This window comes from Burkholderia sp. MSMB1072, from assembly GCF_001524725.1.
Lineage (GTDB): Bacteria > Pseudomonadota > Gammaproteobacteria > Burkholderiales > Burkholderiaceae > Burkholderia.
In genome coordinates this window covers 166,531-223,862 of record NZ_LOYC01000056.1, presented here as the reverse complement: position 1 = coordinate 223,862, position 57,332 = coordinate 166,531, and the positions used below count along the sequence as shown (strand labels likewise).

The 57,332-nt window shown below is 67.4% G+C and carries 51 protein-coding genes (1 of these 51 running past the window's edge); 23 read left to right on the top strand and 28 right to left on the bottom strand.

Annotated features, from left to right (window positions below; all coding sequences use genetic code 11):
- From WS89_RS25895 to WS89_RS25885, 3 genes are all read right to left on the bottom strand, one after another.
- Window positions 1-501 carry the start of a fumarylacetoacetate hydrolase family protein gene (locus tag WS89_RS25895; RefSeq protein ID WP_059794422.1) on the bottom strand. It extends 681 nt beyond the left edge of the window, so 501 of the gene's 1,182 nt are visible here — the first part of the coding sequence; its start codon is at window positions 499-501; the stop codon falls past the left edge of the window.
- Between the two features lie 32 nt (window positions 502-533).
- On the bottom strand, window positions 534-2,315 hold the full coding sequence (locus WS89_RS25890; protein ID WP_059794419.1) for an IlvD/Edd family dehydratase: 1,782 nt from the start codon (window positions 2,313-2,315) through the stop codon (window positions 534-536).
- 189 nt (window positions 2,316-2,504) lie between these two features.
- Window positions 2,505-3,542 (bottom strand): LacI family DNA-binding transcriptional regulator, encoded by a 1,038-nt coding sequence (locus WS89_RS25885; protein ID WP_082741971.1) that lies wholly within the window; start codon window positions 3,540-3,542, stop codon window positions 2,505-2,507.
- Between the two features lie 297 nt (window positions 3,543-3,839).
- On the opposite strand from WS89_RS25885, the gene WS89_RS25880 reads away from it, so the two are divergent.
- Window positions 3,840-5,186 carry an MFS transporter gene (locus tag WS89_RS25880; RefSeq protein WP_059794416.1) on the top strand — a complete coding sequence of 449 codons (1,347 nt, stop codon included), beginning with the start codon at window positions 3,840-3,842 and terminating at the stop codon, window positions 5,184-5,186.
- 177 nt (window positions 5,187-5,363) lie between these two features.
- Here the strand turns inward: WS89_RS25880 and WS89_RS25875 are convergent, their stop codons facing one another.
- Window positions 5,364-6,527, bottom strand: coding sequence for a pyridoxal phosphate-dependent aminotransferase (locus tag WS89_RS25875; RefSeq protein WP_059794413.1), 1,164 nt, complete (start codon window positions 6,525-6,527; stop codon window positions 5,364-5,366).
- Between the two features lie 53 nt (window positions 6,528-6,580).
- Between WS89_RS25875 and WS89_RS25870 the strand changes: the two genes are divergently transcribed.
- Entirely contained in the window at window positions 6,581-7,231 is a 651-nt protein-coding gene (locus WS89_RS25870; RefSeq protein WP_257128226.1) for a GntR family transcriptional regulator, read from the top strand.
- Window positions 7,232-7,700: 469 nt separating this feature from the next.
- On the top strand, window positions 7,701-7,895 hold the full coding sequence (locus WS89_RS34000; protein ID WP_257128225.1) for a hypothetical protein: 195 nt from the start codon (window positions 7,701-7,703) through the stop codon (window positions 7,893-7,895).
- Here WS89_RS34000 and WS89_RS25860 read toward each other — a convergent pair.
- Window positions 7,890-8,912, bottom strand: coding sequence for an AraC family transcriptional regulator (locus WS89_RS25860; RefSeq protein ID WP_059794404.1), 1,023 nt, complete (start codon window positions 8,910-8,912; stop codon window positions 7,890-7,892). The two genes, WS89_RS34000 and WS89_RS25860, sit on opposite strands and share 6 nt — an antisense overlap.
- Window positions 8,913-9,010: 98 nt before the next feature.
- On the opposite strand from WS89_RS25860, the gene WS89_RS25855 reads away from it, so the two are divergent.
- Genes WS89_RS25855 through WS89_RS25845 form a run of 3 tightly spaced genes read left to right on the top strand, consistent with a single transcriptional unit; the run spans window position 9,011 to window position 12,613 of the window.
- Window positions 9,011-10,522 (top strand): flavin-containing monooxygenase, encoded by a 1,512-nt coding sequence (locus WS89_RS25855; RefSeq protein ID WP_059794401.1) that lies wholly within the window; start codon window positions 9,011-9,013, stop codon window positions 10,520-10,522.
- 12 nt (window positions 10,523-10,534) lie between these two features.
- On the top strand, window positions 10,535-11,479 hold the full coding sequence (locus tag WS89_RS25850; protein WP_059794398.1) for an alpha/beta hydrolase: 945 nt from the start codon (window positions 10,535-10,537) through the stop codon (window positions 11,477-11,479).
- Window positions 11,480-11,536: 57 nt separating this feature from the next.
- Window positions 11,537-12,613: a saccharopine dehydrogenase family protein gene (locus WS89_RS25845; RefSeq protein WP_059794395.1), complete on the top strand. Its 1,077-nt coding sequence runs from the start codon at window positions 11,537-11,539 to the stop codon at window positions 12,611-12,613.
- Window positions 12,614-12,998: 385 nt separating this feature from the next.
- On the opposite strand, the gene WS89_RS25840 is transcribed toward WS89_RS25845, so the two are convergent.
- Window positions 12,999-13,574, bottom strand: coding sequence for a DUF308 domain-containing protein (locus tag WS89_RS25840; RefSeq protein ID WP_059794394.1), 576 nt, complete (start codon window positions 13,572-13,574; stop codon window positions 12,999-13,001).
- A 284-nt stretch (window positions 13,575-13,858) separates the two neighbouring features.
- On the opposite strand from WS89_RS25840, the gene WS89_RS25835 reads away from it, so the two are divergent.
- Complete coding sequence (locus WS89_RS25835; protein ID WP_059794391.1) at window positions 13,859-15,334, top strand: HD domain-containing phosphohydrolase; 1,476 nt, start codon at window positions 13,859-13,861, stop codon at window positions 15,332-15,334.
- A 207-nt stretch (window positions 15,335-15,541) separates the two neighbouring features.
- Here WS89_RS25835 and WS89_RS25830 read toward each other — a convergent pair whose 3' ends face one another.
- The 5 genes from WS89_RS25830 to WS89_RS25810 form a co-directional block, all read right to left on the bottom strand.
- Window positions 15,542-17,014 (bottom strand): NAD-dependent succinate-semialdehyde dehydrogenase, encoded by a 1,473-nt coding sequence (locus WS89_RS25830; protein ID WP_059794389.1) that lies wholly within the window; start codon window positions 17,012-17,014, stop codon window positions 15,542-15,544.
- Window positions 17,015-17,123: 109 nt separating this feature from the next.
- A complete protein-coding gene (locus tag WS89_RS25825) occupies window positions 17,124-17,615 on the bottom strand; it encodes an Lrp/AsnC family transcriptional regulator (RefSeq protein ID WP_006749694.1) in 492 nt (163 codons plus the stop codon).
- A gap of 85 nt (window positions 17,616-17,700) precedes the next feature.
- A complete protein-coding gene (locus tag WS89_RS25820; RefSeq protein WP_059794386.1) occupies window positions 17,701-19,101 on the bottom strand; it encodes an aspartate aminotransferase family protein in 1,401 nt (466 codons plus the stop codon).
- 161 nt (window positions 19,102-19,262) lie between these two features.
- Window positions 19,263-20,189 carry a 2-hydroxyacid dehydrogenase gene (locus tag WS89_RS25815; RefSeq protein ID WP_059794383.1) on the bottom strand — a complete coding sequence of 309 codons (927 nt, stop codon included), beginning with the start codon at window positions 20,187-20,189 and terminating at the stop codon, window positions 19,263-19,265.
- Between the two features lie 12 nt (window positions 20,190-20,201).
- Window positions 20,202-21,062: a GNAT family N-acetyltransferase gene (locus WS89_RS25810; protein WP_059794380.1), complete on the bottom strand. Its 861-nt coding sequence runs from the start codon at window positions 21,060-21,062 to the stop codon at window positions 20,202-20,204.
- Window positions 21,063-21,527: 465 nt separating this feature from the next.
- Here WS89_RS25810 and WS89_RS25805 point away from each other — a divergent pair, with 465 nt between their 5' ends.
- The 13 genes from WS89_RS25805 to WS89_RS25745 all read left to right on the top strand — a co-directional run bounded on the left by WS89_RS25805 (window position 21,528) and on the right by WS89_RS25745 (window position 37,425).
- Window positions 21,528-22,196 (top strand): haloacid dehalogenase type II, encoded by a 669-nt coding sequence (locus WS89_RS25805; protein ID WP_059794377.1) that lies wholly within the window; start codon window positions 21,528-21,530, stop codon window positions 22,194-22,196.
- A 429-nt stretch (window positions 22,197-22,625) separates the two neighbouring features.
- Window positions 22,626-24,209, top strand: a complete 1,584-nt coding sequence (locus WS89_RS25800; RefSeq protein ID WP_059794374.1) for an ABC transporter substrate-binding protein — start codon at window positions 22,626-22,628, stop codon at window positions 24,207-24,209.
- A 79-nt stretch (window positions 24,210-24,288) separates the two neighbouring features.
- Complete coding sequence (locus WS89_RS25795; RefSeq protein WP_059506180.1) at window positions 24,289-25,242, top strand: ABC transporter permease; 954 nt, start codon at window positions 24,289-24,291, stop codon at window positions 25,240-25,242.
- A gap of 31 nt (window positions 25,243-25,273) precedes the next feature.
- Complete coding sequence (locus WS89_RS25790; RefSeq protein ID WP_059506177.1) at window positions 25,274-26,233, top strand: ABC transporter permease; 960 nt, start codon at window positions 25,274-25,276, stop codon at window positions 26,231-26,233.
- Entirely contained in the window at window positions 26,233-28,107 is a 1,875-nt protein-coding gene (locus WS89_RS25785) for an ABC transporter ATP-binding protein (RefSeq protein WP_059506175.1), read from the top strand. The genes WS89_RS25790 and WS89_RS25785 overlap by 1 nt, the downstream gene beginning before the upstream one ends.
- Window positions 28,108-28,301: 194 nt before the next feature.
- Entirely contained in the window at window positions 28,302-29,579 is a 1,278-nt protein-coding gene (locus WS89_RS25780) for an NAD(P)/FAD-dependent oxidoreductase (RefSeq protein ID WP_059794371.1), read from the top strand.
- Window positions 29,580-29,602: 23 nt separating this feature from the next.
- On the top strand, window positions 29,603-30,034 hold the full coding sequence (locus WS89_RS25775; RefSeq protein ID WP_059794367.1) for a helix-turn-helix domain-containing protein: 432 nt from the start codon (window positions 29,603-29,605) through the stop codon (window positions 30,032-30,034).
- A gap of 120 nt (window positions 30,035-30,154) precedes the next feature.
- Complete coding sequence (locus tag WS89_RS25770) at window positions 30,155-30,889, top strand: cupin domain-containing protein (RefSeq protein ID WP_059794364.1); 735 nt, start codon at window positions 30,155-30,157, stop codon at window positions 30,887-30,889.
- A 2-nt stretch (window positions 30,890-30,891) separates the two neighbouring features.
- Window positions 30,892-32,217 (top strand): NAD(P)/FAD-dependent oxidoreductase, encoded by a 1,326-nt coding sequence (locus WS89_RS25765; protein WP_059794361.1) that lies wholly within the window; start codon window positions 30,892-30,894, stop codon window positions 32,215-32,217.
- 123 nt (window positions 32,218-32,340) lie between these two features.
- Window positions 32,341-33,618, top strand: coding sequence for an NAD(P)/FAD-dependent oxidoreductase (locus tag WS89_RS25760; RefSeq protein ID WP_059506309.1), 1,278 nt, complete (start codon window positions 32,341-32,343; stop codon window positions 33,616-33,618).
- Window positions 33,615-35,072, top strand: a complete 1,458-nt coding sequence (locus WS89_RS25755; RefSeq protein ID WP_059794358.1) for an aldehyde dehydrogenase family protein — start codon at window positions 33,615-33,617, stop codon at window positions 35,070-35,072. The genes WS89_RS25760 and WS89_RS25755 overlap by 4 nt, the downstream gene beginning before the upstream one ends.
- A 65-nt stretch (window positions 35,073-35,137) precedes the next feature.
- A complete protein-coding gene (locus WS89_RS25750; RefSeq protein ID WP_082741970.1) occupies window positions 35,138-36,325 on the top strand; it encodes a M20 aminoacylase family protein in 1,188 nt (395 codons plus the stop codon).
- A gap of 197 nt (window positions 36,326-36,522) precedes the next feature.
- Window positions 36,523-37,425 carry a GNAT family N-acetyltransferase gene (locus WS89_RS25745; RefSeq protein ID WP_059794612.1) on the top strand — a complete coding sequence of 301 codons (903 nt, stop codon included), beginning with the start codon at window positions 36,523-36,525 and terminating at the stop codon, window positions 37,423-37,425.
- A gap of 80 nt (window positions 37,426-37,505) precedes the next feature.
- On the opposite strand, the gene WS89_RS25740 is transcribed toward WS89_RS25745, so the two are convergent.
- A complete protein-coding gene (locus WS89_RS25740) occupies window positions 37,506-38,369 on the bottom strand; it encodes an SDR family oxidoreductase (RefSeq protein WP_059794609.1) in 864 nt (287 codons plus the stop codon).
- A gap of 110 nt (window positions 38,370-38,479) precedes the next feature.
- Between WS89_RS25740 and WS89_RS25735 the strand changes: the two genes are divergently transcribed.
- Entirely contained in the window at window positions 38,480-39,379 is a 900-nt protein-coding gene (locus WS89_RS25735; protein ID WP_059794355.1) for a LysR family transcriptional regulator, read from the top strand.
- Between the two features lie 94 nt (window positions 39,380-39,473).
- On the opposite strand, the gene WS89_RS25730 is transcribed toward WS89_RS25735, so the two are convergent.
- Window positions 39,474-40,994 carry a GGDEF domain-containing protein gene (locus WS89_RS25730; protein ID WP_059794606.1) on the bottom strand — a complete coding sequence of 507 codons (1,521 nt, stop codon included), beginning with the start codon at window positions 40,992-40,994 and terminating at the stop codon, window positions 39,474-39,476.
- A gap of 324 nt (window positions 40,995-41,318) precedes the next feature.
- Between WS89_RS25730 and WS89_RS25725 the strand changes: the two genes are divergently transcribed.
- On the top strand, window positions 41,319-42,614 hold the full coding sequence (locus WS89_RS25725; RefSeq protein WP_059794353.1) for an MFS transporter: 1,296 nt from the start codon (window positions 41,319-41,321) through the stop codon (window positions 42,612-42,614).
- A gap of 54 nt (window positions 42,615-42,668) precedes the next feature.
- Window positions 42,669-43,451, top strand: coding sequence for a substrate-binding domain-containing protein (locus WS89_RS25720; RefSeq protein ID WP_034209133.1), 783 nt, complete (start codon window positions 42,669-42,671; stop codon window positions 43,449-43,451).
- A 24-nt stretch (window positions 43,452-43,475) separates the two neighbouring features.
- Here WS89_RS25720 and dctA read toward each other — a convergent pair whose 3' ends face one another.
- From dctA to WS89_RS25645, 15 genes are all read right to left on the bottom strand, one after another.
- Window positions 43,476-44,807 carry a C4-dicarboxylate transporter DctA gene (gene dctA, locus WS89_RS25715; RefSeq protein ID WP_059794350.1) on the bottom strand — a complete coding sequence of 444 codons (1,332 nt, stop codon included), beginning with the start codon at window positions 44,805-44,807 and terminating at the stop codon, window positions 43,476-43,478.
- Between the two features lie 34 nt (window positions 44,808-44,841).
- The gene (locus WS89_RS25710) at window positions 44,842-45,765 is read right to left on the bottom strand and encodes a LysR family transcriptional regulator (protein ID WP_059506156.1); all 924 of its coding nucleotides are present in this window, start codon (window positions 45,763-45,765) and stop codon (window positions 44,842-44,844) included.
- A 311-nt stretch (window positions 45,766-46,076) separates the two neighbouring features.
- On the bottom strand, window positions 46,077-46,373 hold the full coding sequence (locus tag WS89_RS25705; RefSeq protein WP_059794348.1) for a hypothetical protein: 297 nt from the start codon (window positions 46,371-46,373) through the stop codon (window positions 46,077-46,079).
- A gap of 172 nt (window positions 46,374-46,545) precedes the next feature.
- Entirely contained in the window at window positions 46,546-46,971 is a 426-nt protein-coding gene (locus tag WS89_RS25700; protein WP_059506302.1) for an Hsp20/alpha crystallin family protein, read from the bottom strand.
- Between the two features lie 36 nt (window positions 46,972-47,007).
- Window positions 47,008-47,451 (bottom strand): Hsp20/alpha crystallin family protein, encoded by a 444-nt coding sequence (locus tag WS89_RS25695; RefSeq protein ID WP_059794345.1) that lies wholly within the window; start codon window positions 47,449-47,451, stop codon window positions 47,008-47,010.
- A gap of 369 nt (window positions 47,452-47,820) precedes the next feature.
- The gene (gene rfbB / locus WS89_RS25690; protein ID WP_059794342.1) at window positions 47,821-48,837 is read right to left on the bottom strand and encodes a dTDP-glucose 4,6-dehydratase; all 1,017 of its coding nucleotides are present in this window, start codon (window positions 48,835-48,837) and stop codon (window positions 47,821-47,823) included.
- Window positions 48,834-49,718 (bottom strand): dTDP-4-dehydrorhamnose reductase, encoded by an 885-nt coding sequence (gene rfbD / locus WS89_RS25685; RefSeq protein WP_059794341.1) that lies wholly within the window; start codon window positions 49,716-49,718, stop codon window positions 48,834-48,836. Before rfbD ends, rfbB begins: the two co-directional genes overlap by 4 nt.
- Window positions 49,715-50,296 carry a dTDP-4-dehydrorhamnose 3,5-epimerase gene (gene rfbC / locus WS89_RS25680; protein WP_059794338.1) on the bottom strand — a complete coding sequence of 194 codons (582 nt, stop codon included), beginning with the start codon at window positions 50,294-50,296 and terminating at the stop codon, window positions 49,715-49,717. Before rfbC ends, rfbD begins: the two co-directional genes overlap by 4 nt.
- A complete protein-coding gene (gene rfbA / locus WS89_RS25675; protein ID WP_059506144.1) occupies window positions 50,293-51,189 on the bottom strand; it encodes a glucose-1-phosphate thymidylyltransferase RfbA in 897 nt (298 codons plus the stop codon). Before rfbA ends, rfbC begins: the two co-directional genes overlap by 4 nt.
- Before the next feature lie 108 nt (window positions 51,190-51,297).
- A complete protein-coding gene (locus WS89_RS25670; RefSeq protein WP_059794335.1) occupies window positions 51,298-52,695 on the bottom strand; it encodes an MFS transporter in 1,398 nt (465 codons plus the stop codon).
- Window positions 52,692-53,411 carry an ABC transporter ATP-binding protein gene (locus WS89_RS25665; RefSeq protein WP_059794332.1) on the bottom strand — a complete coding sequence of 240 codons (720 nt, stop codon included), beginning with the start codon at window positions 53,409-53,411 and terminating at the stop codon, window positions 52,692-52,694. The genes WS89_RS25670 and WS89_RS25665 overlap by 4 nt, the downstream gene beginning before the upstream one ends.
- Complete coding sequence (locus tag WS89_RS25660) at window positions 53,408-54,193, bottom strand: ABC transporter ATP-binding protein (RefSeq protein ID WP_059794329.1); 786 nt, start codon at window positions 54,191-54,193, stop codon at window positions 53,408-53,410. The genes WS89_RS25665 and WS89_RS25660 overlap by 4 nt, the downstream gene beginning before the upstream one ends.
- Window positions 54,190-55,077, bottom strand: a complete 888-nt coding sequence (locus WS89_RS25655) for a branched-chain amino acid ABC transporter permease (protein ID WP_082741969.1) — start codon at window positions 55,075-55,077, stop codon at window positions 54,190-54,192. Before WS89_RS25655 ends, WS89_RS25660 begins: the two co-directional genes overlap by 4 nt.
- Window positions 55,070-55,963, bottom strand: a complete 894-nt coding sequence (locus tag WS89_RS25650; RefSeq protein WP_059506137.1) for a branched-chain amino acid ABC transporter permease — start codon at window positions 55,961-55,963, stop codon at window positions 55,070-55,072. Before WS89_RS25650 ends, WS89_RS25655 begins: the two co-directional genes overlap by 8 nt.
- A 37-nt stretch (window positions 55,964-56,000) precedes the next feature.
- Window positions 56,001-57,101, bottom strand: coding sequence for an ABC transporter substrate-binding protein (locus tag WS89_RS25645; RefSeq protein WP_059794324.1), 1,101 nt, complete (start codon window positions 57,099-57,101; stop codon window positions 56,001-56,003).
- Window positions 57,102-57,332: the final 231 nt, after the last annotated feature.

The window sequence follows — 57,332 nt, the reverse complement described above, 5'->3', positions numbered from 1 at the left end:
CGCGCCGCGGCGCTCGAGTTCCGCCTTCAGGCGCAGCGCGGCTTCCGAGCCCGGCACGATCTTCGACAGATCGGTGCCGATGGTCGAGGCGATGGTGTCGCGTACCTCGGCCGCTTTGGCAGGATCGCCGCCGGCCTGTTCCTCGATCACGCGCTCGATCAGGCTGACCGCAAAGGTGACGCCGCACGCCTTGATGGCCTGCACGTCGCACGGCGCGAGCAGGTGCGTGGCGCCGGGTGTGCCGTCCAGCGCCGCCTGCAACAGCGGCTCGACGCGGCCGAGCGATTCGCCGGACGCGGTGCGTGCGATGGCGAGCGCATCGCGGCGGTCGAACAGGTCCGCGGTGGTCGGCACGGTGCGCGTGATGTCGAACACTTCGCCGCCGCGCACGGCGACGACGCTCGGGCCCGCGTGGGCGCCGTCGTGCCGCCAGACGCGGCCGATCAGCAGCGCGTGGGCGAGGTCGTGCGGCAGGCAGTCGGAAACGGAAGGAGTACGCATGGTCAGCTCGGCAAGAGTCGGGGGCGGTGGAGTCAGTGCGAATGGCGCGGGTTGCCGCGCTGCTCGATGACCTTCAGGTACAGCGTGGCCGGTTCGAGGCAGCCGCCGGTGGACAACTGGCCGACGAACCGGCGATAGAGTTCCTGCCACGGCGTTTGCGCCTGCGGCACGGTGAAGCTTGCGGTCTCGCGACGGCGCGCGAGTTCGTCCTCGTCGACGAGCACGTCGACGCTGCGGCGATTCAGGTCCACGCGCACGCGGTCGTTCGTGCGCAGCAGCGCGAGGCCGCCGCCCACCGCGGCTTCCGGCGACATGTTCAGGATCGACGGGCTGGCCGACGTGCCGCTCTGGCGTCCGTCGCCCATGCACGGCAACGACGTGACGCCGCGTTTCACCAGCTCGGCGGGCGGCGCCATGTTCACGACTTCCGAACTGCCCGGGTAGCCGACCGTGCCGCAGCCGCGGATCACGAGGATGCAGCGCTCGTCGATGTTCAGCGCGGGATCGTCGATGCGCGCGTGGTAGTCCTCGGGGCCGTCGAACACGATCGCGCGCGCCTCGAACGTATTCTCCGCGCCCGGTTCGGCAAGGTAGGTCCGGCGGAACGCGTCGCCCACCACCGACATCTTCATGATCGCGCTGTCGAAGAAATTGCCCGACAGCACCATGAAGCCGGCGCCATGCTTGAGCGGTGCGTCGGGCGTACGGATCACGTCGCGGTCGGCGTCCTGCGCGGTGTCGGCGATCTCGCCGATCGCGCGGCCCGATACGGTCAGGCAGTCGCGCCGCAGCAGCCCCGCCGCATCGAGTTGGCGCAGCACGGCCGGCACCCCGCCGGCGCGGTGGAAGCTCTCCCCGAGGTATTCGCCGGCCGGCATGCAGTTCACGAGCAGCGGCACGGCTTCACCGAAGCGCTGCCAGTCGTCCAGGCTCAGCTCGACGCCCATGTGGCGTGCGATGGCGATCAGATGCGGCGGGCAGTTGGTCGACGCGCCGAGCGCCGACGCGACGACAATCGCATTCTCGAACGCCGCGCGCGTCATGATCTTCGACGGGCGCAGGTCTTCGCGAACGAGTTCGACCGCGCGCTTGCCGGTGGCGTAAGCCATCTGGCCGCGCTCGCGATAGGCGGCGGGAATGCTCGCGCAACCGGGCAGCGACATGCCCAGCGCCTCGGCCAGACTGTTCATCGACAGCGCGGTGCCCATGGTATTGCAGTGGCCGATCGACGGCGACGAAGCCGTGGTCAGCTGCATGAAGCCTTCGTAGTCGATCTCGCCCGCGGCGAGCAGGTTGCGCGCATGCCAGATCACCGTGCCGGAGCCGACCCGCTTGCCCTCGTGCCAGCCGTCGAGCATCGGGCCGCCCGACAGCACGATCGCGGGCATGTCGACGGTCGCGGCCGCCATCAGGCAGGCCGGCGTGGTCTTGTCGCAGCCGGTCGTCAGCACCACGCCGTCCAGCGGAAAACCGTGCAGCACTTCCACCAGCCCGAGGTAGGCGAGATTGCGATCGAGCGCGGCCGTGGGCCGGCGGCTCTGCTCGGCCAGCGGGTGCACGGGGAACTCCATCGGAATGCCGCCCGCGTCGCGAATGCCGGCCTTGGTGCGTTCGGCCAGCTCGATGTGATGGCGGTTGCACGGCGCGAGATCGCTGCCCGTCTGCGCGATGCCGATGACAGGGCGGCCCGACTGCAGTTCCTCGCGCGTCAACCCGTAGTTCATGAAGCGCTCGACATAGAGCGCGGTCATGTCGGCGTGCGCGGGATCGTCGAACCATTCCTGGCTGCGCAAGCGGCGAGGGATTTGTGACATGGCAGGCTGTCTCCTAAGGGGCCTTTCTCATTTTGCGTGCCGGATGGTACCGGTAACATCGCCTGGATGTTAGCACGGCTTTTTTGCATAGCGGAAGGGATTTCGTGCGCGCGTGGCGAAGGAGTGGGGCAGGGGGCCGGTACGAAGCCGCGCGCGTCGCGCGTTGGGATGCGCGCGGCCGTCGGCTCGTCAGGCGCTTTCCCGCGGGATGATCGTGTAGTCGATACGGATGCTTTTCGCGTCGGTCCGCTCGCCGCCGTCGCGCGCCTGGAGCGCCGCCAGCAATGCTTCGCCGGTGCGCAGCCCGATGCCGTACGCGTCGACCGACACGGTGGTGATGGTCGGGTGGCAGCATGTCGCCACTTCGAAGTTCCCGAAGCCGGCCACGGCGATGTCGGCGGGCACGGCGAGCCCGCGCCGGTGGCACTCCATGATCGCGCCGAATGCCGACATGTCGCTCACGCACATCACCGCGTCGGTATCCGGCCATTGCTCCAGCAGCGCTGCCATTGCGGGGCCGCCGTGGCTCATCGTGATCGGCGATTCGCCGAGCCGCACGACGCGCGGTTCGCCCAGACCCAGCGCCTTGATCTCCGCCTGGTAGCCCTTGAGTCGGTCCAGGCCGCGGCGATCCAGTTCGCTCGCGCCGACCAGAAAGCCGATGCGCCGATAGCCACGCTCGGCCAGGTGGCGCACCATCGCACGGGCGGCGCGCACGTTCGAGAAGCCGACGGCGGTGTCGATGGGGCGCGTGGGCAGGTCCCACATCTCGACCACCGGGATTGCCGAGCGCTCCAATACCTTGCGTGTCGCCTCGGTGTGCTGCGACCCCGTCAGCGCAATGCAGCGCGGCTGGTGTCGCAGCATCGACCGGACGAGCCGTTCTTCGCGTTCCAGGTCGTAGTCGGTGTCGCCGAGCAGCAACTGGAGGCCATGCGGCTCGAGCGCATCGGTCAGGCCGCGCACGGTGTCCGAGAAGTTGGAACTCGACAGCGACGGCACCAGCACCGCGACGAATTCCGATCGCCCCGACGACAGCGCACCGGCGGCAGCATCCGCCACGTAGCCGAGCTGCTCGATGGCCTCGCAAACCCGTGCGCGCGTCTCGGCGGCCACGCTGTGGCCAGCGAGCACGCGCGACACCGTCATCTTCGATACGCCGGCGAGGCGCGCTACGTCGGACATGCGGGGCGGCCCGGCGGGCCGGACGGCGGTGGGACTGGGCATCGGAATCGCGATCGGGAGAAAGCCGGAAAGGCTACATCATACCGGGGCGGCGTACCGTGCAGGCTGGCCGCGGCGTGCTCGTCGCGGTGAGGTCCGTACTAGGGAAACCACGCGTTCGGCGGCACTTGTACGCGCGTATCGCAGCGTGCTACCTTCAGTTTTGTTACCGGTATCAACTTGCCGATCGCTCCCGTCGCCTCGTCGGCTTTTTTTTGCCACCGGATGTTATCGGTAACATCGATGCGCAAGGCGCACGCGACGGTACGAAGAAGACCTACACAATCAGGAGACAGACCGATGCCATCCATTACGCAGGCCGCTGCCGCACCGGCCGCGGCCGACTCGTCCGAAGACGCCCTTTACCGCAAGGTCATGCGGCGCATCCTGCCGTTGCTGCTGCTCTGCTACGTCGTGGCTTACCTGGACCGCGTCAACGTGGGCTTCGCGAAGCTGCAGATGCTGGACGACCTGAACCTGAGCGACGGCGTCTATGCGCTCGGCGCCAGCATCTTCTTCTGGGGCTATTTCCTGTTCGAGATGCCCAGCAACCTGCTGCTGCACCGCTACGGCGCGCGCTTCTGGATCGCGCGGATCATGATCACGTGGGGCATCGTGTCGTCTTCGATGGCCTTCATCGTGCCGCTCGCGCAGTTCTTCCACGTGCAGACGACCACGATGTTCTACACGCTGCGCTTCCTGCTGGGGCTGTGCGAAGCGGGTTTTTTCCCGGGCGTCATCCTTTATATGAACTACTGGTTCCCGGCGCGCCGCCAGAGCGTGGCGATGTCGGGCTTCCTGGTCGCGATCCCGCTGAGCCTGACGCTCGGCAGCGTGGTGTCCGGCTGGCTGATGGAGCAGACGCACGGCCTGTCGGGCATGAGCGGCTGGCAATGGATGCTGCTGCTCGAAGGGCTGCCGTCGATCGTGGTGGCGTTCGTCGTGCTGGCCTGCCTCGGCGACGGCCCGCAGTCGGCGAAGTGGCTGTCCGCCGACGAAAAGGCGGTGCTGTCGCGCAACCTCGAATCCGAGGCCGCGCACAAGTCGCACAGCATCGGCGCCGCGCTGCGCAGCCCGCGCGTGTGGCTGCTCACCTTCATCCTGCTCACGTTCAATACCGGCTTCTACGGGCTGGCTTTCTGGCTGCCGTCGATCATCCGCGCGTCGGGCGTGCACAGCCCGCTGCACATCGGCGTGCTGACGGCCATTCCGTACCTGACGGCGATCTTCGCGATGGTGTGGAATGCGTCGCACTCGCGCAAGACCGGCGAACGCCGCCTGCATGCGGCCATTCCCGCGCTGATCGGCGGCGTCTTCCTGATCCTGAGCGCGGCGTTTGCGCAGAACGTGGCGCTGTCGATCGTATTCCTGACCATTGCCACGTGCGGCATTCTCGCGTTGATGCCGATCTACTGGACCTTCCCGGGGCAGATCCTGTCCGGCACGGCCGCGGCCGCCGGCATTGCGTTGATCAATTCGGTGGGCAACCTGTCCGGCTTCACGGGCTCGATGATCACCGGCGTCGCCAAGCAGATGACCGGCGACATCAACAACGGGACCTATGCGCTGGGCGCTTGTCTGCTGATCAGCTGCGTACTGATCGCGTCGATTCCGCGCGATATTCTGCGGCCGCCGGCGGGGCGGTAGGGCGTTCGCGCGACGTTACGTCCGGCCGGGGCTGCGATATCGTGCCGCCCCGGCGCCGGATGCGTCACGCGACGTGGATTGATCTCGTTTGAGTTCGTTCGACCATCACGGACGGAATGCCGGATGCCTCCAACCGGCGAGGCCTTGCACGCGACTCGGCTTTCTCGTGGGCGGCCGTCAACCTTCCAGTGCGAAGCGCACCTTGTCCCCGAGCGTGCGTAACCGCTCGACCGGTTCGTTCGAGAACACGAATCGGACGTACTGCTCGCCGTGTGCAACGCCCCATCCGGTCATGGCCGTCGCACACACGCCGTGGTTCAGCAACCGCTCCGACATCTGCGATCCGGTCAGGCCGAAATCGGACACGCGCAGCAGCATCGACCAGCCCCCCGCCGGCATGCCGAACGGGAGTCCCGACAGTTCGGCGGCGACGGTATCCCGCCGCCTCTCGAGTTCGCTCACGTAGCCAGGCAGATCGGATGTGGAATGCTCGAGCGCAACCGCCGCGGCCTCCTGAGCTATGCCGACCGGCACCACGACATTGGCGAGCGACACAGCCACAAGATCCGGAATCAGCCATTCCGGCGCGACGATCCAGCCGACTCGCCAGCCAATCATGCGCAGCTCCTTCGACGCGGCGCCCACCGTGACCGTACGCTCGGCCATGCCGGGCAGGCCGGCGGGATGGATGACCGTGCGTCCATCGAAGAGCAGCCGTTCCATCGCGCTGTCGAGGATCAGCAGCAGATCGTTCTGCACACACAAGCTCGCGATCAGTTGCCAGTCGGACGCATCGAAGAAGCCGCCCGACGGCATCGACGGAGACATCAGCAGCATGGCCCGCGTTTTCGGACCGATCGCTGCCCGTAGCGCGGCCCGGTCCAGCTTCCATTCGCCGCCCGGCGTGAAGGCGAACGGGACTTGCCGGGGCACACCGCCCGCAAGGCGGACGCGGTTCAGCAGACCCGCGTACGTCGGATCGGTGACGATGACTTCGTCGCCGGTCTCGACGGTGGCGAGCAGCGTATTCAGAATGCCGGAGAGTCCGCCGGCCGATACCACCACCTGGTCGGCCGTGAAGCGCTGCCCCGAAAGCGCCGATACGTGGGCGGCTGCGCTCGCGCGTAGCCGATCCTGGCCGACGAAGGGCAAATATGAATTGGCCGAGTCTCGCTGGATTGCGTCCCGGGTGAAGGCGAGCGCTTCCGAAGTGGGTGGGATGTCGGTATCGAGATTTTCGAGTCGCAAGAGGTCGACGTCGGCACGATCGGCGATCGAACCCATGCGATCGACGCCGATGCCGGCAATGTGCTGCAGACGCACAGGACGGTGGTGGCGCATCGAGCCTCCGATCTTGTTACAATTTAATAGATAATATATGCATGGTGGTCGGCATGAAGGTTGAAGTCAAGGACGATCGCTCGCTGGCCGATCGGATCGCTGCCGCATTGGCGGACCGCATCATCTCGGGCGTCATCGCGCCGGGGGAGTGGCTGCGTCAGGACCACATCGCGGCAGAGTTCGGCGCGAGCCATGTGCCGGTGCGCGAGGCGTTCAGACGGCTGGAAGCGCAGGGGTTGGCGGTGGTGGAACCGCGACGAGGCGTGCGGGCGGCGCCGCTCGAGCCGGCGGACGTGCTTGAGATGGCAAAGATGCGTGCCGCTTTCGAGGCGCTGGCGCTGCGCGAGGCGATGCCCGCTCTCGACGCACGTGCGCTGGAGGAACTCGATGCGATCCTCGATCAGGAGGCGACGGCGCGTGGCATAGCCGTGCTGGGTACGCTGAATCTGAGGTTTCATCGCGCATTGACCGCGCGGTGCGGGATGCCGCGGCTCGTCGCTGCGATTGGCGACATGCATCGGGCCAGCGCACGGCATTTGTATGCGACGTGGCAGCAACTGGACTGGCAGGATCGCTCGAACGACGAGCATCGGAACATCGTTCGGGCAATATGTGATGGGGATGTGGACGCAGCGTGTGCGGCTTTGTCCGCGCATATTCTGGCCGCGGGGGATGCGCTGGCTCGGGCGTTGTGTAGGCGGTAGGGAGGAAGGCGGAGCCGGGGGCGTCAAGCGGTCACAAAGCCGGTTTCGGGAATGGCTCGCGTCTTCTGCGGGACGGTTATAGCTAAACGCGTCGGGCGGCATGCGGCCAGTTTCGGCCTTTCACCACCTCCCGAGACCCCCGGCTCAAACGGCAGCTTTCCGGCCCATCAATTAGCTGCTATCCCTGCTCGTCCCACGACCCGAGATACGCTGTCACTGCGCGCACCGCCTCGCGACAAATCTCCGCTGACACGCGATTTTATTTTGCATAGCTATGCTTCATGCAGGCGAACGCGATTTCCAGGCTGATCGTTGCCACATCGGGTATGGAAGGCAGCGCCGGCGGTGCGCCCAGGCTCGCGGCCTTGGCACGAAATAGCGTTCCGAGCATCGATACCGGCTCTTGCCGAAGTAACCGGCGTGCCGAGGGCGGCGATCTACCCATTCTTCCCAGAGAAATATGCGCTGTTTGACGCAGCCCGCGCAGGATCGCTGGACGCCTTTGCATCTGAGCCAGTTATTCCTGCACCGAATCCGGCAAGTGCCGGTGAAGGTGACGATGCTGGAGAATGCCGGGCACTATCCGCTGGAACAACCTCGGTTGCAGCAGATGGTCACTGCCGTCCATGATTTCTGTGTCGAGCAGGCGCGCGAGCGCTTATGATCGAACTCCCCCCTTGCCACCGCGCATATCCGACGGCGTGAGCTCGAACCACTGGCGGCAAGCGCGCGATAACGCGGATTGCGCAGGAAACCCGAGCATCAACGAAATCTGACCGATTGTCAGCCGGGTATTTCGAAGGTAATGCACGGCAAGCTCCTTGCGGACGGCGTCCTTGAGGCTCTCGAAACTCGTGCCCTCTTCGGAAAGGCGGCGCTGCAGCGTTCTCGGATGCAGCGCAAGCAGTGTAGCGACACTGGACTTGTTTGAGCTCGACGTGCCAAGCGTCTGCCGTAGCACCTGGCGAACGCGATCCGACGTGCTTCCCCGGGCCGCACCAAAGTTGCGGAAAATGTAGTCTTCCGCGATCTGATGAAACGAGGCGTTCGCCCCCTGAACGTTGGCGGCAAACGTGTCGCGCGCAATATGCAACGTTGCGCCAGCCGGCTCTTCCAGGAGTCTCGCTCCGAAGAATCGCTCATACGTCGCGCGGTTGACAACGGGTTCGTGCGGTATCGATACGGCGAGCAGCGCGTATTTGTCTCCCGCAAAGAGCCGCAGGAAATTGTGCGCGTCCGCGAGGCAAAGGTCGCTGTTTTGCCGCGTGACGACGGAACCTGAGAGTCGAACCTCGACGGATACCGCAACCGTGTTCTTGACGATCGGGCTACGTTCGTCGACCGACACGACGATTCCTGGACTGTGCACGAACAGGTATCGAATCACGTCGCTCAGGGCATCCCTGATCGTGGGTGCGTTCCGCAGCACGATGCTCAACGGACCCAGCACGTCGATGCTCTGATGCGAAGACAAGCGCAGACCAAAATCGCCGCATCCCGTCACGTCGGCGCTGGCTTCCAGTAGATGCGTGGCAGAACGAAGCGATATCAACGTATCGTCCCGGTCCAGCGACGCCTCCGTCATGTGGTATCGGCGCAGCAGCGGCACGGGGTCGTGGCCCATGTCGCGCATGAGCGCCGGATAGCCGCGAAGGCCGCTTGCTCTAACTAACGGGTCCATGTCTCAAAATGTAAAGCAATAGTCTCGTGACGTCAAATAATCGCGGCGCGTAATGGCTAGAGTAAGGGTGTCGATCATAATCAAGAAGGAGACATCCGATGAAAACCGACTACGACGTCCTGATCATTGGAGCCGGCCTTTCCGGTATCGGGATGGCATGCCATCTCGCCAGGGAATGTCCGGGCAAGCGCGTTGGAATTCTCGAGCGACGCAGCGCAATCGGGGGTACGTGGGACCTGTTCCGCTACCCGGGTATTCGGTCCGACTCGGACATGTTCAGCTTCGGCTATCAATTCCGGCCGTGGCATGAATACAAGGTTCTCGCCGATGGGCCGTCGATCCGGCAATATGTTGCCGACACCGCGCGGGAGCATGGTGTCGATCGGCTCATCCGGTTCGGCGTCAGGATCGACGGTGCATCGTGGTCAACCGAGCAAAGCCGCTGGACGGTCAGCGCCCAGCAAGAAGGCACGGGCGAGACGTTGACCTTCACCTGCACGTACCTCATTCCCTGTACCGGCTATTACAACCACGACCAGGGTTATCTGCCCGATTTCCCCGGACAAGAGCGATTCAAGGGGCTGCGCATTCACCCGCAGCACTGGCCCGAGGATCTCGACTATCGCGGCAAGCGCGTCGTCGTGATCGGCAGCGGGGCAACTGCCGTTACGCTCGTGCCTGCGATGGCCGGCCGCGCCGCACACGTCACGATGCTGCAACGCTCGCCGAGCTACATCTTCTCGGTTCCGGCCTACGACAAGATATCCGCGGTTCTGGATCGTGTGTTGCCGACCCGGTGGGTGTACGGGCTGGCCCGCTGGCGCAATATCCGGCTGCAGCGTTTGATCTACAAGGCGGCCAAACGATGGCCGCGCCCGATCCGCTCCTGGCTGCTGTCCCACGTCGAGAAGCAGGTCGGCAGCGGCGTCGACATGAGTCACTTCACGCCGAAGTACAACCCGTGGGACGAACGGTTGTGCGCTGTTCCGGACGGCGACCTGTTCAAGGTCCTGCGCGACGGCAAAGCGGCTATCGTGACCGATCATATCGAGACGTTCACCGAAAGCGGGATCTTTCTGAAATCGGGCAAGACGCTCGAAGCGGACATCATCGTCACCGCGACGGGGCTGCAACTCCAGTCGCTTGGCGGCATGAATCTGCATGTCGACGGGCGAAAGGTCGAGGTCAGCAAGACGATGACGTACAAGGGTGTGCTGATGCAGGACGTTCCGAATTTCGCCTACCTTTTCGGCTATACCAATGCGCCATGGACACTCAAGATCGACATGGCGGCGAACTATGTCTGCCGTCTGTTGAAGCACATGGATACGGAGGGTTTCCAAATAGTGACCGCACATGCGCCGGACGGCGAGATGCTCGACGAATCGATCCTCGATTCGCTGCACTCCGGCTACGTCCAGCGCGGTCAAAACGTGCTGCCGCGCCAGGGGCGAACGTTGCCGTGGCGCGTCCTGCACAGCCTGGAGGCTGATCGTGAGATGCTGTTGAAGGATGGCATCGCCGACTCCACACTGGTATTCCGGCGCGCCTCGTCCGACGCGGACACGGCTGTCGCTGGTTTGGCCGATAAGCGGGCTGCGGCTGCGTGACCGGAGACGACCATGCTGAGTGTCGATTCCAGATTTTCGAGCCAGGGCGAGTTTTGCGCTGGAACACTCATGTTGCCGGACAGGAGCGAGAGACCGCCGGTCATCGTCATGGCGCATGGCTTCGGCGCGATTCGAGCGGCGGGGTTGCACGCGTTTGCGCGGCGCTTCGTCGGGCACGGGTACGCGGTATACCTGTTCGACTATCGCAATTTCGGCGACAGCGAAGGAATGCCCCGGCACTGGATCAGCCCGCGTCGGCACCTTGCCGACTGGGCCGCAGCCGTCGCGCATGTCCGGACGCTCTCCGGCATCGACCAGGAGCGCGTAGTACTGTGGGGCACGTCGTTTTCCGGCGGTCATGTGATCCGGACGGCCGCGAACGACCATCGGATTCATGCCGTGATCGCCCAGGTGCCGCATGTGAGTGGCATTGCAAGCATCCGGACTGTGCCAGTGCACGTCCTGATGCGATTGACCATGGCGGCGCTGCTCGACCACGGCGGCAGACTATTGGGGCGCCCGTATTACCGGCCGATCGTCGGGCGGCCGGGCGACGTCGCGGCCCTGACGAGCGCCGAATGCCAGGAAGGCTATGCCCGGCTGCTTCCCGCAGGAGCCAACTGGGAAAACAAGACGCTTTCACGGGTTTTCCTGGAAGTGCCGTTCTATAGCCCCATACGCTCAGCCCATCGAGTCATGGCGCCGACGCTGATCGTCACCGGTCGGCGCGATACGGTCACGCCGGCTTCGGCGGCGTGGCACGCGGCGATGCGCATCCCGCGATGCGAATTTCATCTACTGGATGGAAACCATTTCGAGCTTCACCTGGAAGACGAGGCCGTCTGTGTCCAGAGTATTGCGCTGCAACTTGGCTTTCTGGATAGGTACGTCGGCCTCGGGCCGTCAGTCCGGACCGCAGCCGGCCGGCAGTATCCGGAAGCGCAACGGGTAGCATGAAAATGCGCGGGGAGCGAATGATGATGACGATCGAAGCCGGCGCAAGGAGACTGAACGATGAGTAAAACGTTGATGATTTACGGCGCATACGGCTATACGGGGGAACTGGTCGTCCGTGAAGCAGTGCGCCAAGGCATGCGGCCAATCATTGCCGGTCGGGACGCGAAAAAACTCGAGCCGCTTGCGGATGCGTTCGGTCTGGAGACGAGGGCATTCGAGGTCGCGAAAGCGAAAGCGAACCTCGAAAACGTTGCCGTCGTACTGAATTGCGCCGGGCCGTTCTCGACGACGGCCGTGGCGTTCGTTGAAGCCTGTATCGCTTCGCATGTTCATTACGTGGACATCACGGGTGAAATTCCGGTTTTCCAGTTCTGCCATGCGCAGGATGCGCGCGCCGCCGATGCCGGCATCGTGCTCTGCCCTGGCGCGGGGTTCGACATCGTTCCCACCGATAGCCTTGCTGCGGCGCTGAAGGCACGGATGCCTGATGCGGCTCGGATCGACCTTGCCTTTTCGTTCGGGACGAAGCCGAGCATCGGAACGGCGAAAACCATTCTCGAGTCCGCCGCAAGCGGGGGGCTGATCCGACGAAATCACCGCCTCGTTTCCGTGCCCAATGCCTGGCGCATCAAACGTATTCCGTTTCCCGGCGGCACGCGTTGGGGGGTGTCGATTCCTTGGGGTGACGTGTTCACCGCCGGCGTATCGACAGGCGTACCGGACGGGCTCGTTTACTGCGCATTGCCACTCACGCTCGGGCTGACGATGCGACTCACCAACTTCACGCGTAGGCTTTTCGCTGTTCGCGCCGTTTCGCAGGCGCTGGACCGGCTCGCACGGCGGGTCTTTGCAGGTGGTCCGGACGCGGGCGCACGCGACGTCCAGCGAACGGAGTTCTGGGCGCAGGCGACCAACGTCCAGGGTAGGACCGCCACGATGACGATGTCGGCGCCCAACGTTTACGCGATGACGGCGGACACGGCGCTGGCGATTGCCAATCGTTGCCTGACCGCCTCGGGGCCAGGAGGTTATCGGACGCCGTCGATGCTGATGGGGAGCGCGTTCTTTCTCGAGCGACCAGGTTTCGACGTATCGTATCCAGACCAGTCGAACGCACGCCGGCAAGCATCCTGACGCCGAAGCTGCCGCCCACTATTCGCCGAATAGACCATGTCGGGTCGTAGTTCACGGAAGCGTACACGCGTGAATCCATGTGACACGCAACGGTTCGTAATCGCGGCAGGATCCCTCGTCTGCCTGGAACCGGTCGTTGGACGCGGAAAAACCGAGCGGCGGCTCCGGGTCGGCTACAGCCGAACACGTCCGACTGCAGCCGGCCAAGAGACGACACCCGGCCAAGTGAATCGGCCGCCCTAACGACGGAAAGCGTCCCCCTGGGAACGGAACGTGCCTTGCTGGCTGTTCGGCATTTGATTCGCCAGCAGGAATATCGATGATTTACGGAACCTTTCCACCTTGGCTGAATACGCTATCGGTCACATCCATTTCGATCGACGGCTCACGACACGCTGCGCCGCATCCCCCGCACCTGCAGCCAAATGGCGGATATCAGGAAATAAAGCGCACCCACTCCCGCGTAGCCCGCGATCTTCACGATCGCGGGCGGCATCGGCGCGTGGCTTTGGACAATGAAGAACAACCCGGCCAGCGCCGATTGCGCACCGCTCAGGATCATCACCCACTGTGCGCCGGCATGCTTCCAGCGCCGCACGGCGGTGCCGAGCTGCAGCGCGCCGGACAGAATCGCCCAGACGCCGAACACCGCAAGTACCGCAGGCAGGCCCGCATTCAACGCCGGAAATACCGCCACTGCCGTGACGGCACTGATCGCGACGTTGATCGCCTGCGTACGGTTTGCCGCCATCCCGCCGCTGCGGGACAGGTCGACGAAATTGGCGAGCGCATCCCAGGCCGGATAAACGACCAGCAGGACCGCCGCGCCGGCCGCGCTCTGCCGGCCGACGGAAAACGCCAGCGCGACCCAGATCAGCGAGAATATCGCCCTGGAAAAGTAGTACCGTTTCAGCCATCGTTCGTCGGCAGGGGCGTGGAATTCGGGGTAGCGATAAACCATTTGCACTCCTTTTTAAATCGAATCGTCGTTCCGGCCGGTGCGCAGGGTGTCCGTCATGCGGATGCGGCGCCGACCGAATCTCCAGTGCGCCGAGTATCGCAATCGTCCGGGCCTCCGGCTATCGGTCGGATGTCCGATGGCGAATTCCGTCGGCTGTCTGCACCGATGCGGGCGAACCTCGCGCCGGCGTGGCCGCGGTGAGCCGCCACGCGCATGCTCATGCACGACGCGACGCCGTCGCGTATGATCGTTTTCCCGTCCTCGCGAATGTCTGCGCCCACCCGATGTCCGACGCCGAAGCCCGTCACGCCCCGCTGCGCATATTCGACGCCGTACGCGCGCTGGCCTTCATCGGCGATCTCAGCATGGGGCAACCGACCGACCATTCGCCGCGCACCGGCTGGCTGGCGTCACGGCTCGCGCATGCGGCACGATTCGATGCAGCGGTGTGCGACACGGCGCGCGAGGTGGCGCTGTTGCGCTGGTCGGGCTGCACGGCGAACGCGGCGGGTTTCGCGCAGGTATTCGGCGACGACGTCGCGATCCGCGCCGCGATGCTCGAGAGCCGGGCCGGCATGGCCGAAGCGATCGGCGGCGCGGGCGTTGCGATGATCCCGCTCGCGCAGATTCATTGCGAAGTCTCGGGCGAGGTTGCACGAATACTCGGTCTGTCCAACGCGACGGAAACCGCGCTGCGGCATATTTTCGAAAGCTGGGACGGCAACGGGCTGCCCGCTCGGCGCGCGCGGGAACAGGTGCCGGCCGCCGTGTCGATCGTCGCGCTTGCGGGCGATCTCGACGTGTTCAGCCGCACGTACGGCATCGAGCGGGCCCTCGAATTGATCGGGCAACGCGCGGGGGCACGCTATCCGGCCGTGCTCGTCGAGACGGCTGCGCGCGACGCAACGTGCTGGCTGGCGGCGCTCGAGAACATGACGTCCGCCGAACTGGACGCCGCATTGGCCACGCCGGACATGCAGGGCGCGACGTCCGCCGAATTGATCGCCGACGTCATCGATCTGAAACTGCCGTGGATGACGGGTTTTTCGCGTTCGGTCGCCGCGACGGCGGCCGCCTGTTACGGCCGTCTCTCGTCGGACGAGGCAGCGCGCGAACGCGTGTACCGCGCCGGACTGATTCACGGCATCGGCAGGGCGGCGGTGCCGAACGACGTGTGGAATCTGCCGACGCGGCTGCCTGCGAGCGCATGGGAGAAGGTTCGGCTCGTGCCGTACTGGACCGAACGCGCCGGCAGGCAGACCGGCGCGCTGGGCGAAGCCGCGGTGCTTGCGTCGTATGCCTACGAACGGCAGGACGGCTCGGGCTATTTTCGCGGCGTGCGCGACGCGGCATTGACGCTGGAAGCGCGCGTGCTCGCGGCGTCGCTGGCGTGGGTCGCGTTGCGCTCGGCGCGTCCGTGGCGCGCGGCGCTGAGCGATGCGGCAGCCGCCGGCCAGTTGCAGGAAGAAGCGGCGCGCGGCCGGCTATGCGGCGAAGTGGTAGCCACGCTCGTGACGAATGGCGCGCCCGCGCTCCGGCGCACCGTCACGCGCTCGTCGCTCGCTGGCCCGCGCCTGTCCGCGCGGGAAATCGACGTCCTGCGGGCGATTTCCCGAGGCGCGAGCAACAAGCAGGTCGCGCAGGCGCTCGCGATGAGTCCGAGCACGGTGCGAACCCATGTCGAAAAGGCGTTTCGCAAGCTCGAGTGTTCGACACGCGCTGCGGCGACCCTCAAGGCGTCGACGTTGGGGCTGCTCTGATGCGATCCGCGTTCGTGTATGCACTGCGGACGACCCGGTCTGCACAGCCTTTGAAGCGTTGCCGGCCCGGTGGTCCGCGCTGTCCTTGCAGCGGCACATCGCCACGACGATCGGTTCGCTATATGGACCGACCGGTTCCGCTGTCAAGGCGCGCAGTCGGGTGGGTACGGTAATCGCCGTCCTCGCAGACGGCCCGGATTCATCCGATCACTCGAGCCCGCCCTGACACAGATACTTGATCGACAGATAATCGTCGAGCCCATAACGCGATCCTTCGCGACCATAGCCCGATTCCTTCACGCCGCCGAACGGCGCCGCCTCGCTCGCGAGCGCGCCTTCGTTGATCCCGACGATGCCAGTCTCCAGCCGCGCCGACACGCGCGCGATGCGCCGCACGTCCTGCGTGTAGAAATACGCGGCGAGCCCGAACGGCGTGTCGTTCGCGGCGTCGACGGCTTCTTCCTCGGAGTCGAAGCGAAACAGCGCGGCGACCGGGCCGAAGGTTTCCTCGCAGGTCAGCTGCATGTCGCGAGTGGCGTCGGCGAGCACCGTCGGCGCGTAATAGTTCGGCCCGAGTTCGCTCAGGCGCTTGCCGCCCGTCAGCACGCGTGCGCCGCGCTCGACGGCGTCGCCGACGTGACGCGCGATCTTGTCGACCGCACGCGCGTTGATCATCGGGCCGATCTGCGCGGCCGGGTCGGTCGCCGGCGCGACCTTCAGCGCGGCGACGCGCGCGGCGAGCTTCGCGGCGAACGCGTCGTAGACGCCGGCCTGCACGTACACGCGATTCGGCGACACGCACGTCTGCCCGCCGTTGCGGAACTTGGCGGCCATCAGCCCGTCGACCGCGGCATCGAGCTCGGCGTCGTCGAACACGATGAACGGCGCATTGCCGCCGAGTTCGAGCGACAGCTTCTTCAACGTCGCCGCCGATTCGCGCGCGAGCAGCTTGCCGACGGGCGTCGAGCCGGTGAACGTGATCTTGCGCACGCGGCCGTCGGCAAGCCAGTCGGCCGCGGCTTCCACGCCGCGTTCGCGCGACGCGGTAATCAGGTTCAGCACGCCGGCCGGCACGCCGGCTTCCTGCGCGAGAAACGCGAGCGCGAGCGCGGTCAGCGGCGTGTCCTCCGCCGGCTTCGCGACGACCGTGCAGCCGGCCGCGAGCGCGGGCGCGATCTTGCGCGCAATCATCGCGAGCGGGAAATTCCACGGCGTGATCGCGGCGACGATGCCGATCGGCTCCTTCACCGCGCTCAGCCGCTTGCCGCGCTGCTGCTGCGGGATCAGGTCGCCGTACGTGCGCGTCGCTTCCTCCGCGAACCACAGCACGTACGACGCGCCGTACGCGACTTCGCCGCGCGCTTCGGCAAGCGGCTTGCCTTGCTCGCGCGAGATCAGCTTCGCCAGATCGTCGGTGTGCGCGACGATCGCCGCATGCCATGCACGCAGGATCGCGGCGCGTTCGCGCGCGGGCGTCGCGCGCCACGCGGGCAGCGCGCGTGCCGCGGCGTCGGTCGCCGCGCGGGCGTCGGCGGCGCCGCTGTCGGGTGCGTGGGCAATGGTCTCCAGCGTGGCCGGATCGGTGACGGCGAAGCGGCGGCCGTCGAGCGCATCGCGCCAGGCGCCGTCGATCAGGTTGGCGGTGCGAACGAGTTCGGTTCGGGACAGCGTAAGCGGCATGACAGTTCCTTGAATGAAGCGATTCGGCGACGCTGGCGGCGCGCGGCGGGCGCGACCCCGCCCACGCGGACAGCCGGCTGCCGCGTGACGGAGCGACGCACGCCGGTTGTCAGTGACGTTCGCCGAACAGCGATTCGAGCGGGTAGTGCCGTTTGACGAACGGCGACTTGATGATCACGTAACTGAAATACTTCTCGATGCCGATGTTCTGCTCGAGCAGCCCTTCGACGATCGTCTGGTAATGGCTCACGCTGCGCGTGATGAACTTCAGCAGATAGTCGTAGCCGCCGCTCGCGAGGTGGCATTCGACGATCTCGTCGACGTTGCGGATCGCCGCGACGAAGCGGTCGAAATCCTCGCGCCGATGGTCGGCCAGCGTGACCTCGGTAAACACGACCTGCACGTCGCCGAGTTTCTCGAGCTGGATGTGCGCGCCGTAGCCGCCGATGTAGCCGGCCTTCTCGAGCCGCTTCACGCGGATCAGGCATGGACTGGGCGACAGCCCGACCGCATCGGCCAACTCGACGTTGGTCATGCGGCCGCGCTTCTGCAACTGGGAGAGGATTCGCAGGTCGATGCGATCCAGCTTGCTGTCCGTCATGTTCACGTGAAAGGGCAAAAATGGAATGTCCGGTTACTTTAGAGTCGAACGATGGCGGCCACAAGCCCGGCTTTCCCTTGGCCTGTCAGGCCGGCTGCGCGTGCGCGGCGTCGAGCGCGCGCTGCACGCCCGCGTCGGCCAGCACGTCGTCGAGCGTCTTGCGCACGCGTTCGAACAGCAGGTCGAACTCGCCCGCGGTGAAGCTCAGTGCCGGCGCGAAGCCGAGCACGCCGTCGCCGAACGCGCGAAACACCACGCCGTTCGCGTACGCGGCGGCCGCGATCTTGTCCGGCACGTTCAGCGCCGCGTCGAAGCGCGTCTTGCGGGCCTTGTCGGTCACGAGTTCGAGTGCGCCGAGCAGGCCGACCGAGCGTGCGTCGCCGACGAGCGGATGCGCGCGCAGCGCGTCGAGCCCCGCGGCGAAGCGCGGCGCCATCGCCTGGCCGTTCGCGAGCAGCCCGCCTTCGTGATAGAGCTTCAGCACCTCGAGGCCGATCGCCGCGCTGACCGGGTGCGCGGAATACGTATGGCCGTGGCCGACCACGGGCGAATCGGCGCGCTCGCCCGCGATCCCTTCGTAGATTTCGTCGGACATCAGCACCGCGCCCATCGGCGCATAGCCGGCGGTCAGGCCCTTCGCGACGGTCATCAGGTCCGGGTCGACCTGTTCGGCCTCGCATGCGAACAGCGGGCCCGTGCGGCCGAAGCCGGTGATCACCTCGTCGGCGACGAACAGGATGCCGAGGCGCCGGCACGCGTCGCGCATCGCCTTCAGCCAGCCGGCCGGCGGCACGATCACGCCGCCGGAACCCTGCACCGGTTCGCAGAAGAATGCGGCGACGTTGTCCGCGCCGAGTTCGGCGACCTTCGCTTCGAGCGCGGCGACCGACGTGGCGATCAGCGCCTGCGGATCGTCGCCGAGCGGATGGCGGTATGGGTACGGCGACGGAATATGGTGCTGGTCCGCGCGCGGCAGGTCGAAGTGACGGTGGAACGCCGGCAGCGCGGTGAGGCCGGCGCCGATCGACGACGAGCCGTGATAGCCGCGCTCCAGCGCGATCATCTGCTTCTTCGACGGTCGGCCGGTCGCGTTGAAATAATGCGTGATGAAACGCACCGCCGAGTCGATCGCGTCCGAGCCGCCGAGCGTGAAGTACACGCGGTTCAGCGACGGCGGCGCGAGCGCGGCGAGCCGTTCGGCGAGTTCGATCGCCGGCTGCGAGCCGAAATGGAAATAACCGGTCGCGTAGGGCAGCTTCGCCATCTGGTCGGCGGCGGCTTTCACGATGCTGTCGCGGCCGTAGCCGACGTTCACGCACCACAGGCCCGAGAACGCGTCGAGCAGCGTGTGGCCCGCGGCGTCGCGCAGGAACACGCCGTCCGCGGATTCCAGCACGGTGACGCCGCGCGCCTCGTGCGCACGGTAGTTGACGACGGGATGGATCAGGTGTTGACGATCGGCTTCGATCAGCGCGGCTTGGTTCATGGGAAGGCAGGACTCTCGTCAGGTGTCAGCGGTGAGTTCATGCTACCGGGCGAGAAATCCGACCGTGTCTTCAATTTGCGGCCCGAAACGTATGCGCGCGGCGTTTGTGCGGGGCGCTTCGGCATTTTCTGCTGCGCGCCCGACAGGGCCGGGCGTGCCCGTCAGTAGCCGCGCGCGCGATCGACGACGCCGATCATCGGCTGGCCCGCGCGATGGCGAGCGAGGTTCGCGAGCACGGCGTCGACCGCGGTGTCGGGCCGCGTCGCGCTGGCGATGTGCGGCGTGATGCGAATGCGCGGATGCGTCCAGAACGGATGGCCGGCCGGCAGCGGTTCGGGATCCGTCACGTCGAGGATCGCGCTGTCGACGCGGCCGCTCGCGAGCGCCGCGAGCAGTGCGGCTTCATCGAGTTGCGGCCCGCGCCCGACCTGCACGAGCGACGCGCCGGCCGGCAGCGCGTCGAACACGCGCGCGCCGAGCAGCCCGCGCGTGCTGTCGGTGAGCGGCAGCAGGCAGATCAGGATGTCGGTTCGGGCGAGAAACGCATCGAGCGCCGCATCGCCTGCATAGCAGTCGACGCCGTCGAGCGTGCGCGGCGTGCGGCTCCAGCCGGCGCACGGGAAACCGAAGCGCCGCAGCGTGTCGAGCACAGCCTGGCCGAGCGTGCCGAGCCCGAGCACGCCGACGCGTCGCGACGCGGCCGCGCGCACGGGATGCTCGCGCCACACCTGGTCGCGCTGCTGGGCCGCATAGTCGAACAGGTCGCGATGGATCGTCAGTACGGCCTGCGTCACGTATTCGACCATCCCTTCGACGATACCTGGTTCGATCATCCGCACGACGGGGATGTGCGGCGGCACGCGCGACAGGTCGAACTGGTCGATGCCGGCGCCGACCGAGAACACGACTTCGAGATTCGGCAGCAGCGCGACCGGATCGTCCGGCGGCTGCCATGCGGCGAGATAGCGGACGGCTTCGGCGTCGCCGAGGTCCGGCCAGATCCGGAACGGCAGGTCCGGCGCCTGTTGCGCGAAGCGCGCCGCCCACTGCGCGCCGCGCACCGGGTCGGCCTTGTAGAGAAAGCTCATCGTGCGCTCCGCTCAGCCGAGCGCCTGGTTCACGATCGCGAACGCGCGCAGCGCCGGGTTGCGTTCGGGCGTCGCGCCGCGCGCCATCGCGACGACGGTGTCGACGCGCGGCAGCCCGAGCCCCTGCAGCCAGTCGGACAGCCCGCTGTCGCCCGGTACGTCGAGCCGCACGAACATGCCCTCGTGCAGCGCGAGCCAGTGGCTGATCAGCGCTTGCGCGCGCAGCGCATCCGGCGCGATCACCGGGCCGATCACGTGGCCGCGGCCGAACCGGCGGAACAGCGCGAAGCCGAGCAGCTCGCCGTCGCGATCGAGCGCGATCCCGTTCGCGACGTCGAGCAGCGCCTCGATCACCGCGCCGCGTTCGTAGCCGGCCGCGCGCGACGCGAGCGCGGCGAGGCGCGGCCCGTCGTTGGTGCCGAGCGGGCGCAGGCGCTCGCCGGGCGGCAGCGAGATCAGCGGAGGCTGGAAGGCCGCGCCCTGATGCTGATCGATCGTATCGATCGCGTCGAAGCCGAATTTCGCGTACAGCGGCTCGCCCGCCGGTGTTGCATGCAGAAAAATGGTCCGCGTGCCGAGGCTGTCGACGACGCGGGTCATCAGCTCGCGCCCGATGCCGCAGCCCTGGCGTTCGGGCGACACGATGACCATGCCGAGCGACGCGTGCGATTCGCCGAAGCGCCAGCCGAGCGCGGTACCGACGACGCCGGTTTCGTCTTCGGCGACGAAGCCGCTGCCGAGCTGGAACGCGAAGCGCCAGTCGTCGAGCCGGTGCGGCCACTTGACCGCCTCCGACAGTCGATGGGCGGCAGGCAGGTCGGATTCGGCGAACGGGCGATAGATGAGCGTGCGGGAAGGATTGAGGTCGGACACGCCGGACTCCGGATGGGTGGGAACGATCCGTTCACTCTGCCAGCGCGGTGGCGGCACGGATAGGACGATTCGCCTGTTTTCCGGCGGCGGCGGGCGTGCCCGCGAGATCGATGCAAACCGGCGCGATCGGCGCGAACGAACGCGCGGATCGTGCCGGCGCGGCACGTCGATCCGGTCACATGTGCTGTGGAATGCCACTACGATGAAGCACGCCACAGCCGCAGCCGCCGCCTGCCGAAGCGCCGCACCGGCAGGCGAGCCCGCTGCGGTAACGAGGCGCCCCTCGGCCGGCCCCGCCGCGCCCGATCGCGCCGCAGATCGTGCTGCATGTGGCGGGCAACACGCGGCGATTCTGCGTTTTGAGCGGCGCGGAACGACGCGCGAACGACTTTTTGCCCTGATTCAATTTCGTTGAACCCAGCCATCCCCGGCCCTGCCGGGGCTTCACACCGACAGGACGTCACCATGATCCAGTTTGAACCGAAGTACATCACCTTCGACTGCTACGGCACGCTGACCCATTTCCGGATGGCCGAGACGGCGCGCGAAATCTATGCGGACCGGCTGTCGCCGGCCGCGATGGAGGCATTCGTGCGCGCGTTCGCCGCCTATCGGCTCGACGAGGTGCTCGGCGCGTGGAAGCCGTACCGCGACGTCGTGGTCAACGCGGTCCGCCGCACCTGCGCGCGGCTCGGCGTGAAGTTCGACGAAGCCGAGGCCGAGCGCTTCTATCATGCGGTGCCGACCTGGGGCCCGCACCCGGACGTGCCGGCCGGGTTGTCGCGGCTGGCGTCGAAGTACAAGCTGGTGATCCTGTCGAACGCGATGGACGACCAGATCATGAGCAACGTCGACAAGCTCGGCGCGCCGTTCCACGCCGTGTTCACCGCGCAGCAGGCGCAATCGTACAAGCCGCGGATGCAGGGCTTCGAATACATGTTCGACAAGCTGGGCTGCAAGCCGGAGGACGTGCTGCACGTGTCGTCGAGCCTGCGCTACGACCTGATGACGGCCGAGGATCTCGGCATCAAGCACAAGGCGTTCGTGAACCGCGGCCACGAGCCGGGCACGCCGTTCTACAACTATTACGAAGTGTCGGACATCGGCCAGCTCGCGACGCAGCTCGGGCTGTAAGCGACGCGTTTCTCCGGCGCCGCGCCGCGCACACCTGCCGCCGCCTGTCGCGATCCCGGGGGAAATCCCGCGCAGGCGGCAGGCTGCCGGCGTCGCCACGTCGCGCAAGCCTGCGCGCATTCGCGCCGCGCGTTCGGCATGAGCGCGTCGAGGCCGGCGAACAATCCTCTGAACTTTCACGCGCGTCGGCATGCGGCCGGCACACGCCGGCGGTCCCCGGCGCACGCAGCAATTCATGCTGCGCAGGCTACCCAAAACGGTCGATTCGTATCGTGAGGGCGCCTCGAATCGGGACAACCGGCATTTTGGCGATGCTTAAATGAATTGCATGTGAACGACGTCGTACCCGCCACCAGCAAGCGGGCACGGCGGGATTGAACAACCACGCTGGACCCTTGGACCCACTTTCCACAGTCAGGAGCAGTTCGGATGAGCGACGATATCGACAATGGCGGCAAGGGCGGCTTCACGCGCCGCGACATGATGAAGGTCATGGCGGCGGGCGGCATGATGGCTGCCGGTGCCGGCGGACTGCTGACGACCCCCGACTCGGCATTCGCCGCGCCCGCGCCGAAGCGCGGCGGCAAGATCCGGGTCGCGAACGAATCCGGCTCGACGGCCGATACGCTCGACCCGGCCAAGGGTTCGACGGGCGCGGACTACACGCGCTTCTTCATGTTCTACAGCGGCCTCACACAGCTCGACGCGAGCCTGACGCCGCAGATGAACCTCGCCGAGTCGCTGCAGACGACCGATGCGAAGACCTGGATCATCAAGCTGCGCAAGGGCGTCACGTTCCACGACGGCAAGCCGGTCGGCCCGGCCGACGTGGTGTATTCGCTGATGCGCCACAAGAACCCGGCCACCGCGTCGAAGGTCAAGCCGCTCGCCGAGCAGTTCGCCGACGCGAAAGCGACCGGCCCCGACGAAGTCACGCTGACGCTCGCGAGCGCGAACGCCGATCTGCCGGTGATCCTCGCGACGCCGCAGCTCGTGATCGTCAAGGACGGCACGACCGACTTCTCGACCGGCATCGGTTGCGGCCCGTACAAGCTGAAATCGTTCAAGCCGGGCGTATCGACCGTCGGCGTGCGCAACGACAGCTACTTCAAGCCGGGCAGGCCGTATCTCGACGAGATCGAGCTGATCGGCATCAGCGATAGCGCCGCGCGCCTGAACGCGCTGCTGTCGGGCGACGTGCACCTGATCAACGCGATCGATCCGCGTTCGACGCAGCGGGTCTCGTCGACGCCGGGCTACGCGCTGAGGGAAACCAAGTCGGGCCTCTATACCGACCTGATCGCGCGCAGCGACAACCCGATCGTCGCGAATCCCGATTTCGTCGAAGGGATGAAGTACCTGTTCGATCGCGAGCAGATCCGCTCGGCGGTGTTCCGCGGCTACTCGGTGATCGGCAACGACCAGCCGATTCCGCCGGGCCATCGCTACTTCAACGCATCGCTGCCGCAGCGGCCGCACGACCCGGACAAGGCGAAATTCCTGTTCCAGAAAGCCGGTGCGCTCGGCGCCACGCTGCCGCCGCTCTATGCGACCTCCGACGCGAACGGGTCGATCGAAATGGCCGTGCTGCTGCAGCAGGCCGGCCAGAAGATCGGCCTGAACCTGCAGGTCAACCGCGCGTCGCCCGACGGCTACTGGTCGAACCACTGGATGAAGCACCCGCTCACCTTCGGCAACATCAACCCGCGCTCGAGCGCCGACGTGCTGTTCACGCAGTTCTTCAAGTCGGATGCGCCGTGGAACGAGTCGGGCTGGAAGAACGCGAAGTTCGACCAGTTGCTGCTCGCCGCGCGCTCGGAAACCGACGACGCGAAGCGCAAGCAGATGTACGGCGACATGCAGGCGATCGTGTCGCAGCAGGGTCGGGTCGGCATTCCGGCGTTCATCAGCTTCCTCGACGGGTACGACAAGCGGCTCGCGGGCCTCGGTTCGATCCCGACCGGCGGGATGATGGGCTTCATGTTCGCCGAGAACGTGTGGTGGAACGCATGACGTTGTCGCTGGCCGCCGTCGCGCGGCCGGTGCGGGCCACCGCGCCGGCCACGCGCGGTCTTTTCGGGAGTCCCGCTCGATGAACCGAATTCTCATCGGACTGATCGGCCGGCGCATCGCGGTCACCGCGCTGACGCTGCTGATCGTGTCCGCGATCATCTTCACGATCACGAACCTGCTGCCGGGCGATGCCGCGCAGGCCGCGCTCGGCCAGTCGGCGACGCCGGAGACGGTCGCCGCGCTGCGCCAGCAGTTCGGTCTCGACATGCCGGCGCACGTGCGTTACGTGCACTGGCTCGCCGGGCTGTTGCACGGCGATTTCGGCCGGTCGCTGTCCGGCGACATGCCGGTGTCGGAGCTGATCGGCGGGCGCCTGCCGAAGTCGCTCGCGCTCGCGGCGATCACGACCGCCGTATCGGTGCCGATCGCGCTGCTGCTGGGGATCCTCGCGGCGGTCAAGCGCGAGTCGGCGATCGACCGCGTGATCAGCCTCGGCACGCTGTCGCTCGTCGCGACGCCGGAATTCCTGATCGCGACGGTCGCCGTGCTCGTGTTCGCGGTGAAGCTGCGCTGGCTGTCCGCGCTGTCGTACGGCGGCCCGATCGACAGCCTGCACGATTTCCTGCGTGCGTATGCGATGCCGGTGCTGACGCTGTGCGCGGTCGTGATCGCGCAGATGGCGCGCATGACGCGCGCCGCGGTGATCGAGCAGTTGAGCGCGTCGTATGTCGAGATGGCCGTGCTCAAGGGCGCGAGCCCCGCGCGCGTCGTGCTGCGCCACGCGCTGCCGAACGCGATCGGCCCGATCGCCAACGCGATCGCGTTGAGCCTGTCGTATCTGCTCGGCGGCGTGATCGTCGTCGAGACGATCTTCAACTATCCGGGCCTCGCGAGCCTGATGGTCGACGCCGTCAGCAACCGCGATTTCCCGTTGGTCCAGGCGTGCACGCTGATCTTCTGCGTCGCTTACCTGACGCTCGTGCTGTTCGCCGACCTGTGCTCGATCGTGTCGAACCCGCGACTGCGGACCTGAGCGTCCCCGTCCACCTTCCGAGATGCCGCCCATGCACCCGACCGAACCCGTTCATCGCAGCAGCGCGCTGCCGCCGTCAGGCGAGCCGCGCTCGCCGTGGGGAGGCGCGACGCCGCCCGCGGCGCCGTCCCCCGACCAGCCGCGCAAGCGCCGCGGCGCACGCATCGGACTGACCGCCGGCGGCCGCGTCGGCCTGTCGATGGCCGGCCTGATGCTGTTCGTCGCGGTGTTCGCGCCGCTGCTCGCGCCGCACGACGTCGGCGCGATCGTCACGCCGGACGTGTTCGCGCCGTTCAGCGCGAAGCTGCCGTTCGGCTCCGACTTCCTCGGCCGCGACATGCTGAGCCGCATCCTGTACGGCACGCGGCTGACCGTGCTGCTCGCGCTGGCCGCGGTGCTGCTCGCCGCGGTGACCGGCACGACGCTCGGGCTGCTCGCGACCGTGTCGGGCCGCGCGGTCGACGAGACGATGAGCCGGCTGCTCGACGCGCTCACGTCGATTCCGTCGAAGATGTTCGCGCTGATGTTCGTCGCCGCGTTCGGCTCGTCGCTGCCGCTGCTGGTCCTCACCGCGGCGGTCAGCTACATGCCGGGCTCGTACCGGATCGCGCGCGCGCTGGCCGTCAACATCAGCACGCTCGAATTCGTGCAGGTGGCCAGGGCGCGCGGCGAAAGCGCGCTGTACATCGCGTGCGTCGAGATGCTGCCGAACATGATCCACCCGATGCTGGCGGACACCGGGCTGCGCTTCACGTTCGTCGTGCTGCTGCTGAGCGGCCTGAGCTTTCTCGGGCTCGGCGTGCAGCCGCCGTATGCGGACCTCGGCTCGCTCGTGCGCGAGAACATCGCGAGCCTCGGCGACGGCTCGGCCGTCGCGATCATGCCCGCGGTCGCGATCGCGATCCTGACGGTGGGCGTCAACCTGATGATCGACGGTCTGCCGCATCGCGGCCGCCGCAAGGGCGCGGCCGGCGCCGCCGGAGGACACTGATGCGACACGAATCGAATCCGCTCGTCGAGGTGCGCGGGCTGCGCGTGGTCGGCGGCCGGCCGGGCGGCGAGGAAACGACGATCGTCCACGGCGTCGACTTCGAGATCGGGCGCGGCGAGGTGCTCGCGCTGATCGGCGAATCGGGCTCCGGCAAGACGACGATCGCGCTGTCGCTGATGGGCCATGCGCGCGCCGGATGCCGGATCGCCGGCGGCACGGTGAAGCTCGACGGCACCGACGTATGTACGCTTTCGGCGCAAGCGCTGACCGCGCTGCGCGGCCGCAAGGTCGCGTATATCGCGCAGAGCGCGGCCGCCGCCTTCAATCCGTCGCGCACGATTCTCGACCAGGTGATCGAGAGCGCGCTGATCCACAAGACGATGACGAAGCGCGACGCGCAGGCGAAGGCGATCGAGCTGTTTCGCGCGCTCGCGCTGCCGGAGCCGGAGACGATCGGCAAGCGCTATCCGCACCAGGTATCGGGCGGCCAACTGCAGCGGCTGATGGCCGCGATGGCGCTGATCACCGATCCCGAGCTGGTGATCCTCGACGAGCCGACCACCGCGCTCGACGTGACCACGCAGATCGACGTGCTGCAGGCGTTCAAGAACGTGATCCGGCGCTACGGGATGAGTGCGGTGTACGTATCGCACGACCTGGCCGTGGTCGCGCAGATGGCCGACCGGATCGTCGTGCTGAGCGACGGCGTGATCCGCGAGGCGGGCGACACCGAACAGATCCTGCATGCGCCGACGCACCCGTACACGCAGAGCCTGATCGCGGCGGTCACGCCGAACGATGCCGAACGCGGCGCGCAGGCGCAAGCACCGGAGCCGGCCGCATCGGCGCCGCTGCTCGACGTGCGCGGCGCGATCGCGGGCTATGGCGGCCGCACCGCGAACGGCTGGCCCGCGAAGGTCATCCTGCATGAAGTCGACCTGCGCATCGGGCGCGGGCAGACGGTCGGCGTGATCGGCGAATCGGGCTCCGGCAAGACGACGCTCGCGAAGGTGATCGCGGGCCTCGTGCCGGCGACCGGCGGCGAGATCCTGCTCGACGGCGTGCCGCTCGCGCGCGATATCGGCAAGCGCACCAAGGAGCAGCATCGCCGCGTGCAGATCGTGTTCCAGAACGCCGATACCGCGCTCAACCCGGTGCATACCGTCGAGCGCACGCTCGCACGGCCGCTCGCGTTCTATCACGGGATCAAGGGCGCGCGTGCACGCCAGCGCGTCGCGGAGCTGCTCGAGCTCGTGCGGCTGCCGCCGGCGGTGGCCTCGCGGCGTACCGGCGAGCTGTCGGGCGGGCAGAAGCAGCGCGTGAACCTCGCGCGTGCGCTCGCGGCCGAGCCCGACCTGATCCTGTGCGACGAGGTCACGTCGGCGCTCGACACGGTGGTCGGCGCCGCGATCATCGAGCTGCTGCGCGACCTGCAGGCGAAGCTCGGCGTGTCGTACGTGTTCATCACGCACGACATCGCGAAGGTGCGCGCGATCAGCGACGACATCGTCGTGCTGTATGCGGGCCGCCGCGTGGAGACGGGCAGCCGCGACGCGCTGTGCGCGCCGCCTTATCACCCGTATTCGCACTTGCTGGTGTCGTCCGCGCCGGAGTTGCGTTCGGGCTGGCTCGACGATGCGGCCGAGCGTTGTCACCGGCCGCTGGTGCCGATCGGCGAGCGCGAGAACGAGGCGGAGCTGTGTCCGTTCCTGTCGCGCTGCGCGATGCGCGTGGACGGCGTGTGCAACCGGACGGCCCCGTCGCTGCGCACGCTCGGCAACGGCGCGCAGGTGCTGTGCCATCGCAGCGAGGAAGATCTCGCGCGTTTCCAGGCGGAGCCGGTTTCCGCCGGCGTCACGCCGGTGCAGCTGTAGTACGCACCGCGCGAACCGTTCATCGCGCGGTGCGGTGGACGGCCCGCCGCATAGTCTGCTGCGACGGTCGCGCAAAACGGCGATTTGTACGCGTGCCGCGCGCGAATACGCGGCAACTGCGGTTTTTGCCAGTGGTTAAATGATTCGCATTGAATGGTTGCCGTTCGTCGTTGCCGGCATGCACAAAGGATCCGATGAAACTGGAATCGTACTGGCTGGATACCCGCCCCGCGTTTCGCGCCGGCAGCGTCGGCCCCGTCGAAGGGCGCGCCGACGTGGCCGTGATCGGCGGCGGCTTCACCGGCTTGTCGGCGGCGCTCGCGCTCGCGCAGCGCGGCGTATCGGTGGTCGTGCTCGAAGCCGCGCAGGTCGCAGGTGAAGCGTCCGGCCGCAACGGCGGCCAGTGCAATACGGGCGTCGCGCAGGACTACGCGTCGCTCGCCGCGCGCATCGGCGCCGCGCAGGCGAAGCAGTTTTATCTCGCGTACGAAAGCGCGGTGAAGAGCGTCGAGGTGATCGTGACCGAACAGGCGATCGACTGCGATTTCCGGCGCGCCGGCAAGCTGAAGCTGGCTGCGAAGCCGCAGCATTTCGCGGGGCTCGAAAAAACCTTCAACGCGTTGCGGCGTGATGTCGATCCGGATATCGAACTGATCGAGCCGTCGCGGATCCGCGATGAAATCGCATCCGACGGTTTTTACGGTGGGCTCCTGCAGCGCAACGGCGCGCAGATGCACATGGGCAAGTTCGGCGTCGGGCTCGCGCAAGCGGCCGTGCGTGCCGGCGCACGCGTGTACGAGCATGCGGCCGTCACGCAGCTCGAGCGGCTCGACGGCGAGCGCCACCGGGTCGCCTGCACGCGCGGCACGCTCGTTGCCGACCGCGTGCTGATCGCGACCGGCGCGTCGCAGCACGGGCCGTTCGCGTGGTTCCGGCGGCGCATCGCGCCGGTCGGCAGCTTCATCGTCGTCACCGAGCCGCTGCCCGACGCGCAGTTGAACCGGCTGTTCCCGCATCGCCGTGCGTACGTGACGTCGCGCCAGATCGGCAACTACTTCCGCGTGACACCCGACAACCGGCTGCTGTTCGGCGGCCGCGCGCGTTTCGCGATGTCGAGCCCGCGCTCCGACGCGAAGAGCGGCGACGTCCTGCGCGCCGGCATGGCCGGCTATTTCCCCGAACTGGCCGGCGTGCGGCTCGACTACTGCTGGGGCGGCCTCGTCGACATCACCGCCGACCGGCTGCCGCGCGCGGGCCAGCACGACGGGCTCTATTACTCGATGGGCTACAGCGGCCACGGCGTGCAGATGTCGGTGCACATGGGCCGCGTGATGGCGGACGTGCTGTATGGCGCGGCCGCGTCGAACCCGTGGCGCGAACTCGACTGGCCGGCGATGCCCGGCCATTTCGGGCACGCGTGGTTCTTGCCGCTCGTCGGCGCGTATTACCGGATGCAGGATTTCCTGCATTGATGCGAGCGCCGGGAGAACTCGATATGACAGTGCAATTCGTTGGCTCGCCGCGTGTCGCGCGGCCCGTCTCGCCGGCGATCGGCGACGTGCTGCGCACGATCGACGTGTCGTTCGCGCAGCCGCTGAACCTCGATACGCTCGCGGCGGTGGCCGGGCTGAGCGTGTCGCGTTTCACCGCGCGCTTTCGCAGCGAAACCGGGCTGTCGCCGCACCGGTATCTGTGCCTCGTGCGGGTACGGCGGGCGCAGGACCTGTTGCGCGCCGGTCTCGCGCCGTCGGTCGTCGCGACCGATGTCGGCTTCTTCGATCAGAGCCATCTGTGCCGGCATTTCCGGCGCGTGCTCGGGATCACGCCGCGCGACTACGTGGTCGCCCGAACGGGCGGCGCCCCGGTGCGAGCGACGGCGACGCGCGTGCGCAACGAACGCCGCGATGCGTCGTATCACGCGGCTTGAGCACGGGCATGGACGACGTGCCCCGCTGAGGACGTCCGGCAGGCGCGCCGGCGAACGACGATTTCCGATATCGCGTGACAGCTTCCGAACGAATCCGTCACGCACCGCACAGGAGCAGAAATGACCGCAGTTTTCGTGTTGCATCGTGCCGACGGCGCACGTTCTTCCACCACGTTCCGCAAGCAGGCGTTCGGGGCGAGCGATCCGTTCGCGTCGCATCGCGAGATCGCGTGGGAAGGCCCCGACGCGATGGCCGCGGGGCGCATCGGCTTCGCGGGCGAACTGGACGTGGCGAATTTTCCGCACATCGAAACCCTCGTCGTCGTCCAGGGCGAACTGACGCTCGAAGCGGCCGGGGCCGCACCGCTCGTGGTCGGCCCGGGACAGGGCGCCGTCATCGGCGGCGGCACGGCGCTGCGCATCGCCGCGCAAGCGCCGGTGCTGCTGATGTTCTGCGCGGCAGCGTGCGCGCAACCGACGAAACGCGGCCTCTTTGCGCTGCGCGCCGACGCGGACTTCAAACCGTCCGCCACGCTGCCGGCCGAGGTATTGCTCGGTCCCGCGCCGCAATGCCGCAGCGACAACGTGTTCACCGACGACGGCGCCGGGTACTGCGCGGGCACATGGGATTCGACGCCGTATCACCGGATCGTCCGGCCGCATCGCGCGAACGAGTTCATGTTCCTGCTGGACGGTGGCGTCCGATTCGCGGCGCCCGACGGCAGCGTGCTGGCGCTCGGCGCCGGCGATGCGCTGTTCGTGCCGCGCGGCGCGGCGATCGGGTGGGAAAGCAGCGAGCGCGTGGCGAAGTTCTACGTGATGCAGAACGTCAAACCCTCCACCGAACGAGACTGAGCATGTCCCCTCCGCTGCGCCATATCGAAACCTTGTCCACGCCGCCGGCCGCGGCCGACGTCGTCGTGATCGGCGGCGGCATCATCGGCGTCTTCACCGCCTACTATCTGGCCCGCCGCGGCCTATCGGTCGCGCTCGTCGAGAAGGGGCGCATCGGCGCCGAACAATCGAGCCGCAACTGGGGCTGGTGCCGGCAGCAGAACCGCGACGCGCGCGAGTTGCCGATGGCGAGCAAGAGCATCGATCTGTGGGAACGATTCGCCGCCGAATCCGGCGAAGACACCGGCTTTCATCGCTGCGGGCTGCTGTATCTCAGCAACGACGAGGCCGAGCTGTCCCGCTGGGCCAGCTGGGGCGAATTCGCGAAGACCGCAGGCGTGACCACGTACATGCTCGACAGCAAGCAGGCGGCCGAGCGTGGACGGGCAACCGGGCGGCAATGGAAGGGCGGCGTGTTCTCGCCGACCGACGGCACGGCCGATCCGGGCAAGGCCGCGCCGGCCGTGGCCGCCGCGTTGATCAAGCTGGGCGGCAGTGTCCATCAGCACTGCGCGGCGCGCGGCATCGAGCTCGAAGGCGGCCGCGTCGCCGGCGTCGTCACCGAGGCCGGCGTCATCAAGACCCGAACGGCCGTGATGGCGGGCGGCGCATGGGCGTCGTCGTTCTGCCGCCAGCTCGGCATCCGGTTTCCGCAGGCCTCGATCCGTCAGTCGATCCTGAGCGTGTCGCCCGTCGAAACGCCGCTGCCGGATGCGATGTATACGTCCGGCGTGTCCGTGACGCGCCGCAGCGACGGCCGCTACGCGTTGGCGATCAGCGGCCGCGCGCGCGTGGACCTGACGCCGCAGTTCCTGCGCTTCGCGCCGCAATTCGTGCCGATGTTCGCGAAGCGCTGGCGCAACTTGCTGCCGGGCGGGCTCGAAGGCGTGCGCGGCGGCCATGAAACGTTGAAGCGCTGGCGCCTCGACGCGCCGACGCCGATGGAAGCGGTACGCATTCTCGATCCGAAGCCCGACATGCCGACCGTCGCCGAAACGTATCGCCGCGCGGCCGAACTGTTGCCCGAACTGCGCGACGCGAAGATCACGCACGCGTGGGCCGGGTACGTCGACAGCACGCCGGACGGCGTGCCGGGCATCGGCGAAGTGCCGGGCGTGCCGGGGCTGATCCTGGCGGCGGGTTTTTCGGGGCACGGCTTCGGGATCGGGCCGGGCGCCGGACACCTGATCGCCGATCTCGCGTCCGGTGCGCAACCGTTCGTCGACCCGACGCCGTACCGGCCCGGCCGGTTCAGCGAGTCCGCATGGGGCAAGGTCGCGGATTTCTAGTGCAAGGCCGTCACGCGGGCGACGCGCGCCGATCCGGATCGCATGCGCGGCCGGATCGGCGCGGCGAACGTCCGCCGGCCCGACAGTGCGGTGCAGTGCGATGCGGTAACTTGGGAGTTTCTGATGCGTTTCAGTTCCTATTGGCTCGATACGTCGGAGCCGTTCGCGAGCAACTCGCCGGCGTTGCATGACGGAAGTTGCGACGTGGTGGTGGTGGGCGGCGGGATCACGGGCTCGGCGGCCGCCCTGGCGCTGGCCAAAAAAGGCGCGCGCGTGATCGTCTGCGAGGCGGGCACCGTCGGGCAGGCGGCGTCGGGGCGCAACGGCGGCATGTGCAACAACGGCTTCGCTCAGGATTACGCATCGCTGTCGCAGCGCATCGGCACGGAACTGGCCAACCGGCTCTATCTCGCGTTCGACGCGGGCGTCGACACGGTCGAGCGGCTGGTCAGGGAGGAGTCGATCGATTGCGATTTCGTGCGCCGCGGCAAGCTCAAGCTCGCGGCGAAGCCCGAGCACTACGACAAGCTCGTGCGCAGCCAGGCGCTGCTCGCGGCGAGCGTGGACCCCGACACGCGCATGGTCACGAAGGCGGAGCTACGCGACGAGATCGGTTCGAACCGATATCACGGCGGGCTGCTGTTCGGCAAGAGCGCCGGGATGCATGTCGGCCGTTATGTGCGCGGCCTCGCGCGCGCCGCGCAAGCACGCGGCGCGCACATTCTCGAGCATGCGCCGGTGCTCGGCCTGAAGCGGCAAGCGGGCGGCGCTTACGCGGTACGTACGCCGCTCGGCGAGATCCGCGCGCGTCAGGTGTTGCTCGCGAGCGGCATTTCGCAGGTCGGGCCGTTCGGCTGGGTTCGCCGCAGGATCGTGCCGGTCGGCGCCTTCATCATCGTCACCGAGCCGTTGCCGAACGACCTGCTCGACCGCTTGCTGCCGACGCGCCGGATGGTCACCGACACGAAGAACTTCGTGAATTTCTTTCGCGTCACGCCCGACAACCGGATGCTGTTCGGCGGGCGCGCGCGTTTTGCCGCGTCGAATCCGCGCTCCGACGAAAAGAGCGGGGCGATCCTGCGGCAGCAGATGGCCGCCGTGTTTCCCGAGCTGGCCGACGTACGCATCGACTACTGCTGGGGCGGGATGGTCGACATGACGGCCAACCGGCTGCCGCGCGCGGGCGAGCGCGACGGCGTGTACTACTCGATGGGCTATAGCGGTCACGGCACGCACATGGCCACGCTGATGGGCACGCTGATGGCCGAGATCATGGACGGACGCGCCGACCTCAACCCGTGGAAAGGTTTCGACTGGCCCGCGATTCCGGGCCACTTCGGCAAACCCTGGTTCCTGCCGTTCGTCGGCGCCTGGTATCGACTCAAGGACACCTTGCAATGAATTCACCTGTTGTTCGCCTGATGCAAGCCGGCCGGCTCGATCGCTTTTTCATCGACGGCGACTGGGTCATGCCGCACGGCTGCGACCGGTTCGCGGTCGTCAGTCCGTCCACCGAAGACACGCTGTGCGAGATCCCGCTCGGCAACGCGCGCGACGCCGACCGCGCGGTGCAGGCCGCGCGCCAAGCGTTCGAACGCTGGTCCGCGACGTCGCCGCATGAACGCGCGGCGCTGCTCGACCGCGTGCATACGCTGATGCTGGAGCGCGCCGAGCTGTTCGCGACCGCGCTCGCGCTGGAGATGGGCGCGCCGATCGGCTATGCACGCGGCGCGCACGTGCCGCTCGCGGCCGAACATATCCGCGTCGCACGCGACAACCTCGCGCGCTACCCGTTCGTCGAGCGGCGCGGGACGACTGCGGTCGTGCGCGAGCCGATCGGCGTGTGCGCGCTGATCACGCCGTGGAATTGGCCGATCTATCAGATCACCGCGAAGGTCGGGCCGGCGCTCGCGGCCGGCTGCACGGTGGTGCTGAAGCCGAGCGAGCTGTCGCCGCTCAGCGCGCTGCTGTTCGCGGAAGTGCTCGCCGATGCGGGCGTGCCCGCGGGCGTATTCAATCTCGTGAGCGGCAGCGGCGAGACGGTGGGGGCCGCGCTTTCGTCGCACCCGGCGGTCGACATGGTGTCGATCACCGGATCGACGCGCGCGGGCGTGCTCGTCGCGCAGGCGGCCGCGCCGACCGTCAAGCGCGTCGCGCAGGAACTGGGCGGCAAGTCGCCGAACGTCGTGCTGCCGGATGCGGACCTGTCGCGCGCGATCCCGCCGGGCGTGGCTGCCGCGTTCCGGAACATGGGGCAATCGTGCAGCGCGCCGACCCGCATGATCGTGCCGCGCGACGCGCTCGGCGAGGTCGAGGCGTTGGCTGTCGCGGCGATGCAAACGCTCGTGGTCGGCGATCCGTTCGACGAGGCCACGACGCACGGGCCGCTGGCCAATCGCGCGCAGTTCGGGCGGGTTGCGCAGATGATCGACGTGGGCATCGACGAACGCGCGAAGCTGATCGCCGGCGGCCCGGGCCGGCCAGCGGGTTTCGACAAGGGCTTCTATGCGCGGCCGACGATTTTCTCCGACGTGCGCACCGACATGGCCATCGCGCAGCAGGAAATCTTCGGTCCGGTCCTCGCGATCCTGCCTTACGATACCGTCGACGAAGCGATCGCCATCGCGAACGACACGGTCTACGGGCTCGGCGCGCACGTGCAGGGCACCGACAAGGAACGCGTACGCGCGGTGGCCGCACGCATCCGGGCAGGGCAGGTGCATCTGAACTACCCCGCATGGGATCCTCAGGCGCCGTTCGGCGGGTACAAGCAGTCGGGCAACGGCCGCGAGTACGGAGTCGAAGGGATGGAGGAGTACATGGAGGTCAAGTCCGTCCTGGGCTTTTACGATTGATGCGGCTGCCGCGTGCGATGCGGCGGTCGCGATGTGAACCGGTTTGCTTTGCAAGGGTGCCGAGAGTGGAAAACGCCATCATCCCCGACGCGTCGCTGGACGCGCATCACGCGCACTGGGCGACACTGCGCCGCGACCTGCACGCGCATCCCGAGTTGCGATTCGAAGAACACCGGACGGCCGACGTCGTCGCCCGCGAGCTCGAGGCGCTCGGCTATGCGGTGTCGCGCGGGCTCGGCGGCACGGGCGTCGTCGCAAGCCTGCCCGGCGCGGATCCGCGCCGCGGCATCGTGCTGCGCGCCGATCTGGACGCATTGCCGATCCACGAAGCGAACGACTTCGCGCACGCGTCGTGCACGCACGGGATCATGCATGCGTGCGGCCATGACGGCCATACCGTGATGTTGCTCGGCGCCGCACGCGTACTGAAGGCGTTGCCGCAGTTGTCCGGCACCGTCCATTTCGTGTTTCAGCCGGGCGAAGAGGGCGGTGCGGGCGCGCGCAGGATGATCGACGACGGGCTGTTCGAGCAATACCCGACGGAAGCGGTATTCGGCATGCACAACTGGCCCGGTCTGCCGGCCGGGCATTTCGGGTTGCGCACCGGCCCGATCATGGCTGCGGGCTCGCGCTTCAGGATCACGGTGACGGGCAAGGGCGCGCATGCGGCGCAGCCGCATCTGGGCATCGATCCGGTGCCGCTCGCATGCTCGATGGTGCTGCAGTGCCAGACCATCGCCGCACGGCACAAGGACCCCGTCGATCCTGCGGTCATTTCCGTCTGCATGTTCCATGCGGGCACGACGGACAACGTGATTCCCGACACCGCCGAGCTGCGCGGCACGATCCGCACGCTGTCGTCGGCATTGCAGCAGAAGCTGCAGCGCGACGTGCGGCTCGCGTGCGAGGGGCTCGCGGCGGCCTATGGCGCGCAGGTCGACGTCGAGTTTTTCCAGTACTACCCGGCAACGGTCAACACGCCGGCCGAGACGGCGCTGTGCGAAACGGTGATTCGCGACACGTTCGGCGACGTGCGCGTCGACCGCGACGTGCCGCCGAACATGACGTCCGAAGACTTCGGCTTCATGCTGGAGGAGCGGCCGGGCGCTTACGTGCTGATCGGCAATGCACGGGACGGCGCGGCCTCTCCGGCGCTGCACCACCCGAAATACGACTTCAACGACGACATCATTCCGGCCGGCGTCCGCTATTGGGTCGCGCTGGCGCAGCATTACTTCGCGCGATCGCCGTGATGCGTCGGGGCGGCGTGGAAACCGGTGGACGTCTGGTCCGATCGGGCGCCGAGTCCGGGGCACGCGTGCTTCCGGATCGTCGTGCGCCCATGCCAGCCGGCGTGAACCGTGCAATCTATCGTCGCTTCGGTGTGATCGCCGCGTATTTTTTCCGACGTACCGTGCCGCACGACCACATTGTTCGAAAGGACTGCTTGATGAATCAGGAACCTGAAGTGAAGGAGCAAGGCGCGGCGTCCCCGCTTCGCTACCGCAGATTCACCGCGGCGGACATCCCCGCCGCCCATGCGCTTTCCACGGCGCTTCGGTGGCCGTTCAGGGCGGAAGACTGGCAGTTTTCCGCGGAAACGTCGACCGCGTTCGCGGCCGAGGAAAACGGCGTGGTCATCGGCACGGCGATGTGCTGGAAGTACGGTGCGGATCGCGCGGCGATCGGGCATGTGATCGTTTCCGACGCGCATCAGGGCCGCGGAATCGGCCGCAAACTGATGGAGACGCTCCTGGACGAACTGGGTCCGCGCATCACGTTTCTGCATGCGACGCCGGCCGGTCGGCCACTCTACGAGAAACTGGGGTTCACCGTGTGCGGATCGCTGGGCCAATATCAGGGCAACGTGGATCGGCCCGCCGCGGTTGCCGTGCCCGACGGCGAGCGGCTGCGTGCCGGTGCGCCGGCCGACTGGTCGCGCCTGGTCGAACTCGATGCGCGTGCGTCCGGTCTCGAGCGCGACGCGCTGTTGTCCGCGTTGCAGACGCGGGGCGAAAGCGTGGTGCTCGAACGCGACGGCGAGGTCGTCGGGTTTTCGGTGCTGCGGCGCTTCGGTCGCGGTTACGTGATCGGTCCGGTGGTCGCGCCGCGTTCGAGCGACGATGCGTGCGCGAAAGCGCTGATCGGCTATTGGCTGACGAAACGAGACGGCGAATTCGTGCGTATCGACGTGCCTTCCGGGACCGGTCTGCCGGCGTGGCTGAGCGAGCAGGGCTTGAAACAGGTGGATACCTGTTCGAAGATGGTTCGCAACGCATCGGCCGCGGCGCATGAGGGCGCGGCCGATCCGGCCTGGGGACTGTACGCGCTGGTCAGTCAGGCCATGTTGTAAACCCCGGCCGCGCACGGCGGCCGGTTCTCCCGGGGCGACTGCCCGCGCAGCCGCCCCGGCACGAAGGCGCGGCATCGCGCTCAGCGGACAAGCGCAGCCGCGAAGTCGCGATACGTCCGCAGCGGGCGGCCGAGGATCGTGGTCAGCCGCTCGACGTCACCGGCCTCCGGCACCATCCCGTCGCTGACGTAGCGCTCGGCCATCAGCCGCATTTCGTAGGCCATCCATTTCGGCATGAACTGCGCCAGATTGCGTTCGAACGGCGTGGGATCGTCGCCGCCATACGTAACCGGCCGACCGAGCGTGTCCGACCAGATCGACGCCAGTTGCGGGCCGGTCAGCGTGTCGGGCCCGACCAGGTTGAGGGTTTCGACCGGCAGCTTGCCCGGCGCATCGTTGCGGCGGATCAACTCGATCGCCGCGACTTCCGCGATATCGCGCACGTCGACCATCGCGACGCCCTTGCCGCCGATCGGCATCGGGTACACGCCGTGCCCGACGATCACGTCCTTGACCATCGATTCGTTGTCCATGAAATACGCGGGTCGCAGGATCGTCGCGCTGAACCCCATCTGCTCGATCATCCGCTCCGCGCCGGATTTCACCGCGAAGTGCGGCACGTTCACGAAGCGATCGGCATGGAGGACCGACAGATAGACGGCGCGCTCGATGCCCGCTTCGCGGGCCAGGTTCAGCGCAATCAGCGCCTGCGTGAATTCGTCGCCCGCCACGCCGTTGAGCAGGAACAGCGTGCGCACGCCGGAGAAAGCCGCCCGCAGCGCGTCGACGTCGAGCATGTCGCCCTGCGCGACGGTCACGGCCGCCGGAAAATCGGCCTTGGCCGGATCGCGCACCAGCACGCGCACGTCGGCGCCGCGATCGACGAGTTGACGGACGACCTGGCGGCCGACACGGCCGGTGGCGCCGGTAACGAGAATGGTCATGATGTTCACTCCTGAGGTAACGATGGGATGGACTGCCCACCCAAGTTATGTGATCCACCCATGATCCGGAAGATGTGATAAATAGACATGGCGTCTCACTGGTGGAACACATGGACCTGCTCGCTCTCGCCGATTTCAACCTCGTCGCCCGCCATGGCAGCTTTGGAGAGGCCGCGCGGGTCGCGGATCGTCCGAAGGCGACGCTGTCGCGCCGCGTGGCGGAACTGGAGAACAGTCTGTCGCTGCGCCTGTTCGAACGCGGGTCGCGCGGCGTGAAGCTCACACAGGAAGGGCGCGCGCTCTACGAGCGAACGGGCGCGCTGCTCGCGGAGCTTGCCGACAGCGCGTCGGCGATCGCATCGGGGAGCGAGCGGCCGCGCGGCCGGCTGAGGATCAGCGCGCCGATGCTGTTTTCCCAGTTCGCGATGGGGAAGCTGGTGGCGACGTTCGCGCTGAGATACCCGGACGTCCGGCTGGAGGTGACGACCGAAGATCGGCCCGTCGACATGATCGAGGAAGGGTACGACCTCGTGATCCGCGTGAATCCGGACCCGGACGAGAGCCTGATCGGGCGCGTGATCCTGCGCGACCGGCTGGTCGTCGTCGCGACGCCCGAACTGGCGCGGCCGAGCGGTGACGCACCTGCGCCGGCCGTGGTTCGCGGCGCGCACGACACGCGCGCCGTATGGGAGATCACGGGTCCGGCCGGGCTGGCGCGCATACCGGTCGACCCCGTGGCGCGGCTGTCGTCGCTGGTCATGGTGCGCGATACGGTCCGCCTCGGCTTGGGCGCCGCATGCCTGCCGATATCGCTCGTGAGCCGCGACCTGGCCGCCGGCGCGCTCGTCAGTTGGGGCGACGTGCCGGGGTCCGATATCGCCCTGTGGGCGCTGTATCCGTCGAGGCGATTATTGAGCGCGCGCGTGTCCGCGTTTCTCGATCACCTGAAGGACGCGTTTCCGTCGGGCGAACCGGAAGAGTTGGCGGCGTATATCGAACCCGGGCAGTGAAACGGCCGCGGTCGCGACAGCGATGTCCTGACGGGGATGCCGGCGCAATCGGCACGAGCGGTGCCGTCGTCCGTCCCGACTCGAACCGGGGCCTTCACGCCGGCTGCGCGACCGGCTCCGTCTGCGCGCAACACACGCGGTTCCTGCCTTCGCGCTTGGCGCGATAGAGCGCCATGTCCGCCTGATGCGTCAGCGCGTGCACGGAAGCATGCCGCGCGCGCCGACCGGTCGCACAGCCGATGCTGACCGTGAAATCCGGAACGGTCTCCGCAAACCCGTCGAGCCGGTTGCGTTCCACCTCGCGGCGAATCGCGTCGGCCACCTGCGCGGCGCCGTTTTCGTCGGTATCGGGCAACACCGCGACGAATTCCTCGCCGCCGTAGCGCGCGGCGAGGTCGCCGCGCCGTCGCGTATGCGTGCGGATGCATTCGGCGAGAAAGCGCAGCGCGGTGTCGCCCTGCGCGTGCCCGTGCCGGTCGTTGTACTGCTTGAAGTGATCGGCGTCGATGAACAGCACCGACAGGCTGCCGCCGCTGCCGCGCTGCAGCCGCGCCCATTCGTCGGCCAGCGCGGTATCGAGCGCGCGACGATTGCGCAGTCCGGTCAACGGATCGGTACGCGTGAGATCGGTCAGCAGCGTCTGCTTGCGGAAGTTGTCCCGCAATGCGAAGGCAAGCAGCCAGACCGCCGCGCAGAACGATGCGCCGATCACGGATGCCGACACGCCGACCGTCCACGACAGGCGCCGGACGCCGGCCAGCACGTCGCTCTCGGCCGGCGCGACGACCGCGATCAGCGGCGTGCCCGGTATCCGCTGATAGGTATACAACCGCACGATGCCGTCGATGCTCGAGCGCGCGGGATAGAAGCCCGATTCGCTGTTCACCATCCGCTTGAAGGATGTCGAGCGACGCAGGAGGTTCATCTGGCCATCGTTCAACGACGGGTTTCTCGCGAGGATCGTGCCGTCCGCGCGCACGATCGCGCTGACCCCGTTCGGCCCGACGTCGAGGCGGGACAGCAACTGCTCGAAGTAAGCGAGATCGACGGCGACGACGGCGATCCCGTCGAACGCATGGTCCGGCCGCTCGATGCGCCGCGACAGCGCGATGGACTCCTTGCCGCCGCGCGAGCGTGCGCAATAGGGCTGGGAGACGTAGAGCCCGACGTCGTCCGCATCGCGATGGACCTTGAAGTAGTCGCGATCGGCGAAGTCCCACCGGTGGGTCGTGCTGCAGCATCCGTCGATCAGCCGGCCGTGCCTGTCGGTCACGCCCATGCCGGTCACGTATTGCGCGGCGGTTCGCTCGAACAGCAGGTCGTGCCGCAGCCCGGCGTCCATCCGCTGGACGGCCGGCTTGCCGAGGTCGGCCGCCAGCGCGATCAACGCGTTGTTCGACGTTTCGACCGTCCTCGCGATCTGGCTCGCGAGCACGGCCGCGACGTTGCGCGACGTCTCGTGCGCATGCTCGACGACTTCGCTGCGCGCCACCCACAGCGTCACGGCGCTGATCGCGAGCATCGCGAGCGACATCAGCGTGCCCAACGCGCCGACGACGAACGGGTGGCGTCCGGCCCAGTCGGCGATTTTCTCGATCGAAGTGAATGCGGGCATGCTCGGGCTCGTTTTGAGATGCCGGCTGCACGTGCGCCGGCGCGGGTCCAATCCCGGTTAACGGCACGGTTAACGAAAAATCGAGGCCGGCATGACCGCCAGTCGACGATCCCGCCTGACTCGGCGACGCAAACGTGTGCGGCCGTGCGGCGATACGGCCCGAGCACGGCCCGGACTCGCGCGGATCGCATGAATTGATAACGCTACTGCATCAATCATTCCAAAAATTGCACTTATCGTTTGATCGATCCCGCGCCAACATGCCGGAAAACGACAATCGACCAGCCCCTCCCGCGTATTCCAGGATTTTCAGGAGACACCCCGATGCATCCCTCGTCCCGCCTTCCGGCCGAACGCTCGAAGGCCGCCGCGATCTTTCGCGTCACGGCCGGCAATTTTCTCGAGCAGTTCGACTTCTTCCTGTTCGGCTTCTACGCCACGCAGATCGCCAACGTTTTCTTCCCCGCGCAAAGCGAGTTCGCGTCGCTGATGATGACCTTCGCCGTGTTCGGCGCCGGCTTCCTGATGCGGCCGCTGGGCGCGATCGTGCTGGGCGCGTACATCGACGAGGTCGGCCGCCGCAAGGGCCTGATCGTCACGCTGTCGATCATGGCGAGCGGCACCATCCTGATCGCGTTCGTGCCGGGCTACGCGACGATCGGGCTGCTCGCGCCCGTGCTCGTGCTGATCGGCCGGCTGCTGCAGGGCTTCTCCGCGGGCGCCGAGTTGGGCGGCGTGTCGGTCTATCTCGCCGAGCTCGCGACGCCGGGCCGCAAGGGCTTCTTCACGAGCTGGCAATCGGCCAGCCAGCAGGTGGCGATCGTCATCGCCGCGGCCCTCGGCTTTGCGCTCAATCAGTGGCTGAGCGCATCGCAGATCGCCGCCTGGGGATGGCGCGTGCCGTTCTTCGTCGGCTGCATGATCGTGCCGTTCATCTTCCTGCTGCGCCGCAACCTGGAGGAAACCCAGGAATTCAAGGCCCGCAAGCATCGTCCGGGCATGAAGGAAGTGTTCGGTACGCTGGCCCAGAACTGGGGCGTCGTGATCGCCGGCATGATGCTGGTCGCGATGACCACCACGAGCTTCTATCTGATCACCGTCTACGCGCCGACCTTCGGCAAGACGGTGCTGCATCTGAGCACCGCCGACAGCCTGCTCGTGACGCTCTGCGTCGGCGTGTCGAACTTCGTGTGGCTGCCGATCGGCGGTGCGCTGTCCGACCGGATCGGCCGCCGGCCGCTGCTGGTCGGCATGACGATGCTCACCGTCGTGACCGCCTACCCGGCGCTGTCGTTCCTCGCTCACGCGCCGTCGTTCGCCAACATGCTGCTCGTCCTGCTCTGGCTGTCGTTCATGTACGGCGTCTATAACGGCGCGATGGTCGTCGCGCTCACCGAAGTGATGCCGGTGCAGGTGCGCGTCGCGGGCTTCTCGCTCGCGTACAGCCTCGCGACGGCCGTGTTCGGCGGCTTCACGCCGGCCATCTCGACCGCGCTCATTCACGCGACGGGCGACAAGGCCGCACCAGGCTACTGGATGAGCTTCGCTGCCGTGTGCGCGCTGCTCGCGACGTTCGCGCTCTATCGTCATCGCACGGCGACGTTGACGCCCGCGCATTGACGTCGAGCGCATCCGGAACGTTACTCACACCCATCCATCCGCACGACCACGACCATGAGAAACCTGCTCCTGAAATTCTGCGCGACCGCGCTCGTTGCCACCGCGGCGGTCGCGGCCAACGTACAGGCCGCCGAACTGCACGTGATGAGCTCGGGCGGCTTCACCGCCGCCTACAAGGTGCTCGGCCCGCGGTTCGCGTCCACGACGGGCAATACGCTCGCCACCGCGCTCGGCCCGTCGATGGGCAAGTCGCCCGAAGCGATTCCGAACCGGCTCGCGCGCGGCGAGCCCGCCGACGCCGTGATCATGGTCGGCTACGCGCTCGACGATCTGATCAAGCAGGGCAAGGTCATCCCCGAATCCCGCGTCGAGCTGGCCGACTCGCGCATCGGCATGGTCGTGCGCGACGGCGCGGCCAAGCCCGACATCAGCACCGCCGACGGCCTCAAGCAGGTGCTGCTGCACGCGAAATCGATCGCCTATTCGGACAGCGCGAGCGGCGTGTATATCGAACGCGAGCTGTTCAAGAAGCTCGGGATCGAAGAGCAGGTGAAGTCGAAGGCGAAGATGATTCCGCGGATTCCGGTGGCGTCGGTCGTCGCGAACGGCGACTACGAAATCGGCTTCCAGCAGGTCAGCGAGCTGCTGCCCGTCAAGGGCGCGACCTTCGTCGGCAAGATCCCCGAATCGCTGCAGTCCGTCACGCGCTTCGCCGCCGGCATCCCGGTCGGCGCGCAGCATCCGCAGGAAGCGAAGGCGCTGCTCGACTATCTTGCGTCGCCCGACGTGCAGGCCGACGTGAAATCGACCGGCCTGGATTCCGTTTCCGCGCATTGAGCCCGATCGACGGGAGGGCGCGCATCAGATCGTCTTCCCGTCACGACCGCAGCCGTCTGCCGCGGCACTGTCTTCATCGGCCCCGTCCGGCAAGGACGGCCCGGCCGCCGCGAGCCGCTGCACGAGACGCGACCGGTCGCACGCACCTTCCCACGACGACACGAAAATCACCGCGCACGCATTGCTGATCACGCTGGTCAGTGCGCGCGCTTCCGACATGAAGCGATCGATGCCGACCAGCAGCGCGACCCCGGCGACGGGCAGGTCGGGCATCACGGCGAGCGTCGCAATCAGCGCAACGAGCCCGCTGCCGGACACGCCGGCCGCCCCCTTGGAGGTGAGCAGCATGATCGCGAGTATCGTCGCGATCTGCGGCGCGGAAAGCGGGACGTCGCAGGCCTGCGCGATGAACAATGCCGCGAGCGTCAGATAGATCGCGGTGCCGTCCAGATTGAACGAATAGCCGGCCGGCAGCACGAGCCCCACGACGCCTTTGTCGCAGCCGAGCGCTTCCAGCTTGACGATCAGGCGCGGCAGGACCGGCTCCGTGGACGACGTCGCGAGCACGATCAGCAACTCTTCGCGCAGGTAGCGCAAGAGCCGCCACAGCGCGAAGCCGTGCAGTCGCGCGAGCGGGGCGAGCACCAGCGCGACGAACAGCGCGCAGGCCACGTAGAAGGACATCATCAGCTTCGCGAGCGAGCCGATCGAGCCGATGCCGAAGCGGCCCACTGTGAACGCCATCGCGCCGCATGCGCCGAGCGGCGCGAGCCGCATGATCATCGCGAGTACGCGAAAGACAACCTGGGCGATGCCGTCGATCAGCGCGAGCACGGGTCGGGCGGCGCGCGGATGCGCATTCAGCGAGAAGCCGAACAACAGCGACAGCAGCAATACCGGCAACACTTCGCCGGTCGCGAATGCGCCGAGCATCGTGTCCGGAATCACGCCGAGCGCGAACGCCACGAGGCTGCGCGGCTCCGCATGCTTCGCATAGGGCGCGAGGACGCTCGCATCCAGATGACGGACGTCGATGTGCATGCCGGCGCCCGGTTGCAGTACGTAGGCGGCGACGAGCCCGAACGCGAGTGCGGCGGCCGTCAACAGATAGAAGAGCGCGAGCGCCCGCACGATCGTGCGGCCGATGGCCCGCCCGTTCGACAACGACGTGATGCCCGACACGATCGTGCAGAAGACGATCGGCGCGATGGTCATCTTCACGAGCGCGACGAAGGCGTCGCTGAGCGGCTTGAGCATCGTGCCCGCCGCCGGCCATACGTGACCGATGCCGATGCCGAGCATCATCGCGAGCAGGACCTGCACGTAAAGCGATTTGAACAGCCGGGCCCACCTCACGATGCCGTCTTCCTTCGTTTCCGTTCTGTCGTCGTCATGCCGATGCGCCGCTGCCGGCGGCGTCGCCGCGCTTCGCGTCGACGATCATCCGGTGAAACGCCTCGGCGGCCGGTGTCAGCGAGCGCCCGCGCCGCTTGACGATGCCCACGCGCCGTTTCACGGCCGGCTCGACGAGCGGCACGCTCGTGAGGACAGGGTGGTCGTGGCCCGGCATCGCCATCGACGGCACCGCGGCGACGCCGAGCCCCGCCTCGATCATCCCGAGCAGGGTCGTGACGTGGCGCGCCTCGCACACGCTCGGCTTGCGCGGCGCGACGGCGGCCAATGCCTGGTCGAGCAGCAGGCGGTTCCCGGAAGTCTTGTCCACCGATACGTAATCGTGTTCGTAAAGTTCGTTCCAGGTCACGCGCTTCTTGCGCGCGAGCGGGTGGTCGCGGCGACACGCGGCGACGAACCGTTCCTGGAGCAGCACCTTGAACTCGATCTCCGCCTCCTGGCTGCCGATGAAGCTCACGCCGAAATCCGCCTCGCCGCTGATCACGGCGCCGAGCACCTCGTTGGCGCCGGCGTCGAGCAGCTTCACCCGGATGCGCGGAAAGCGCCGATGATAGCGGGCGATGATGGGCGGCAGGAAGTAGTAGGCGACCGACGGCACGCAGGCGATCGTCACATGGCCCAGGCGGCTCGACGACACGTCGCGGATGCCGAGCAGCGCGGCGTCGAGATCGTCGAGCAGTTGTTCGGCGCTCTGCGCGAACACGCGGCCGACGGTGGTGAGCGCGACGCGGCGCGTGGTGCGCTCGAAGAGCCGCACGCCGAGCGCGTCTTCGAGCTTGTCGATCCGGCGGCTCAACGCAGGTTGGGAGAGGCTGACCGCTTCGGCGGCCTTGCGGAAACTGCCCGTTTCCACGACCGCACGGAACGCCTGCAAGTCGGTCAAATCGAAATTGATGCCCACCGGTCTCTCTCCACCACTCAGATGGGCAGCATTGTGCATGATTCCGTCCACGCCATGCGTGGCGCGTCGTCCGGGCGGCAGCGTTGAATACGATTACCGTTTCGATCAGGTCGTGGCTCGGGTAATCGATCGATGCGAAGCGGTCGGGAATCGGCCGCGACGGGGCGCATGCCGGCATTGGCGAGCGTCGGGCCGTCAAATACCGGTGCGCGGCGGTTCGAGCGTCGGCGAGCGACCGGGCTGCTCGCGCACCGCACCCCGATGCGCTGGCGTGGCAGCCAGGCCGTCGCCGATAGCAAGCGCAATCCGCGTCACGCTCGTCGGCGTACGCGTGGTACGTTGCCCAAATCGCGGCTCGACCCGGCTCGATTTCGTCTCACATAACGGTCCGACACGACCGACCGCCGCTGGATCCATGCGAGAGCGAGTTCGAGCGCTTGGTCGCACGCTTCGCGGGTATCGGCGAAGTCGCCGTCGACGCCGAGCGCCCGGGTTTCACCGTCGCGATCCATGAGGATCGCCGTCGCCGAATAGCGGCCCGTCTCCGTGTCGGTCACCACGGCCCGGACCGCATATCCGCCATGTTCGATCGTCGTGTGGGTATGCATCGGATGCCTCCTGCACTGAAATGCGACATGTGCGGCGACTCGCCGGCGCCGAGCAAGCGCGGCGCCGGCACTTCACGTCGGGAGCGTAAGCGCGGGAGACCCACACCCGGCGGTTGACGCGTCACAAGCGCGCGCACCGCGTCGGGTCGATGACAGACTCCCGCGCGTCCACTTACCCCGCCGTCACCGCGATCCGCCGCGGCTTCGCTTCCTCGCGGCGCGGGATGCTCAGTTTCAGCACGCCGTCGCGCAGTTGCGCGTCGATCCGCGACACGTCGAAATCCGCGCTCAGCGTAAATGCGCGCGAGAAGTGCGGATGCTGCACTTCGCCGTGCTGCAGACGCAAGCCCGCCGGCGTCGGCACGACGGCCTCCGCTTCGATGGCGAGGCTGCCGTCGTGCACGCGGACGTCGAGCTTGTCGCGCGGCACGCCCGGCAGGTCCGCGTACAACGTGATGCCGTGCGCATCCTCCACGATGTCGACAGCTGGCGCAATCCGCGTGCGCGGCGTGTCGCGCTGAGCCGATTCACGGTTCGTCACGGCCGTTCGCGTATCGGCCGCACGGGTGGTCAGTTCGGTCGTGTTCGTGTCACTCATGATGTCCTCCGTCATGCGTTCGTGACGTCGTGCTGTTTACTGGACGGTAATCGCCCGCGGCTTCGATGCTTCCGACTTGCCGACGCTGATCGTCAGGCAGCCGTTCGTATAGCGTGCCTCGATCTTGTCGGGATCGGCGTGCTGCGGCAGTTCGACCACGCGGCGGAACGCGCCCATGAACCGCTCGTTCGCGTAGACGCGTCGCTCGTCGTCGGCCGTGCCGTCGTCCGGGGGAGTGCGCTCGCCGCTGATCGTCAGCAGCCGGCGATCGACGGAGATGTCGATTTTCGCGGGGTCGAGCCCCGGCGCGAAGGCAACGATCTCGACTGTGTCGTCGGTGCTTCCGATATTGACCGGGGGAAATGCACCGGGACGCGGGGCGCGTAGACTGGCTGGCAAGCCCGTGAACACGCTGGCCATCTGCCGTTGCAGGCGGTCGAATTCCGCCAGCAGGTCGGTGGGGAAGAAGATATCGCTCATGACTGGCTCCTGTTGTGCCCCTCTGCGAAGGGACGAACCGGACCACGCGCTCCAGTTCGTCCATCCGCGAGAAGCTCGCTGACTAACAAATCGAAACACGCAGCGCGTCAACCGCGACTGCCTTGAGCGATAGCTAAAATAGGATACGTCGAGTGAATTTCAAGGGGGGAGGGCGTCATTCCGGCCCAGCCCGGTCGACCTTCGCGCCGATTGCATTCAGTCGTCGAACGGGCGGCGCAGAGTCGTAGCCGGCGGGCCGCATACAAAGCTTTCAAATCGAAAGATTCGCTGGCGCCGCAGCAATCGGGCCTGCTTATCGGCCTCGCTCAGAAGCACGGCGCGACATCGACGTGCCGTGCGCCGCCGCCCCTATACATACCAATCCAGCGTCTTCACGATCCCCGTTTCGAAGCTCTCCACCGGCCGCCATTGCAGTTCGCGGGCGAGCTTCCCTGCGTCGATCGCATAGCGCCGGTCGTGACCCGCGCGATCGGTGACGAACCGCACGAGGCGCGCATGCGGCGCGTGTTCGGGCCGTCGCGCGTCGAGCAGCGTACAGATCAGCGCGACGATGTCGACGTTGCGCCATTCGTTGCAGCCGCCGACGGTGTAGGTCTCGCCGACCGTCCCGCGCCGGATGACCGCATCGATCGCGCGGCAATGGTCGTCGACGTACAGCCAGTCGCGCACGTTCGCGCCGTCGCCGTACACGGGGATGTCGGTGCCTTCGATGCAATGACGGATCACGGTCGGAATGAACTTCTCGCCGTGCTGGCGCGGCCCGTAATTGTTCGAGCAGTTCGTCGTGGTGACGGGCAATCCGTACGTATGGAAATAGGCACGCACGAGATGATCCGAGCTTGCCTTGGTGGCCGAGTACGGAGAATTCGGCGCATACGGCGTCGTTTCGGAAAACGGCGGGTCGTCGGGGCCCAGCGAGCCGTACACCTCGTCGGTACCGATATGGTGAAAGCGGCGGCGCGCGTGAGCGTCGGCCTTGCCCAGTTTTTGATCGTTCAGCCACAGCTGGCGGCACGCATCGAGCAGCGTCCAGGTGCCGAGCACGTTCGTGCGGACGAATTCGCCGGGACCGTCGATCGAGCGGTCGACGTGGCTTTCGGCCGCGAAGTGGACGACGGTGTCGATCGCATGGTCGCGCAGCAGCGACTCGACGAGCGGTCGGTCGCAGATGTCGCCGAGGACGAACCGATGACGATCGGCGCCCGGCAAGTCGTCACCGAGATTGTCGAGGCTGCCCGCATAGGTCAGCAAATCCAGCGTGGTCACGCTGAGCTGCGGATCGCTTTCGAGCAGATGACGAACGAAATTGGCGCCGATGAAACCGGCGCCGCCCGTCACGAGAACATGTTTCGGTCGATAGCTCATGTGGTTCGCTTCCAGGTGGCAAACACTTCGGTGAGACCCGCGATCCACGAAGGCGATTCGACCCCGAAGTGTTCTCGCAGGAGGCTGCAGTCGAGCGCGGAATTCGCCGGTCTCGGCGCAGGCAACGGATAGGCGTCGGTCAGGATCGGCCGGACCCACGGCACGCGATCGATGAGGCCGGTGCGCCGCGCACCGGCGAAGATCGCTTCGGCGAAGCCGTGCCACGTGGTCACGGGCGTGCCGCACAGGTGATAGGTGCCCCAGCGCAGCACTTCGCCGGCCCGGTATCGCGCCGCGATCGTCAGCAGCGCGTCGGCGATCGCACCGGCATGCGTCGGGCCGCCGTACTGATCGGCGACGACGCCGACGACCTCGCGCTCGCGCGCCAGGCGCAGCATGGTGCGCACGAAATTGCTGCCGTGCGCGCCGAACACCCATGCGACTCGCAGAATCAGATGACGGTCGGGCAGCCGCTCGCGCACCGCTTCCTCGCCCGCGAGCTTGCTCCGGCCGTACGCGCCGAGCGGCGCGACGGCGGCGGTTTCCGCATACGGCCCGGGCATGCGGCCGTCGAACACGTAGTCGGTCGACAGATGAATCAACGGAATGCCGAGCGCGGCGCACGCGTCGGCCAGCACGGCCGGCCCGTCGCGGTTCGCGCGCCAGGCTGCATCGGGCTCGGCCTCCGCGCGGTCGACGGCGGTCCATCCGGCGGCATTGATCACGAGCGAGGCCCGGTGTTCGTCGAGCGCGCGGCGCACCGCGCCTGCATCGGCGATGTCGAGCGCGGCGCGCGATAGCCCGACGAGCGGCTGCCGACCCGCGCGCAGCACCAGTTCGCGGCCGACCTGGCCAAGCGCGCCGGTCACGACGATCGTCATCGCGCCTCCCCGTATGCCGGCAGCAGCGCCGGCGCGCCGGCGGCCAGCTCGGCGAGCGGAGGCTGCCGACGATCCTTGTCCGACAGCTGATACGGCGCGCCGGAATCCGGCCAGTCGATGCCGATCTCCGGATCGTCCCAGCGCACGCCCGCATCCGAATCGGGATCGTAGTACTGCGTGCACTTGTACGTGAAGTCGGCCTCGTCGGACAACACGCAAAAGCCGTGTGCGAAGCCGGGCGGAATCCATAGCATCCGGTGCGATACGTCGTCGAGCTGCGCACCGAACCAGCAGCCGAAAAACGGCGAGCCGCGCCGGATGTCGACGGCGACGTCGTACACCGCCCCGCGCGCCGCGTGCACCAGCTTGCCTTGCGGATTCACCCGCTGGTAGTGCAGCCCGCGCAGCACGCCGCGACGCGAGCGCGACTGGTTGTCCTGGACGAAGGTTGCGTCGACGCCTGCGTCGCGCAGCCAGCTTGCGCGGAAGCTTTCGACGAAGAAGCCGCGTGCATCGCCGAACACGCCGGGCTCGATCACCAGCACGCCGGGCAACGGCGTTTCGATCACGCGAGTCATGCCGCGACCTCCTTGCTCAGCAGATCGAGCAGATAGCGGCCGTAACCGCTTTTCGCGAGCTTGTGGGCGAGCGTTTCGAGCCGCTCCGCATCGATCCAGCCAAGCCGGTACGCGATTTCCTCGGGGCACGCGATCTGCAGGCCTTGCCGTGCCTGCATCACCTGGATGAAATTGGCCGCGTCGAGCAGCGATTCGTGCGTGCCGGTGTCGAGCCATGCGTAGCCGCGCCCGAGGATCTCGACATTCAGCGCGCCGCGTGCGAGATACGCGAGATTCAGATCGGTGATTTCCAGTTCGCCGCGCGCCGACGGTCGCACGGCCTTCGCGAGTTCGACGACGTCGTTGTCGTAGAAATAGAGGCCGGTGACCGCATAGTTCGACTTCGGCTCGCGCGGCTTCTCCTCGAGGTCGATCGCGCGGCCATCCGCGTCGAAGGACACGACGCCGTAGCGTTCCGGATCGCGCACGTAATAGCCGAACACGGTCGCGCCGGTCGTCCGCGCGGCGGCCTGTTGCAGCAGCGACGACAGCGCTGGCCCGTGATAGATGTTGTCGCCGAGCACGAGTGTCGCCGCGTCGCGACCGATGAACGGCGCACCGATCACGAACGCCTGCGCAAGACCGTCTGGGCTCGGCTGCGCCGCATACGAAAAGCTCATGCCCCACTGGCTGCCGTCGCCGAGCAGTTGCTGGAACGCGTCGAGATCGCGCGGCGTCGAGATGATCAGCACGTCGCGGATGCCGGACAGCATGATCGTGCTGAGCGGGTAATAGATCATCGGCTTGTCGTACACCGGCATCAATTGCTTCGATACCGAATGCGTGAGCGGATGGAGCCGGGTGCCCGAGCCGCCCGCCAGAATCAGTCCTTTACGGCCAATCGCTGTTTGCATGAGGTCCCTCGCTGCAAGAGGAAAAATGCGTGCGTGATACGCGGAATACACCGAATGCTTCGATTGCACCGACTGCGCCCGATGGCCGTCGATACCGTGCGCGCCCGGCTACGGCTGCTCGGCCCCCCCGGCGTGAATCGCGCGAAATACGATCGCGAAGCCGAACGCGTACAGCGCGGCGATCACCGCGAAGCCGGCGGCCGTCGCGCGGTCCGGGTCGTCGATCACGTGCAGGATCACCGACGCGATCGCGATGCCGACGAGCGAACCGATCTGCCGGCTCGCGTTCAGCGACGCGGCGGCAAGGTTCGCGTCCGCCGCATCGGCCGACTGCATCACGACGAGATTCATCGCCGGAATGGCCTGCCCGGCGCCGAAGTTCGCGAGGCCGACCGCGACGGCCAGCACCGGATACGGCATCGCCGAGACGCCGACGAGCGCCACGCTGCCGAGCGCGGCGAGCGCGAGCCCGACGAGCAGCGTGCGGCGCGTGCCGAGCCGGGCGCTGACCTTCGCGGACGCGAGATTGCCGATGCCGAACATCGCCATCAGCGGAAACAGCTCGAATCCGGCGACGAGCGCGCTCGCGCCGCGCACGTTCTGCAAATAGAGGCTCAACAGAAAGATCTCGGCGAGAATGCCGAAGTTGATCGCGAGGCCCAGCGTGCTGCCCGCGACGAAACGCCGGTTCGCGAGCAGCGCCGGCGACAGGATGCGCGAGTGCGCGTAGCGCTCGCGCAACGCGAATGCCGCGGTGGCGGCCAACGTCGCGGCCACGCCGGCGACGATCGACGGCGAGCGCCAGCCGACGCTGGGCCCTTCGATCAACGTGAAGCTCAACGCGGCGAGCGCGAGCGCGCCGAACAGATGGCCGAGCGCGTTCAACGGGCCGGGATGACGCGGCGCCCGCGCGATATGCCGGTGCGTGAGCCACAGGCCGGCCGCACCGACCGGCAGGTTCACCCAGAAGATGCCGCGCCAGCCGATCGCGTCGACCAGTACGCCGCCGACGCAGGGGCCGAGCGCCATCGCGGCCGACACCAGCGCGCCCCAGATGCCGATCATCCGCGTGCGCATCGGCCCCGGCGGGAACGCGAGCGTGAGCAGGCTCAGCGAGCTCGGCATGAAGAGCGCCGCGCCGACCCCCTGTGCAAGGCGCGCCGCGACCAGTGCGCCGCTGGACTGCGCGGCCGCGCACAGCACCGATGCGCCGACGAACAGCGCGAGGCCGGCGACGTAGACGGCCTTCGACCCGTAGCGGTTCGCGAGCGCGCCGCCGAGCAGCAGCAGCGCGGCGAAGCTGAGCGTGTACGCATCGACGACCCACACCAGCGCGGTCAGCGACATCGACAGGCTGGTTTCCATCGCCTTCAGCGCGACGTTGACGATGGTGACGTCGAGCATGGCCATCACGAAGCCGCACGCGAGCGCGACCATCACGAGCACGGGGCGCGCCGCGGCGGATGGGTATGCGCCGGCGGCCGGCGTGGCGCTCCCGCCGCTCATGCGGCTCTCCCGCCAAGGTACAGGCGTCGCATCTCGTCGCTGTCGAGCAACGCGGCCGCGGGGCCTTCGAGCGCGACGCGCCCCATCGTCAGCACGATGCCGCGATCCGCGATGCGCAGCGCCTCGATCGCATTCTGCTCGACCATCAGCACGCCGATGTGCTCGGTGTCGCGCATCCGGACGATCGCGTCGAACACCTCGTCGACCATCTTCGGCGACAGGCCGGCCGACGGCTCGTCGAGCAGCAGCAACACCGGGCGCGGCATCAGTGCACGCGCGAGCGACACGATTTGCCGCTCGCCGCCGGACAATGCGCCCGCGAGCGACCGGTAGCGACGCCGCAGGACCGGGTACTGCTCGCACAGCTCGTCGATCCGCGCCTCGCGCGGAAACGCGGACATCGACTGGCCGCCGAGCATCAGGTTTTCCCGCACGGTCAGCGACGCGAACACGTTGTCGGTCTGCGGCACGAAGCCGATCCCGTACTCGCGGATCTTTCGATGAACCGGCACGCGTGCCACGTCCGTGCCCTGGATCGTCACACTGCCCGCACGCGGCAGCACGAAGCCCGCGATCGCCTTCAGCAGCGTCGATTTTCCGCAGCCGTTCGGGCCGAGGATCGTCACGATGTCGATGGCGCCGACCGTGAGCGACACGCCATGCAGGATGTCGACTTCAGGCGTATAGCCGGCGACGAGTTCGCGCACGTCGATCATGACGCCTCCAGCGGACGAGGGGCGGCATGGGCACGCCCGAGATACGCGTCGAGTACGCGACGGTTGCGCTCCAGCTCGGCCGGGCGGCAGTTCGCGATCGTCACGCCACGGTCGAGTACGACGCAGCGGTCGCACAGCTCGCGGATGAAATGCATGTCGTGCTCGATGACGACCAGCGTGACGCCCTGTTTGCGAATCCGTTGCAACTCGTCGATCAATTCGCCGCGCAGGTTCGGGTGCACGCCGGCGGTCGGCTCGTCGAGCAGCAGCAGTTTGGGCTCGGTCATCATCGCGCACGCGATGCCCAGCAGCTTCTTCTGGCCGCCGGAAATCGACGCGGCGCCAAGGTGCGCGACGCCGGACAGTTTCAGTTCGTCCAGCAACGCGGCGGCGCGTGCACGGGTATCGGCATCGAGCGCGCGCGTCGCACGGCCGCGCCAGAGGGCGGCGGCGATTCCGTGGCGGGCGGACGAAGCCGCCATCGCGAGTTCGAGCACCGACATGCGCGCGGGCATCGACGGCAACTGGAACGTGCGGCGTACGCCCAGCCGCGCGATCTTGTGCGGCGACAGCGTGTCGATCCGCCGACCGTCGAAGCGGATGGCGCCCGCCGCGAGCGGCGCGAAGCCGGTGATCGCGTTGAGCGCGGTGCTCTTGCCGGAGCCGTTCGGGCCGAGCAGTCCGACGATCTCGCCGCCGTCGACCGACAGCGTGACGCCGGACAAGACGACGTTCTCGCCGTAGCGGATCGTCACGCCGTCGAGATCGAGCAGCGTGCTCATGGCCGCACCTCCAGGCGTTCGGGCACGAGCCCGTGCGGCCGCCACAGCACGCACGCGAGCAGCATCACGCCAACCAGGCCCAGCCGCACCGCGCCGGTCAGGTCGCTGCCGACGTCGAGCCAATCCTTGAGAAACGGCGCGAGCGCGTAGACGGCCTGCACGATCAGCGTGCCGACCAGCACGCCCAGGTGGCTGCCGAGGCCGCCGACCATCACGACGGTCCAGAGCGCGAAGGTCTCGGACGCGATCATCGCGTCCGGCCCGACATAGCCGATGTACCACGCGGCGAGCGCCCCGGCCAGTGCGGCGGGAAGCGCACCCGCGATGCATGCACGCGTCTTCAGCGCGAGCGGATCGTAGCCGAAGCAGACCGCGAGCGCGGGTTCTTCGCGCATCACCTTCAGCGCGCGGCCGAAGCGGCTCGCGGTCAGGCGCCGGTACGCCGCGTAGGTGAGCGCGAGGCAGCCGGCCGTGACCGCGAGAAAGGCGAGCTCGGCCCACGGCGCGCGCAGCCCGGGGAACAGCGGCGCAATCCCGCCGATGCCTTGTGCGCCGCCGGTGAGCCAGCTTTCGTTGAGCGCGATCGTGCGCAGGATCTCGGCGATCGCGAGCGTCGCGATCCCCCAGTAGTCGGCGGAAAGCTGCCGTCCGAGCCGCGCGACGACGACCGCCAGCGCACCCGCGGCGGCCAGCGCGAGCGCCAGGGCCGACGGCAACGGCCAGCCGAGCTGCGACGCGATGCCGGCCGCGTACGCGCCGAGCCCGCTGAACGCAATGAAGCCGAAATTGACGAGTCCCGCATAGCCGGCCTGCAGGTTCAACCCGAGCGCCATCGTCGCGTACAGGCAGCCGACGGTCAGCAGATGGATGACGAAGCTAGACACGCCGCACCTCCCGATCGAAGATGCCATAGGGCCGGAAGATCAGTGCGGCGAGCAGGATCGCGAACGACACCGCGCCGACGTATTCGACCGGAAAGAATTGCATCGGCCGATCGACGAGCCCGCCGAAATCGACGTTCAGTGCGACGGTTTCGGCCACCGCGATCAACAGCGCGCCAGCCGCGGCGCCGAGCGGATTGCCGAGCCCGCCCAGGATCGCCGCGGAAAACACCGGGATCAGCAAGCCATAGCCGAGATTCACATGCACGCTTTCGGTGGCGCCGAGCATCGTGCCGCCGAGCGCCGCCAGCACGCCGCTCGCGAACGTGATCACGTTGGTCACGCGCGTCGCGTCGATGCCGGTCGCGAGCGCCAGCGCGCGATTCGACGCGAGCGCACGCATCGCCCGCCCGAGCCCGGTGCGGTACAGCAGCGCCGCGAATATCGCGAGCGCGCCGGCGCCACATGCGATCGAGCCCAGCTGCGGCGTGGACAGCGCGACGCCGGCAATCACCATCGGCGGATGCACGTCCTGCGCGTACTGCTGCGGCCGCGAGCCGGCGACGCCGAGCACCAGCGCGACCGCGAGCATCGAGATCGCGAGCGAGCCGATCATCGCCACCGCGCTGCCGGAGCGCAGCAGCCTCGCGAAAACGAGCAGGTTCAGCAGCGTCGCGGCGGTGCCGACCAGCGCGCAGGACACGGCCGTCGCGAGCGCGAACGGCAGCCCGGCGCGTTCCAGCCAGAGCGTCGCGAATGCGCCCAGCATCGCGTACTGGACATGTGCGATGTTGGGAAAACGGATCAGCGAATAGAGCGTCGACAGGCCGACCGACACCAGCAGCAGATCGGCGGTGCGGATCAATACGTCGACAATGAATGACAGCATGGCGATGTCCTCGGGTTCGTCCAGGCGGGGCGGTCGTTCACTGCTGCGCGACGACCGATTGGCGGTAGACCACCTTCTCGTACGGCTGGACTTCCCGCTGGCCGTCCGCATCGAACGCAATCGCACCGGTCACGCCGGTATACGATTTGCCCAATGCCGCGAGCGCCGTGCGAATCTTCGCCGGGTCGACGGACTGCGCGCGGCCGATCGCCGCGGCGGACAACAGCGTCGCGTCGTACGCATAGCTGCCGAACGCCGAGCGCGGCGCCTCGTTGTATGCGGCCTGATAGGCGCTCGCATACGCTTTCGCGCCCGCGCCGAGCGCGGCGACTTCGAGGCCGATCTGGCCTTGCGCGATCTGCGCGGGCGTGTCGCTCGTGCACATCGTCAGGTAGATGCCGTACCACGGATGCTGGTTGAGCCGCATCTCGAATGCCTGCCGGTTCAGCGTCGCGGCCTCCTGGCCATAGGCGCTGTAGACATACGCGTCGGGCTGCGCGCGCGATGCCTGCTCCAGTTCGCGGCGATAGGTCGATTGTCCTTCCGTGTAGAGCACGGTCGACACCACCGTGCCGCCGAGCGCCTCGAAACGCTTCTTGAATTCGCCCGCGATGCCCTGGCCGTAGCCGTTGTTCGGCGCGATCAGCGCGATGCGGCGCAGCTTGCGGGCGTATACGTCCTGCGCGGCGAAGCGCGCGGACAGGTCGTCCAGCCCGATCACGCTGAACGAGCCCGCGCCGATCTTGCGCACCTGCTGACTCGACGAGCCGATGTTGATGTGCACGTCGCCCTGACGCACCAGGAACTGTCCGACCGGAATCGTCACCGACGACGAGAACTCGCCGAGCACGACGGGCACGTGTTCGACGGTCGCGAGCTTGCGCGCGGCGTCGAGCGCGGTATTGGCCGAGCCGCCCGAATCCTCGATGCGCACGGCGAGCTTCTGGCCCAGCACCCCGCCTTTCGCATTGATTTGCGCGACGGCGAGTTCGATGCCGCGGCGCTGGTCTTCGCCGATGGACGCACTCGCGCCGGTCAGCGGCAGCACCGCGCCCACGCTGACGTCGGCCTGCGCAGCGCCCGACGCAAGTGCACCGAGCGCGATCCAGACACCGACACTCCACTGACTTGCCTTCATCTTCGTTCTCCCGTCGCATGGTCGGCCGCACGGTTGGCGGCATGGTTTGATATACAGAAGTGTCGACAGAATCACAGATCAAAAATCGTTTGCAAATAAATTTTCAAGTCGCTGCGAGGAATCGTGGAATTCTTGTTGTCTGTAGAAAAATCGCCCTGTTTTCATGCATTTATGCACGTCTATAAAGAGCGTGGATAGTCGTGGTGCACGGGCGCGCCAATCTGGCGCAAT

Coding starts and splice junctions, on each gene's coding strand:
- WS89_RS25890 (WP_059794419.1), bottom strand. CDS start 2,315: ATGTCACAAATCCCTCGCCGCTTGCGCAGCCAGGAATGGTTCGACGAT.
- WS89_RS25885 (WP_082741971.1), bottom strand. CDS start 3,542: ATGCCCAGTCCCACCGCCGTCCGGCCCGCCGGGCCGCCCCGCATGTCC.
- WS89_RS25880 (WP_059794416.1), top strand. CDS start 3,840: ATGCCATCCATTACGCAGGCCGCTGCCGCACCGGCCGCGGCCGACTCG.
- WS89_RS25875 (WP_059794413.1), bottom strand. CDS start 6,527: ATGCGCCACCACCGTCCTGTGCGTCTGCAGCACATTGCCGGCATCGGC.
- WS89_RS25870 (WP_257128226.1), top strand. CDS start 6,581: ATGAAGGTTGAAGTCAAGGACGATCGCTCGCTGGCCGATCGGATCGCT.
- WS89_RS25860 (WP_059794404.1), bottom strand. CDS start 8,912: ATGGACCCGTTAGTTAGAGCAAGCGGCCTTCGCGGCTATCCGGCGCTC.
- WS89_RS25855 (WP_059794401.1), top strand. CDS start 9,011: ATGAAAACCGACTACGACGTCCTGATCATTGGAGCCGGCCTTTCCGGT.
- WS89_RS25850 (WP_059794398.1), top strand. CDS start 10,535: ATGCTGAGTGTCGATTCCAGATTTTCGAGCCAGGGCGAGTTTTGCGCT.
- WS89_RS25845 (WP_059794395.1), top strand. CDS start 11,537: ATGAGTAAAACGTTGATGATTTACGGCGCATACGGCTATACGGGGGAA.
- WS89_RS25840 (WP_059794394.1), bottom strand. CDS start 13,574: ATGGTTTATCGCTACCCCGAATTCCACGCCCCTGCCGACGAACGATGG.
- WS89_RS25835 (WP_059794391.1), top strand. CDS start 13,859: ATGTCCGACGCCGAAGCCCGTCACGCCCCGCTGCGCATATTCGACGCC.
- WS89_RS25830 (WP_059794389.1), bottom strand. CDS start 17,014: ATGCCGCTTACGCTGTCCCGAACCGAACTCGTTCGCACCGCCAACCTG.
- WS89_RS25825 (WP_006749694.1), bottom strand. CDS start 17,615: ATGACGGACAGCAAGCTGGATCGCATCGACCTGCGAATCCTCTCCCAG.
- WS89_RS25820 (WP_059794386.1), bottom strand. CDS start 19,101: ATGAACCAAGCCGCGCTGATCGAAGCCGATCGTCAACACCTGATCCAT.
- WS89_RS25815 (WP_059794383.1), bottom strand. CDS start 20,189: ATGAGCTTTCTCTACAAGGCCGACCCGGTGCGCGGCGCGCAGTGGGCG.
- WS89_RS25805 (WP_059794377.1), top strand. CDS start 21,528: ATGATCCAGTTTGAACCGAAGTACATCACCTTCGACTGCTACGGCACG.
- WS89_RS25800 (WP_059794374.1), top strand. CDS start 22,626: ATGAGCGACGATATCGACAATGGCGGCAAGGGCGGCTTCACGCGCCGC.
- WS89_RS25795 (WP_059506180.1), top strand. CDS start 24,289: ATGAACCGAATTCTCATCGGACTGATCGGCCGGCGCATCGCGGTCACC.
- WS89_RS25790 (WP_059506177.1), top strand. CDS start 25,274: ATGCACCCGACCGAACCCGTTCATCGCAGCAGCGCGCTGCCGCCGTCA.
- WS89_RS25785 (WP_059506175.1), top strand. CDS start 26,233: ATGCGACACGAATCGAATCCGCTCGTCGAGGTGCGCGGGCTGCGCGTG.
- WS89_RS25780 (WP_059794371.1), top strand. CDS start 28,302: ATGAAACTGGAATCGTACTGGCTGGATACCCGCCCCGCGTTTCGCGCC.
- WS89_RS25775 (WP_059794367.1), top strand. CDS start 29,603: ATGACAGTGCAATTCGTTGGCTCGCCGCGTGTCGCGCGGCCCGTCTCG.
- WS89_RS25770 (WP_059794364.1), top strand. CDS start 30,155: ATGACCGCAGTTTTCGTGTTGCATCGTGCCGACGGCGCACGTTCTTCC.
- WS89_RS25765 (WP_059794361.1), top strand. CDS start 30,892: ATGTCCCCTCCGCTGCGCCATATCGAAACCTTGTCCACGCCGCCGGCC.
- WS89_RS25760 (WP_059506309.1), top strand. CDS start 32,341: ATGCGTTTCAGTTCCTATTGGCTCGATACGTCGGAGCCGTTCGCGAGC.
- WS89_RS25755 (WP_059794358.1), top strand. CDS start 33,615: ATGAATTCACCTGTTGTTCGCCTGATGCAAGCCGGCCGGCTCGATCGC.
- WS89_RS25745 (WP_059794612.1), top strand. CDS start 36,523: ATGAATCAGGAACCTGAAGTGAAGGAGCAAGGCGCGGCGTCCCCGCTT.
- WS89_RS25740 (WP_059794609.1), bottom strand. CDS start 38,369: ATGACCATTCTCGTTACCGGCGCCACCGGCCGTGTCGGCCGCCAGGTC.
- WS89_RS25735 (WP_059794355.1), top strand. CDS start 38,480: ATGGACCTGCTCGCTCTCGCCGATTTCAACCTCGTCGCCCGCCATGGC.
- WS89_RS25730 (WP_059794606.1), bottom strand. CDS start 40,994: ATGCCCGCATTCACTTCGATCGAGAAAATCGCCGACTGGGCCGGACGC.
- WS89_RS25725 (WP_059794353.1), top strand. CDS start 41,319: ATGCATCCCTCGTCCCGCCTTCCGGCCGAACGCTCGAAGGCCGCCGCG.
- WS89_RS25720 (WP_034209133.1), top strand. CDS start 42,669: ATGAGAAACCTGCTCCTGAAATTCTGCGCGACCGCGCTCGTTGCCACC.
- WS89_RS25705 (WP_059794348.1), bottom strand. CDS start 46,373: ATGCATACCCACACGACGATCGAACATGGCGGATATGCGGTCCGGGCC.
- WS89_RS25700 (WP_059506302.1), bottom strand. CDS start 46,971: ATGAGTGACACGAACACGACCGAACTGACCACCCGTGCGGCCGATACG.
- WS89_RS25695 (WP_059794345.1), bottom strand. CDS start 47,451: ATGAGCGATATCTTCTTCCCCACCGACCTGCTGGCGGAATTCGACCGC.
- rfbB (WP_059794342.1), bottom strand. CDS start 48,837: ATGAGCTATCGACCGAAACATGTTCTCGTGACGGGCGGCGCCGGTTTC.
- rfbD (WP_059794341.1), bottom strand. CDS start 49,718: ATGACGATCGTCGTGACCGGCGCGCTTGGCCAGGTCGGCCGCGAACTG.
- rfbC (WP_059794338.1), bottom strand. CDS start 50,296: ATGACTCGCGTGATCGAAACGCCGTTGCCCGGCGTGCTGGTGATCGAG.
- rfbA (WP_059506144.1), bottom strand. CDS start 51,189: ATGCAAACAGCGATTGGCCGTAAAGGACTGATTCTGGCGGGCGGCTCG.
- WS89_RS25670 (WP_059794335.1), bottom strand. CDS start 52,695: ATGAGCGGCGGGAGCGCCACGCCGGCCGCCGGCGCATACCCATCCGCC.
- WS89_RS25665 (WP_059794332.1), bottom strand. CDS start 53,411: ATGATCGACGTGCGCGAACTCGTCGCCGGCTATACGCCTGAAGTCGAC.
- WS89_RS25660 (WP_059794329.1), bottom strand. CDS start 54,193: ATGAGCACGCTGCTCGATCTCGACGGCGTGACGATCCGCTACGGCGAG.
- WS89_RS25650 (WP_059506137.1), bottom strand. CDS start 55,963: ATGCTGTCATTCATTGTCGACGTATTGATCCGCACCGCCGATCTGCTG.
- WS89_RS25645 (WP_059794324.1), bottom strand. CDS start 57,101: ATGAAGGCAAGTCAGTGGAGTGTCGGTGTCTGGATCGCGCTCGGTGCA.